The organism is Pseudoalteromonas rubra, assembly GCF_000238295.3.
GTDB lineage: Bacteria > Pseudomonadota > Gammaproteobacteria > Enterobacterales > Alteromonadaceae > Pseudoalteromonas > Pseudoalteromonas rubra.
In genome coordinates this window covers 285,971-343,641 of the sequence record NZ_AHCD03000043.1, presented here as the reverse complement: position 1 = coordinate 343,641, position 57,671 = coordinate 285,971, and the positions used below count along the sequence as shown (strand labels likewise).

General features: G+C 48.2%; 38 protein-coding genes (1 of these 38 cut by a window edge). 25 read left to right on the top strand and 13 right to left on the bottom strand.

What is annotated here, in order from left to right:
- Nucleotides 1-81 carry the end of a hypothetical protein gene (locus PRUB_RS21125; protein ID WP_010385067.1) on the top strand. It extends 459 nt beyond the left edge of the window, so the window shows 81 of its 540 coding nt (coding positions 460-540); its start codon lies beyond the left edge, outside the window; it ends in the stop codon at nucleotides 79-81.
- Between the two features lie 19 nt (nucleotides 82-100).
- Here PRUB_RS21125 and dapE read toward each other — a convergent pair whose 3' ends face one another.
- Nucleotides 101-1,273, bottom strand: coding sequence for a succinyl-diaminopimelate desuccinylase (gene dapE, locus PRUB_RS21120; RefSeq protein WP_010385068.1), 1,173 nt, complete (start codon nucleotides 1,271-1,273; stop codon nucleotides 101-103).
- Between the two features lie 338 nt (nucleotides 1,274-1,611).
- Here dapE and PRUB_RS21115 point away from each other — a divergent pair, with 338 nt between their 5' ends.
- The 3 genes from PRUB_RS21115 (at nucleotide 1,612) to PRUB_RS21105 (ending at nucleotide 3,873) form a co-directional block, all read left to right on the top strand.
- On the top strand, nucleotides 1,612-2,376 hold the full coding sequence (locus tag PRUB_RS21115; protein WP_010385069.1) for a response regulator: 765 nt from the start codon (nucleotides 1,612-1,614) through the stop codon (nucleotides 2,374-2,376).
- Nucleotides 2,377-2,467: 91 nt separating this feature from the next.
- Complete coding sequence (locus PRUB_RS21110; protein WP_010385071.1) at nucleotides 2,468-2,776, top strand: hypothetical protein; 309 nt, start codon at nucleotides 2,468-2,470, stop codon at nucleotides 2,774-2,776.
- Between the two features lie 422 nt (nucleotides 2,777-3,198).
- Nucleotides 3,199-3,873, top strand: a complete 675-nt coding sequence (locus tag PRUB_RS21105; RefSeq protein WP_010385072.1) for an OmpW/AlkL family protein — start codon at nucleotides 3,199-3,201, stop codon at nucleotides 3,871-3,873.
- Between the two features lie 75 nt (nucleotides 3,874-3,948).
- Here the strand turns inward: PRUB_RS21105 and PRUB_RS21100 are convergent, their stop codons facing one another.
- On the bottom strand, nucleotides 3,949-4,488 hold the full coding sequence (locus PRUB_RS21100; RefSeq protein WP_010385074.1) for a thioesterase family protein: 540 nt from the start codon (nucleotides 4,486-4,488) through the stop codon (nucleotides 3,949-3,951).
- Between the two features lie 150 nt (nucleotides 4,489-4,638).
- Here PRUB_RS21100 and PRUB_RS21095 point away from each other — a divergent pair, with 150 nt between their 5' ends.
- The gene (locus PRUB_RS21095; protein WP_155946373.1) at nucleotides 4,639-5,130 is read left to right on the top strand and encodes a hypothetical protein; all 492 of its coding nucleotides are present in this window, start codon (nucleotides 4,639-4,641) and stop codon (nucleotides 5,128-5,130) included.
- 58 nt (nucleotides 5,131-5,188) lie between these two features.
- On the opposite strand, the gene tyrR is transcribed toward PRUB_RS21095, so the two are convergent.
- Nucleotides 5,189-6,745, bottom strand: a complete 1,557-nt coding sequence (tyrR, locus tag PRUB_RS21090; protein ID WP_010385077.1) for a transcriptional regulator TyrR — start codon at nucleotides 6,743-6,745, stop codon at nucleotides 5,189-5,191.
- Between the two features lie 262 nt (nucleotides 6,746-7,007).
- Between tyrR and PRUB_RS21085 the strand changes: the two genes are divergently transcribed.
- From PRUB_RS21085 to PRUB_RS21020, 14 genes are all read left to right on the top strand, one after another.
- Nucleotides 7,008-9,221: a CapA family protein gene (locus PRUB_RS21085; RefSeq protein WP_010385078.1), complete on the top strand. Its 2,214-nt coding sequence runs from the start codon at nucleotides 7,008-7,010 to the stop codon at nucleotides 9,219-9,221.
- Nucleotides 9,222-9,270: 49 nt separating this feature from the next.
- Complete coding sequence (locus tag PRUB_RS21080; RefSeq protein WP_010385080.1) at nucleotides 9,271-11,217, top strand: CHASE2 domain-containing protein; 1,947 nt, start codon at nucleotides 9,271-9,273, stop codon at nucleotides 11,215-11,217.
- A complete protein-coding gene (locus PRUB_RS21075; protein WP_021032897.1) occupies nucleotides 11,217-14,330 on the top strand; it encodes a poly-gamma-glutamate biosynthesis protein PgsC/CapC in 3,114 nt (1,037 codons plus the stop codon). The genes PRUB_RS21080 and PRUB_RS21075 overlap by 1 nt, the downstream gene beginning before the upstream one ends.
- A complete protein-coding gene (locus PRUB_RS21070; protein ID WP_010385082.1) occupies nucleotides 14,317-16,614 on the top strand; it encodes a hypothetical protein in 2,298 nt (765 codons plus the stop codon). The genes PRUB_RS21075 and PRUB_RS21070 overlap by 14 nt, the downstream gene beginning before the upstream one ends.
- Entirely contained in the window at nucleotides 16,604-17,362 is a 759-nt protein-coding gene (locus tag PRUB_RS21065; RefSeq protein ID WP_010385084.1) for a hypothetical protein, read from the top strand. Before PRUB_RS21070 ends, PRUB_RS21065 begins: the two co-directional genes overlap by 11 nt.
- Nucleotides 17,350-21,678 (top strand): hypothetical protein, encoded by a 4,329-nt coding sequence (locus tag PRUB_RS21060; protein ID WP_010385085.1) that lies wholly within the window; start codon nucleotides 17,350-17,352, stop codon nucleotides 21,676-21,678. Before PRUB_RS21065 ends, PRUB_RS21060 begins: the two co-directional genes overlap by 13 nt.
- A complete protein-coding gene (locus PRUB_RS21055) occupies nucleotides 21,668-25,777 on the top strand; it encodes a capsular polysaccharide biosynthesis protein CapB (RefSeq protein ID WP_010385086.1) in 4,110 nt (1,369 codons plus the stop codon). Before PRUB_RS21060 ends, PRUB_RS21055 begins: the two co-directional genes overlap by 11 nt.
- Before the next feature lie 389 nt (nucleotides 25,778-26,166).
- Nucleotides 26,167-27,375 (top strand): DUF642 domain-containing protein, encoded by a 1,209-nt coding sequence (locus tag PRUB_RS21050; protein WP_010385088.1) that lies wholly within the window; start codon nucleotides 26,167-26,169, stop codon nucleotides 27,373-27,375.
- A 279-nt stretch (nucleotides 27,376-27,654) separates the two neighbouring features.
- A complete protein-coding gene (locus PRUB_RS21045) occupies nucleotides 27,655-29,091 on the top strand; it encodes a peptide MFS transporter (protein ID WP_010385089.1) in 1,437 nt (478 codons plus the stop codon).
- A 429-nt stretch (nucleotides 29,092-29,520) separates the two neighbouring features.
- Nucleotides 29,521-30,567 carry a 4-hydroxyphenylpyruvate dioxygenase gene (gene hppD, locus PRUB_RS21040; protein WP_010385091.1) on the top strand — a complete coding sequence of 349 codons (1,047 nt, stop codon included), beginning with the start codon at nucleotides 29,521-29,523 and terminating at the stop codon, nucleotides 30,565-30,567.
- A 156-nt stretch (nucleotides 30,568-30,723) separates the two neighbouring features.
- Nucleotides 30,724-32,037 carry a fumarylacetoacetase gene (gene fahA, locus PRUB_RS21035; RefSeq protein WP_010385093.1) on the top strand — a complete coding sequence of 438 codons (1,314 nt, stop codon included), beginning with the start codon at nucleotides 30,724-30,726 and terminating at the stop codon, nucleotides 32,035-32,037.
- A 128-nt stretch (nucleotides 32,038-32,165) separates the two neighbouring features.
- Nucleotides 32,166-33,263: a M23 family metallopeptidase gene (locus tag PRUB_RS21030; RefSeq protein WP_010385097.1), complete on the top strand. Its 1,098-nt coding sequence runs from the start codon at nucleotides 32,166-32,168 to the stop codon at nucleotides 33,261-33,263.
- Nucleotides 33,253-33,627, top strand: coding sequence for a bactofilin family protein (locus PRUB_RS21025; RefSeq protein WP_010385099.1), 375 nt, complete (start codon nucleotides 33,253-33,255; stop codon nucleotides 33,625-33,627). Before PRUB_RS21030 ends, PRUB_RS21025 begins: the two co-directional genes overlap by 11 nt.
- A gap of 167 nt (nucleotides 33,628-33,794) precedes the next feature.
- Nucleotides 33,795-34,397 carry an outer membrane beta-barrel protein gene (locus tag PRUB_RS21020; RefSeq protein ID WP_010385100.1) on the top strand — a complete coding sequence of 201 codons (603 nt, stop codon included), beginning with the start codon at nucleotides 33,795-33,797 and terminating at the stop codon, nucleotides 34,395-34,397.
- 32 nt (nucleotides 34,398-34,429) lie between these two features.
- Here PRUB_RS21020 and PRUB_RS21015 read toward each other — a convergent pair whose 3' ends face one another.
- Nucleotides 34,430-34,897: a hotdog fold domain-containing protein gene (locus PRUB_RS21015; RefSeq protein WP_010385101.1), complete on the bottom strand. Its 468-nt coding sequence runs from the start codon at nucleotides 34,895-34,897 to the stop codon at nucleotides 34,430-34,432.
- A 493-nt stretch (nucleotides 34,898-35,390) separates the two neighbouring features.
- Between PRUB_RS21015 and PRUB_RS21010 the strand changes: the two genes are divergently transcribed.
- From PRUB_RS21010 to PRUB_RS20990, 5 genes are all read left to right on the top strand, one after another.
- The gene (locus PRUB_RS21010; RefSeq protein ID WP_242065284.1) at nucleotides 35,391-36,278 is read left to right on the top strand and encodes a HAMP domain-containing protein; all 888 of its coding nucleotides are present in this window, start codon (nucleotides 35,391-35,393) and stop codon (nucleotides 36,276-36,278) included.
- Between the two features lie 553 nt (nucleotides 36,279-36,831).
- The gene (locus tag PRUB_RS21005) at nucleotides 36,832-38,493 is read left to right on the top strand and encodes a methyl-accepting chemotaxis protein (protein ID WP_010385102.1); all 1,662 of its coding nucleotides are present in this window, start codon (nucleotides 36,832-36,834) and stop codon (nucleotides 38,491-38,493) included.
- A gap of 260 nt (nucleotides 38,494-38,753) precedes the next feature.
- Nucleotides 38,754-40,766 (top strand): methyl-accepting chemotaxis protein, encoded by a 2,013-nt coding sequence (locus PRUB_RS21000; protein WP_198452403.1) that lies wholly within the window; start codon nucleotides 38,754-38,756, stop codon nucleotides 40,764-40,766.
- Between the two features lie 260 nt (nucleotides 40,767-41,026).
- Nucleotides 41,027-43,039, top strand: coding sequence for a methyl-accepting chemotaxis protein (locus tag PRUB_RS20995; RefSeq protein WP_010385104.1), 2,013 nt, complete (start codon nucleotides 41,027-41,029; stop codon nucleotides 43,037-43,039).
- Between the two features lie 202 nt (nucleotides 43,040-43,241).
- Nucleotides 43,242-44,579 carry a glycosyl hydrolase family 28-related protein gene (locus PRUB_RS20990; protein WP_010385105.1) on the top strand — a complete coding sequence of 446 codons (1,338 nt, stop codon included), beginning with the start codon at nucleotides 43,242-43,244 and terminating at the stop codon, nucleotides 44,577-44,579.
- A gap of 103 nt (nucleotides 44,580-44,682) precedes the next feature.
- On the opposite strand, the gene PRUB_RS20985 is transcribed toward PRUB_RS20990, so the two are convergent.
- The 3 genes from PRUB_RS20985 to imuA are packed head-to-tail and all read right to left on the bottom strand — an operon-like array spanning nucleotide 44,683 to nucleotide 50,032.
- Complete coding sequence (locus tag PRUB_RS20985) at nucleotides 44,683-47,913, bottom strand: error-prone DNA polymerase (RefSeq protein WP_242065282.1); 3,231 nt, start codon at nucleotides 47,911-47,913, stop codon at nucleotides 44,683-44,685.
- Nucleotides 47,859-49,331, bottom strand: coding sequence for a Y-family DNA polymerase (locus PRUB_RS20980; RefSeq protein ID WP_010385107.1), 1,473 nt, complete (start codon nucleotides 49,329-49,331; stop codon nucleotides 47,859-47,861). The genes PRUB_RS20985 and PRUB_RS20980 overlap by 55 nt, the downstream gene beginning before the upstream one ends.
- A 5-nt stretch (nucleotides 49,332-49,336) precedes the next feature.
- The gene (imuA, locus tag PRUB_RS20975; protein WP_010385108.1) at nucleotides 49,337-50,032 is read right to left on the bottom strand and encodes a translesion DNA synthesis-associated protein ImuA; all 696 of its coding nucleotides are present in this window, start codon (nucleotides 50,030-50,032) and stop codon (nucleotides 49,337-49,339) included.
- Between the two features lie 179 nt (nucleotides 50,033-50,211).
- On the opposite strand from imuA, the gene PRUB_RS20970 reads away from it, so the two are divergent.
- Nucleotides 50,212-50,925, top strand: coding sequence for an SOS response-associated peptidase family protein (locus PRUB_RS20970; protein ID WP_010385109.1), 714 nt, complete (start codon nucleotides 50,212-50,214; stop codon nucleotides 50,923-50,925).
- Between the two features lie 52 nt (nucleotides 50,926-50,977).
- Here the strand turns inward: PRUB_RS20970 and PRUB_RS20965 are convergent, their stop codons facing one another.
- From PRUB_RS20965 to PRUB_RS20940, 6 genes are all read right to left on the bottom strand, one after another.
- A complete protein-coding gene (locus PRUB_RS20965; RefSeq protein ID WP_198452402.1) occupies nucleotides 50,978-53,149 on the bottom strand; it encodes a methyl-accepting chemotaxis protein in 2,172 nt (723 codons plus the stop codon).
- Nucleotides 53,112-54,635 (bottom strand): HAMP domain-containing protein, encoded by a 1,524-nt coding sequence (locus PRUB_RS20960; RefSeq protein WP_198452401.1) that lies wholly within the window; start codon nucleotides 54,633-54,635, stop codon nucleotides 53,112-53,114. Before PRUB_RS20960 ends, PRUB_RS20965 begins: the two co-directional genes overlap by 38 nt.
- 524 nt (nucleotides 54,636-55,159) lie before the next feature.
- Entirely contained in the window at nucleotides 55,160-55,300 is a 141-nt protein-coding gene (locus PRUB_RS20955) for a hypothetical protein (RefSeq protein WP_155946375.1), read from the bottom strand.
- Nucleotides 55,301-55,555: 255 nt separating this feature from the next.
- Entirely contained in the window at nucleotides 55,556-55,954 is a 399-nt protein-coding gene (locus PRUB_RS20950; protein WP_198452400.1) for a hypothetical protein, read from the bottom strand.
- A gap of 524 nt (nucleotides 55,955-56,478) precedes the next feature.
- Nucleotides 56,479-56,619, bottom strand: a complete 141-nt coding sequence (locus PRUB_RS20945) for a hypothetical protein (RefSeq protein ID WP_155946375.1) — start codon at nucleotides 56,617-56,619, stop codon at nucleotides 56,479-56,481.
- A gap of 255 nt (nucleotides 56,620-56,874) precedes the next feature.
- On the bottom strand, nucleotides 56,875-57,162 hold the full coding sequence (locus PRUB_RS20940; RefSeq protein WP_010385112.1) for a hypothetical protein: 288 nt from the start codon (nucleotides 57,160-57,162) through the stop codon (nucleotides 56,875-56,877).
- Between the last annotated feature and the right edge of the window lie 509 nt (nucleotides 57,163-57,671).

The following is a 57,671-nucleotide window of genomic DNA, read 5'->3' as shown; positions in this document are numbered from 1 at the left end:
GAGCAGTTGCAAGAAGCGCGTGATAAAATACAAGGGTTAAGGGAGATGCAAGCACAATTGCGCCGCGAACTGGCGCAATAGCCTGCAACTAGTTGACGCGTCAAGCGACAAAATAGTCGTGCAAAATGGCCGTGTAGATCTCTTCGATGGCGTGGAGATCTGCTACCGACACATGTTCATTGACCTGATGAATCGAATCATTCTTTACACCACACTCAATGACCTGCGTCTCAGCCGACGCAAAAAAGCGTCCATCAGAGGTGCCACCTGCGGTACTCAGTGCCGGAAACTGACCGCTTACATGCAGAATAGCCTGCTCAACCAGATTGAGAAAACAAGCTGACTCACGGCTACCTGTGTAGTAGGACTCGCAAGGGCGCTCCCACTGTACACTGACATTATCATGCCAGGGAGCCAGCGCCTGCGCCACAACCTGATAAATTTCCTGGCTCTTATAGGCATGACTATAACGCACATTAAATGTGATCTCACAACTAGCCGGCACCAGATTATCAACGATGTCAGGCACCGTCAGGCCGGTCACTTGCAAGCTCGTTTGCGAGCCTCGTACATCTTTCCACCAGCTAATATTTGCCAGTTCATTGACCAACTCGCCGGCGATATGTGCCGCATTGATGGTCTGTTCAGGATAGGCAACATGTCCGGCCTTGCCGCGGATCTGCACCCGCCCAGAGATGGCACCACGACGCCCATTCTTGATGGTATCGCCCACTTGCTGATGTGAGGTTGGCTCTCCAACCAGACAAGCGTCTAGTACTATGCCTTTGTGTGCCAGATATTCAGCCATAACTTTTGAGCCATACTCTGCTTCTCCCTCTTCATCTGAGGTGATCAACCAAAATAGTGTGCCCCGACACTGTTGAGCCTGCTGGCACAAGTGTTCGGTTGCACTCAACATGGCTGCAACTCCCCCTTTCATGTCAGCTGCCCCGCGTCCGTATATCACATCCTCTATCACAGCGGCAGCAAATGGGTGCGCCACCCAGCCCTGAGGGTTTGCCGGGACTACATCAACATGCCCCGCAAAGGCCATCACAGGACCTGGACCAAATTCACGCCTCGCAATCAAATTGCGCACCCCATTACAATCAAGGTGCTCACATTCAAAGCCCAGCCCATTCAAACGTTCAGCGAGGTAATCAATTGTGCCCGCATCATCTGGTGTGACTGATGGCGCATTGATCAGGCGTCGCAAGGTTTGGACTGTCTTGGGGTTGTGTTTCGCTGAAGGTTTTATTGCATGGGAAGGCATAACATACATTTCCTGTATTCTGATCTTGAGTACCCTGAACACATGTTCAGTTATTCACTAACAGGTAGTTTCGTACCCTATGGTGACTCATCTAACATCGATTACATCGCCTGAGCGTGACCAGTTCATGTCGTCTGCAAGGCAATTTTGTGACAAAACGCATTGCTAAGCCCCAATAAAGCACAATGACTTCGTCATAAATTGGTCAATTTTGATAACGAGTTGTCAATTGCCCTGTGTGTGCTAGAACTAACTATGTGAAGGTTAGTATTGATAATCTAACCCTAGTTAAGTGAACGTCCCTTTCACTCTAATTGCTGCAAGATAAGGAACTAGTAATGCAGGATGTCAGTTTTTTGGTCGTCGACGACTGCCAGCTGGTTAGGAATTTAGTGCGCTCCACCTTAGTCAACCGGCTCGGTGCCGAAAATGTTTATACCGCAGAAGATGGCAAAGAAGCACTTGAACTACTCGATGCCCGGCATATCGATATCATCATTGCAGACTGGCAAATGCCCAATCTGGATGGTGAAGAGCTGCTTAAGCGAGTCAGAAAATCTAAAAAGCACAGTAAAACCCCCTTCATTATGATGAGTTCACTGAGTGACAGAGAGCATGTTGTCTGTGCTATCCAAAACGGGGTGTCACAATATATGATGAAGCCCTTCACTGCTGATAAGCTTGAAGAAACCGTTCATAAATCCTGGAACACCATCAGCCGACGCGGCGCCATCCGATTATCCGGATTGCCAGAACACAGCGTGCGGATCCGAACAGGAAGCCGAACCTTATCTGGCCATGTGAAAAACATCAGTCAATCAGGCATGTTGTTACAATCGCCTTATAGTCGTGAAATGCACTTGTTTAGTACCTACGAATTGGAACTGGATGTCTTCGACCTCGATGGTGGTAACTTGCTGATCGCGCCATTATACGCCATGCCAGTACGTATTGTTGCAGTAGAGGGGTTTGCCGACACAAAAATATGTCAGCTGGCCTTACGTTTTAATCGTGACATGCTCAATGACGCCACCAAAGGCCACCTGGATGAATTGTTAAAACACCTGGGAGGGTGCGACACGGAACTGATCCAAGATAATTGAATAACAATTTAACATTTAATTCATTTACCTTATAGAAACACTCGGTTAAAATACAGGGACAGTATTTACCAATATTAAGGAAGATATCGTTATGAAAAAATTTCTTATTGCCTTTACCACATTCTTGTCGTTTAGCACATTAGCTGCCACAACGGCACCCACAGTACCAAAAAACCTGCATGTTTATAGTATTACCTCAGGTGCGACCTATGTAGATTTGGCATCTTCTGGCTGTTCTGGGTCGCGTTATCTGCTTGAAGGTAACCACCCAAAGTATGATGCGATTTTCTCGCTACTTTTGGCAGCTCAATTGGCAGAGAAGAAGGTACAGGTCATCTTTGATAAGTGTGTTAACAGTCCAAACAATCAGGGACGCATTACTGGCGTATACCTGAAGTAATACTCTATCTTACCAGAGGGGCAAACAGCTGACCCCTCGTCAACGCACCAGTTTTTAAATTTTTACCTTACAATCGCAAAGGCGTCTGCCGCCCACCGATTCTTTCACTCCCCCTCCTGTGTAAACCATCTAAAAACACAACACGCAAATCCAGCAGGGTCCTGAGCTGAAAATGCAGTTGTCACCCCTCTCATTAAAACTAAGTGCTCAGAGCAAACCCTGCATGCTAGTTCAGATTTAATGGCTGATATTTTGTGCGCTGCCTCCCGTTTTAGCTGGCAAAACTTAATCTAAATCAAATTTTCAATTTTTTCTGAAAATTCGCAATTTGAATATTGATCTAGAACAGCTTTTGAAAAACCGCATCGCCCTATGATAGCTGCAACAAAAAGATTTACCTTGCACAGGTTCAGGAGATGAAAATGAAAAAACTTACTGCAGCTATCCTATCTACACTTATGTTAACTGCGCCACTGGCTCAGGCTCAGTTCAGTGTGAATGTAGGTGCAATCAACGTTAACCCAAGTGACACAGGCTCGGCGCTCAACGAAATCAAAACAGCTGGCTTGGTTGCGGATTCAGATACCCAGCTGGGTATCACATTTGACTATCAGTACAATGACAATATTGTGTTCGAACTGATTGCAGCAACGCCTTTTTCTCATACCGTTGAAGGTGAAGGTTACATTCCAGGCAACCCAAGCACACAATTAGGCGGCGTAGAAATTGCTTCTGTGAAGCACTTACCACCGACATTATTGGCGCAGTACCACTTCTTTGGTGCCAATGACAAGTTCCGTCCATTTATCGGTGCGGGTCTGAACTATACCGTATTCTTCGACGAGGAAGCCAGTGCTGCACTTAAAGGTGTATTGGGCACAGACGATGTGAAAGTGGACCTGGACAGCTCATTTGGCGTAGCCCTGCAAGTTGGTTTCAACTACGACCTGAATGAAAAGTGGGGCCTGCACGGCATGGTTTCTAAGATGGACATCAATACCGATGCAACCGTTTACGCAGATGGTAAGCAAGCACTCACTTCAGACGTGGAGCTTGACCCGATTGTTGCGATGTTTGGTGTGAAATACAAGTTCTAACAGTTTAAGGTGCCCACAGTGTGGGCACGCTACCGAGTTACTTTCTCAATCCCCAGGGGCCACCACACTGGCCCTTTATGCCACCTTAGTATTGCGCGCTTTCTTTTGCTCCAGCATGGCTTTCCAGTGCACTATTTCTTCTGGCAAAACAGGTGTTTCACCCTCAAATCCAGCAACTTCCAGCATTTCTTCCACACTGATCACACCCTGACGACTTTTAAACACCCCCCTGACATAGGCTATAGCGTGCAATCCCCGCTCAGAGTGAAACCTTTGTTCTATATAAAAGTACTTATGATCCCAACCGACTAATTTAGTGGATACCGTAAACTCTTGTAATGGCTTGATATCACGAATATAAGTAATGGCTGTTGCATTAACAATTGGGAACCAGCGGCGTTTCATAATGGCTGCAAACAATCCCACACGTTCAGTCATCCAGGTACGAGCCAGATCCATCATGGCCAGATAACGAGAGTTCGTCAGATGCAGGTTAATATCACAGTCACTTGGCAAAGCTCTGAAATTAATATCAATCACATCGAGCAAGGGTTGTGTCGCTTTATTCTGACGGATCCGCCAGAACAACCATAATAGGCGAAAATACAAATTCATGTTGTTGGTCCAACCAGTTGACATAAAACCCGAGTCTAGCATAGCAGGGCATCAGAACAAGCAAGAATTAGCCCACCACACAAACCTGTAACTTGCGAAAAAGGTAATTGTGCATTAACTTTTATGCAAGACTTAAAAGAGTGTAACTTAATGAAATATATAACCAAGCTTGCGTATTTATTGACCTTTCTTAGCGCCAACCATGCCTGGGCCGACTTTGATTTTCCCGGTACAGGGCAACTCACTTACCCAACAGGTATAGAGAAAGAGTTCAGCTTTGGCTTCGGCTGGCAAAGTGGTGCGCAGAAATTTCGCATTGGTGATCGCAGCTATGATATGGCCCAGCTGCCTGATTCATATTCTATTGCCATCACGCTGAGTAAAGACGATTCCAAGGTCTGGATCCAGGAATTCAACCCGGGTTTTATTGAAGGGTTTAGTTGGCAGCTTGGTGACCATAAACTTGAGCTGGTCAAAAAGCATTTTAAGAGTCCTGTAAAAGGCGACTATGTACTGCGCCTGAATGATATAGATTACTTTCTGGTTCGCAATAACCTCAGCGTCACCATCAAATTTACCGAGCAAGGTATTGATAATATTAAATTGGATGGCGTAACCAAAAACATGGGAACTAAGCAATAAACGGCGCTAATCTCACGCTAGACTCAATAAAAAATGGGGATGTTGGCATCCCCAGACGTTATACCTTGACGGTTTTACGGTTAATACCGTACTCCCTCAGCTTGTTTGCTACCGCGGTGTGGCTCAAACCAAGGCGCTTAGCAAGCTGACGCGAGCTGGGATAAGCCGGATAGAGCTTTCTCAATAAAGTCGCTTCAAAACGTTTAACCGCCTGCTCCAGCGTCCCTTCAAAATCAGACTCCAGATAACCCAGATCATGGGTAAAGGTGGGAAGCTGTAAGTGCTCAATGCGCAATTCGTTGTCGTCCAGCATAGATACAGCCCGGTAAATGGCATTTTCGAGCTGTCTGACATTGCCAGGCCAGGGATATTGCTCCAGGAATTGCAAACATTCCTCATCCAGAGCCGGTGTCGCATGGCCACTTTGCTGCGCATACTTCTGAATAAAGTGCTCTGCAAGCGACTTAATATCCGCTTTGCGGTCACGCAGCGGTGCAATCTCAAGTGTCAACACATTGATGCGATAATAGAGGTCTTCACGGAAACTGCCTTCCTGAACCATAGCAGGCAAGTCTTTTTGTGTCGCGGCAATGATACGCACGTTGACCTTGACTTCATTTTCATCGCCAACTTTGCGGAATGTACCATCTTGCAAGAAACGTAGTAATTTGGTTTGCAACTGAGTTGACATTTCCCCGACTTCGTCGAGGAACACAGTTCCCCCGTCTGCCTGCTCCAAAACGCCACGTTTAGGCGCACTGTTTTCTTCATAACCGGCATACCCAAACAGTTCAGACTCTGCAACGTCGTCAGGCAGTGAAGCACACGACAGCGCGATGAAAGGTTTTAATGAACGATTAGAAGCATAATGGCAGGCCCGGGCCAACAACTCTTTACCTGTACCGGTTTCGCCGGTAATTAATATCGGCGCTTCGAGTTGAGCCATTTTACGGGCTTCACGCACGACACGACGCATAGCGGTACTTTGGCTATGAATAGCCGCAAAGCTCTCCTGACCATAACGACGAAATGCACTGACCTGCTGGCCAAGCCGGCTTTGTGATTTAATATTAATAACTGCGCCGGCGAGTACATCGCCCTCAGGGCCCTGCGGTACAGAAATAGGCAAGATATCGGCAATAAAATCTTCCCCTCCGACTTCTACACGCGTAGTCTGACCAAGCACGTCTTTGCCTTCCAGCCAACGGGTGAAGTTAAACCCTTTCAGCAGGTTATTAATATTGGCGCCGATAATATCGGGTTCAGGCTGATTTAAATCACGGCAAGCGGCATCGTTGCAATGGCGTACCCACCCCTTTGCGTCAATGGAAATCACCCCATCGGGAAGTGCACTCAATAAGGTATTGAGTTCATTATGTTCACGCTCAGAAGGCAGAAAAGCGGTTGTTCTGACATCCTCTACCCCATCTATCAGTCGAATCTCAGGCATGATTTTCTGAAACTGTTCAAACTCTATGGGGGGGAAACTCACATACATTCTGCAATTAACGGAATCAACTTCTATTCCCTTTAAGTCAACCCGGTACTTGACCAGGATATTCAAAATTTCCTGCGCAATACCGATCCGATCGGCACAGTGAATTTCTAAACGCATTTGTTCCTCAAAACGGTTTTCTACCTTTTGCCGGGATCATACTCTAAGAATAGACCCCAGACTAGCAAAACGTAAACATTTTTGGACAGAGATTTTGACCAGAACAACTATAATAAAAATAATCTCTTACTCCTATAAAGTAAGCATTAAAATGCTGGCTTTAAAGGCCGTAATATTAACAGTTAACGATTGCAGTAAGGTTAACAATCAATTTATAATACTAAAGACCTAGTTATTAAGCCGTACAGGTTAAGGGGCCACCTTGAATATTTACAAATTACTTCCATTTGTTCCAGTCATGTACCTGCTGAGTGCTTGTTCGGTGGAAGACCCGTACGAGACAGGCCCGACACAAGCGCAACAACAAGAACAACAAAAGCAACAGGAACAACAAACGCAGCCGCGCGGTTTAAGCCTGGCATTGCAGGGGACGAACAACGCGGTGCTGGCGGACGTCACCGTACAGCTCTCAGGCAATCAATATCGCACTGACGAACAAGGTCAGCTGACTTTGACTGAGCTTGATGCTGGCATGGTGACGTTGACTCTGACCAAACCTGGGTATGAGCGGGCCGTCATTACTGTCGACAGCCGTAACTACCAGGAAAACCCGTTAGCCGTGCAATTAAAGCAGGTCAGTGCCACCAGCAGTGAGTTGATGTTTGGCGGGGACACCATGTTTGGCCGCCGTTATATGGATCCCTCTTTAACGACCATGGGCAATCTGGTACCCGACGTAGAAGACGCCATCATCAGGCCGTCCAATGCCGCAAGCAGCGCCATTGCCTTGACACAATTCGTGAAGCCCATCATGGACAGTGCCGACTTTGCGTCGGTGAACCTGGAATCTCCGGTGCTGGCGACGCCAACGACGGTGCACCCCAGCAAAGAATTTGCCTTTTTCTCTTTGCCCGAAACGCTGCAGGGCCTGACGGAAATCGGCGTCGACTATGTTGCGCTGGGTAACAATCACGTATTTGATTATCAGCAGCAAGGGCTGGAAGACACCATACAATTCGTCGAAGAGGCCGGGTTTAGCCACAGTGGTGCCGGTAATAATGCCACTGAAGCCTACGCCCCCCGTCTGGTGGACGTAGGTAACACCACATTGGGCCTGGTTTCAGCCACCTCAATCACAGGAGATGACCACCTCATCACTTACATCGCCACTGCCGATAAAGGCGGCGCTGCTGACCTGACTGACAGTACCACGCTCAGAACCGCCGTAGAACAGGCGAGAGACAGCAGCGATTATGCCATCGTCCAGTTACACGGGGGAGATGAATATTCTTATGCCCCAACCCGCTACATTGATAACCGCTTTGAATTTGTCAGCCGTCGCGCTCCAGATCTCATGATCGCGCACCACCCGCACGTCGCGCAGGGCTTTGCTTTGTATAATGGTGTGCCCACATTACTTGGGTTAGGGAATTTTGTCTTTGAACAAAACCGCCACGAAACCCTGCTGGGCGTCGCCGTTTCAGTTCGTATCGACCCAACCTTGACGCCAAAAACACAATCAGCCAGAGCCTATCCCGTCTACCTTGAAGATTATCAACCTAAACTGGTCGGTGGATTTTTAAGTGATTACCTGATCCGCCGGCTGGCTGAGTTCTCAGGCTCAGAAATAGCGATTGTCCCGGGCCCAGGTTTTGGGGAAGTCTATTTTCAGAACGCCCCCAGCCCACAAGAGCTTGACACCGTCACTGTGACGCTGCCTGCTGGCGACCACATTATCGACTTGAGAGAGTATGCGCCAAGTCATGCCTTTATCAGTAAAATCAGTAGCACAGGAGCGCCTCAGGTGACATTGGGCCGGGATTTAATGTGGTTTGGAGACTTTGAAGACTGGGACAATGACAACGACACCAATGAAGTGACGCGCTGGGAACACGAGAGCGATGATATTACTCCTTGCCTGACAGGCGCGATGCGCGGTTTACAGGGCATGTGTCTGTCACGTACCCAATTTAATAATCGTCCGCTGCGCATGCCTTTTAAACAAACGCTACGAACGATGCCCATCACACCTGCTGAATCAACGCTCGAAGCCTACCATGACATGAGCTTGTTTGGGTATGCAAAAGGCGATAATGCAGGCGCAGTCAGTGCTGAGCTGACCATAGTCACCGCTGAAGACAACCTGGAATTTTCCAGCGAAGAAGTCAGCCTGATTGGATCTGGGAGTTATGATTGGCAGACTTTTCGGCATGATATTACCCTGCCAGATGACAGCCAAACTTTGGGGCCAGAGCTGTTACCTGCTCGCGCAGTCAAACTGGCATTCAAACACGCACCGCCGGAAGCTGGCGAAGCAACCCTGATGCTGGATCAACTTGCATTGATCTCCTGGCAAAAACCTCTTAGTCTCAACAATGGGTTATGGCAAGCAGAAGGTATGCATGGGATGGATTTTCTCACGCTACAAACGAGCAGTGCCGTCACAGTGACACTGCATTTTTCTGCTTACAACTAATTAGCCATACTGATTCGGGGGGCGTGTGTCGCTCAAACAACAAGTTTTTATGATCAAACGGCAAAAGCCATTTTGGTCGATTTTACTCCTATTTTTGGTGGTTTTGGTGATTGCCGTACATGGCTCTTTCGCACGCCTGAACGCCTATGTATATAGTCAGTTTAATCAACTGTTTGAGCAGCAAAGCAGTGAGGTTGTGGTGATCGAATCAGCGCACTTACAACAGCAACAATCCGATCTGATCAGTCAATTGCTCAAACAGGACGTGGCTGCCATAGTTGTGCTGTCTGATGTTGCCTCTAAACAAAGCATGTCGTTTGCCAACGTATACTTCCCTTTTGCGGATCCGCGTTACTGTCTGCCAGCCGTACAACCCTGGCTTGGCTATAACATGGTACTCAGTGCACCGTCCGGGCAGTGTCAAAATGTCTGGGAAAGCCTCTATGGACCACAGCACCTTAACACCGGTAAATTGATCAACTTTGCCCTTTCCCTCAGTGCACTACCCAAATTTTCGAGTACCCGATTGCTCGAAGGAGATGTGCTGCCCAGTCAGCTGGAAGGCAAAGTCGTGTTAATCGCTCAGCAACAGTTAGGCTTCAGTGTACCGCTACGCGCACCTAAATTGCGTGGTGTCAGTAATCCGGTTTATCTGCACGCCTATGTTGCAGATAGCCTGGCAAAGGCACAATTAGTGACCCGTCTTGCGCAATGGCAATCTATAGCGCTGCAACTGAGCTTGTTAGCCCTATTACTCATTATTTATCAAAAGAATACGCTTACCCTGAGCATCATTATCGCAATCAGTTTGTCCGTCGTCGGCCTGCTGAGCAGCTATGTGGTGATGTATTCACTCCATTATTTGCTACCTATTGGTCAACTGTTGGTGATCAATGTGATGACTATGTTGTGGGTGTTTTTCTCGCGCAAATGGCTCGAAGAGAATGAACTTATGGAGCTTATTGCCAATGTCCATCAGCGTATGATGGGTCGCTACCTGCCCCGTTCGTTCAGCACGGAGAGTACCCCCTGGGATGCTATTATTACGTTAGTTAATCAACAGCTTGCTCTGAATCGCTCGATTTTTCTGGCGCGTCTTGAGGGCGACCACAGACTTGAAGAGATCCGTGCCATCAACTGTCATATTGAAGACATTGTTGAGCAACGTCGGGACTATCAACGTCCTCCCTACTCTGATGCCATCAAAGCGTTTGGTGCGGTACAAACGGGTCGACCCTTTTTCAGTGGTCTTCAGGAGCTGGAGCGTCAGTTTGTTGTGCCTTTAATGTATGCAGGTGATGTCCGCGGCTTTTGGGCTATGACTGTGATACCCAACGAGCAGTTTGATGAAAAAGCCTTTGTTAAAAATGTCAATCGGTTTGCCAGCCAGATTGGCGAGCTCTTGTTCCATTACAGAATGCTGCAAAACCAGCAGCGGGCTTCGCTCAGCCCACTAACCCGGGCACTGACGCTGACACTGGAGAAGCCACTCAGCCAGAAAGTGAAATCAGCCATTGGAGAAATGGAGCAAAAATTATCTACGCTCGAACAAGTGTTCAACCAAATACGGACCGCCGCAGTATTATTTAATCTATTTGGTCAGGTGGTTCAAACTAACCAGCCGCTGGAGCAATTGGCTAAAAGGCATCATCTGGCTCTGTTTGAGATGACGGCGTTAGATTTGCTGGATAAAATCACCCCCATGTCAAAAGAAAAACTGAAAGGCAAGCTGCGCTATTTAACCCTGCAACAAGGCGAACTATTTCTGCCCGCCACACTTGGTAACGATACCTATATATTAAATATTCGCTCACTGTCAGCCAACCAGGTGAGCAGTACCATAGGTGAACCCTTCTCAGTAGCAGGGATCTTGTTTGAATTCATCGATATTACCACTTTATTGCAGCAGCTTGAGGACCCTCATGCGCTTTTAAACCAGCTTACGTCCGCCACACCAGACAGCGGTGAAGACACCAACGAGGAGCACATGCTGTAATGGACTGGGTGTTGCCTCTTTTTCCGGATGGAAGCGGACTCGGCCAGTCAGTCATAACGACTGTTTGGGTGGGGATTGCCGTTGTATGTATGCTCAACCTGCGCTTTGGTTTTCCACTCACCGGCCTGGTCGTGCCCGGCTATCTGGTACCTCTGCTGATTGTCAGCCCCGTTTCAGCCATCGTTATCATCATTGAAGCCATTGTAGTGTACGTACTCATGCGCTTCAGTGCCAAAGTGGTGATGGAACGACTGGGCTACGCTGAAATGTTTGGTCGGGATCGTTTCTTTGCCATTATTTTGATCAGTATTCTCGTTCGCGTGTTTATGGACACTTTGTTCTGGCCTCAGATAGGTCAGATACTGGCGCTATGGGACGTGACATTTGATTACGCAGGGCAGCTGTACAGCCTGGGCCTGGTGATCATCGCCCTCACCGCTAACGTAATGTGGAATGGCGGCTTTCGTTATGGCATGCGCGTCACGCTGATCCAGCTGGCCATTACCTTTGTGTTAGTGCGTTTTGTTTTGATGCCGTTTACCAATTTCAGTATCGCTAACCTCGCCATCATGTATGAAGCAGTTGCCGCTTCCATTCTGGCCGCGCCCAAAGCCTATATCATTTTGGTGATCACCGCATTTCTGGCTTCCCGGGCCAATATTCGTTATGGCTGGGAGTTCAATGGCATTATGCTTCCGGCACTGCTGGCACTGCAACTGATGCAACCCAGTAAGCTACTGACAACGCTCATTGAAACCACAGTGATTTTGTCACTCGGCGCGATATTGCTCAATTTTACCCGGCTTAAGCATGCAAACTTTGAAGGGGCACGGCTGTTATTGTTGTTTTTTAACATCGGCTTCGCCTACAAGCTGGTCTTAAACTATTTTGTGGTGGATTATTTTCCCACCCTTAAAGCCACCGATACATTCGCCTTTGGCTATATGCTATCAACCTTGCTGGCACTCAAAATTTTCCAGAAGAACGCCCTCGGTCTGGTGCTGCGTGCGACCTTCCAGACCTCGATGGTCGGTGGCCTGCTGGCCTTCGGCATTGGCTTCGCTATCATGTTTGTACCTTCTTTAGTCCAGAGCCCTGCACAACCCGTCTCAGTCGATGAGGCCCACAGTGCACCACTGAGTCACCATGTCAGTGAATACAAAAGTTATCTGTACACAGCACGGTATGATTTACTGAATCTCAGCCATTATCAGCAAGCGCAGCAATTACAGCGATTTCGAGGAGCCATTCGATTACTGAATGAAAATCGCCGGGATCCGGATACCCAGCGCCGTGCTGCACAAGTACTCGCCGAATTAGGCTTTGTGCTCATTGATAACCCTGCCACGTTAGTTATCAAAGACGCCCAGACAACGCATCCCAGGGGGTTATTTGCCCTCGCCAAATCTCCGGTACGCGAACACATAGTAACTGTGCCCTACCCCACCAGCGAGCGTTTGGCGGGCGATGCCGCAGGGCAGCTCTTTGCCATTTTAGGCAGCAGCGCCCTAGCACTCGGTACCCGAGTAACACCGTCGGCTGCCAGCCAGCAAACACGACCTCAAAGTGCCTATTACCAGGCCTTTATCGCTGCACTGAACACAGATCAGGTGTTGCAATTGCGTGCCGTCAACCAGTACACACGACCCCAACTTCGACTAACCAGGTTTACCGAACAAAGTCAGTTCTGGATCTACAATCAGCTGCCCGATTCACTGTCACAACGTCAACTCACCCGGTTATTAGGCTTTGAACGCAGCCAGTTTGGGCTGCTCAGTGAGGAAAACCTGCCTTATCCTGGTTATCAGGGTGCCATGCTGGAAACCTTTTTCGATAACCTGAGCTACTCCACGCTGCTCTCGCACACCGCCAGAAGCAACGCAAATGCACCACAATATCCGGTAGAGCGGCTCAACCTGCCACTCGAAAACCTGGTCACCGAATTCTCACAGCACATCAGTGCCAAGGGCAGCGGCCATTTTCGTATGCTCGAAGAAAATGAAGCCGCGTTATGGGAGTATGAAGTACTAGAACCTCTATTCAGGCTGTCCCATCAGCTACGCTCAAGAACATTAGAAGATGATGACCTGAATCAACTGGAACAGCTAAACCGACTCGCCAACATGGTGGGCTATCGCCTGCAACTTATCATCAATAGTGTTCAACGCCTGGTGGTCATCAGCCCGCTGCCTGAAATAGGCTACTATCAGCAGGGTCAGGGGTTTTATGCCATCAACCTCAATACCACACAACCGTTGACCATTCAGGTGCCAAGGCCACTGTTCGAAAGTAACACCCTGCAATTTGCCACGGATCTATTTCAGGTTAGTGGTGCACGGGCGCTGCTCATTGCCGGCGCTCACCCCTATGCCAGTGAAGAAGCAAACGTGATGTCTCCCACTAACACGCGCACATTATATAATGTGGTGCATCAAAGCGCGGTACGCCATAACCCCAGTATGTCCGTGTTAAGTTTACAGGTACGAAGTCACAGCGCACCATCACAGATCCGCCCCAGTGCCATTGCCTATCAGTTTACTCAGCCGGATTTTCGTCATACTTCTACCATCAATGCCCTGCATAAAGCCATGGCACGGCTTGGGATCAGTGTTGAAAAAGTGGCGGGTCAGATTGCCACCCGAGGACTGGAGATTGGCTCATCACCGCAGTCAGGTTATCGCCTGTTCAGCCCGGGCAGTGAGCTGGCAACCCTGTGGCTGGCCTCCGACTTTAAGCAACACTACGCCGTCTCAGAGCAGGCGCTGCAGGAGCGATTACTCGCAGTCTCCGCGCAACCTAAGTTTTTACAGGTGCGCCTCGCTGCGACCGGACCGGGTGACTGGATCCGCTTATCTGACGAGCAAAAGCAGAGGCTGGATATGATCCTGGATCGCTATGCAAAAACGCAGCATTTGCCCTGGTTAAATGCACTCTGCCAGAGCCTGTCTCAATGCCATTTACAAGCTATCCGGCTTACTGACAATGGCCTGCTCGGGCTGCAAGTGCAGCAGGCTGGTAAAACAGCGGCGGTTTACCTTGCTCAGCGTAACCGCCTAATTACCCTGGAAGCGCTTGAAAAGATGATGCAAGGAGGACCGAATGTACTGGATTAAACGCATCCTCCAGGTTCTGCTCATCGCCCTTTTACTGGCCGCAGGATACCGGGTCGCACTACATCTATACGTATGGCTGGATTCAGCAGAGCGAATAGCTGCACGCAGCGAAGAGGAAACCCGCTCTGTGGTACACTGGCTGAGCCCGGATAAGCCGCTTATTTATACATTTCCGACGTCACGAACAGTGGCTATTCGGGTACTGTCGAATGCCATTTTTGCCAGTCAAACCGTGCTTGATAAGCCTATCAATTATGCAATTGAATACCGCCTGCTGGACAGTCAGGACAACGAGCTGGAAAAGCACACCTATCATCATGCATCTAAACTTGCTCTTGAAGAAGGTGAGCAACAGGTTAAGCAATTGATTGAAGACAGGCAGGCACTGGCCGTCACCTCTGGCCAATCATTTTACGTCGACTGGCAACAACTGACTCAGGCCAGTAAGATTTCACTGCGACTCATTCCGGAAGAGCCCAGCCTACGCGGCGTGGTGGTACGTATCCATGGTAAAACGCCCACCAATGCGGATGATGTTACTCGCACTTGGCTTAAGCTGCCCCAGCAATGGCGGGAACGTATGACCAGTTATCATACCCTGGGTGACAGCGGCTTGCAGCCGCAGCAAATAGCTAATGCGGTATCCTACGACTGGCGTAAACTCGCGCCGCAAGGGATCCCGGGGATCGACTTTGACGCAGACATTCTCTATGAATCGCTGCCGTACAACGTAATCACCTATGACTTTTCTGCAGAACAGTTTGATTTAGATGGATACTATACGCGGCCCGGACTGGCTGCCTCAATCCGTTTATCTGAAGCCGGTGATCTGAATTTACAAACCCAGGGAGATATTAAAAATCTGCAACTATCATGGCATGACCTGACCCAGCAACAGGCGCCGCAGACACTGCAGCCAGTTACCACGGATGACCCCACACGCTTTTTGTTACCAGATATGCAACCTGGGTTATTGGTGATCCGCTCCCATGCTGAGATGACCACCACCTGGCGCAATGAGCAGGATCAGGTGATAGCGCCCTTACACAGCTATTATTACCATCTCAACGAAGCGAATCAGGCAGAATATACTGTGCAAGGTGGCAGCGATCTGCAGCTCGATATGCGAGGTGCACCAGGCAGCTCGGTACAACTCAGCGTGTATGATGCCGAACAACAGCTACTGCGCTCGGAGACGTTAACCCTGGCAGGACTGAACAGTGGTTTTGACCGTTTAATCACCCCGGAAACCCGCCGCGAGGCTATTACGGACAGCGAAAAACGCTATCTGCGCCTGAGCCGTCAGGCACACCGGGTGACAGTAAGTAGCACAGAGCCGGTGGCGGCGAAACTTCAAAGCAGACATGGGGCAATGCATCATCAAAATTATGTGTGTGCCACCTTATGTGACGCACCTGAAAATGGATTCACTGAAGTTGGCGCCTGGTTCAGCCAAAGTGCCGACAATGAGTTCCATTTTATTGAGCAGCAGCTGATCCTCAAGGTGCGCTTATTCAGTGCGCCACCACCACCAGAGGAAAAGCAAAGCGGCTATTTATCACAAGCCCTGTTCGTCAGTTTACCGGTCTCCAATACTGCACTAGTGTACAGCCCGCCAAAGTACTTTGCGCTACCCCAGCCGGCTGAGCCATTTCAGTATACGCCACTGGTTGATCTGGCACAGCTGTATGACGCCCAGCTCAGTATCCAGCAAACAGCTCCAGTGTCGGCACCTGTGCCCAAAGTCATTACATTGAGTGATACCGGGATCCGCTATACAGAACAGGAAATCGACCAGCTGGACAAAGTGCCCGACTTATCAGACCCATCTTTGCAGCACTTTATCAATCATGGAACGCCGCGTGATTACTGGAAAGTACGGCTGTTTCAGCTACAACCAGGACAGACTTTGAGCCAAAATTATCGAGACCGTGACAAGCCAATGGCGATTGTAATCAAGCCATTTGTCAGAGGCGCGCACCCTGCCGAGCCACTCATTCTCACTACCCAGCTGGATGGGCAATTTAGCCAAGTTGTCACAGATGAGTACAGCATTGCTCGCAAACGCTATGCGCTGGCGCCTGATCTTGCGCAATCAGCATTCTTATTGCACCCAAAAGATCCCACTCTGACCGCCTATCCGTCAATCACGCTCACAATCGGCACGGATATACAACGGCTCAACCAGCTAATCGTGTCAGCGGAGCAACCCCTGTGGTTTGCCTTATTGGAAGAATATGCAACTCCACCTCCTCAACCGCAATGGTGGCAACATGAATTTTAGACCGTATCTGCTTTTATTATTGATGCTCCTCACTGGGAAAGGGTTTGCCAGTGACGCCGCTGAGCTGCATAGCCCCAGCTGGCAACAAGTATACAACTGGTTTGCAAAACCCATGGCACTACCTCCCTGGCAATTGCGCAGCCAGCCGGGCCTGATTATGCTGCAAGCCAGCTCTGCACAGTTTGGCGGCGGCGATTTATATTACCGACCTAAAGGCTCTGCCTGCATGCTGTCTGTGCCACATCAGTTTCATGACCAACTGACTGATAAAATAGGCAAAGCTGTGTTCGCTAAACGATGTCAGGTGCTGGTGATCAACACCGAGCACCGCAAAGCGCCCAGCCCGGACTTATACAGCATGGACTATTCGCATCGTCCAAGTGGCTTGCACGCCGCAGCGGCACAGGCGTTTGCACGACGTTACCCAACCAGTCACCTGTACCAGCTACATGGTTTCAGCCAAAGCAAACGTCGCACGCCTCAGGCACGCCAGGCGGATTTCATTATCAGCCAGGGCAGACAAAGTACCGACGCTTTGTCACAATTGCAGATGTGTTTATCAAAACTGAGCCAGCATACCTACCAGTATCCGCAGCAAGTGTCTGAATTGGGGGGTACACGCAATGTAATGCACCGCCTGGGATTACCGGCAGGCTACTTTATTCATATTGAGATCAGTCGCCCAATGCGCGAGCGACTGGTCGCACAGCCCGACATTATGGAACAGTTTGCGTTATGCCTTATTTGATTGTGTTGCTTCTGATAAGTTGTCTGCTGCCCGCACTGGCCAAGCCTGCGGCGCTGCAAAGTGCACCCAGCTGGTACCAGCCGGACACACTGCAATTGCAGCGCAGCGCAGCGACTGTCAACCTGGATGCCAGACAATCACGATTGATGTTACTGCCGGCGGGACACTGGCTGAGCCTGGAAAACCAGCCACATCCTATCCAAGTGTGGCAGGGACAATCCCCCTTTGCCATGCAACGCGTTACCCAAGCCGAACTGCGCTGCGAACAGCATCAGTGTCAGCTGCCAGCCACTGCAACGACCCGCCTGTTGCGCTTTTATAACCCAACCGATGAGATACAAAGCGTTTCTGCCTGGCAGGGTCTGTTTCACAGACACCGGGATCCATTTCGTATTCCCGTTAAACTGGCGCTCCCGGCAATGCAGCTGTATGAAGCGCAAACACATACCACGCACTATCGCTTAAACGATGGACAGAGTATCCAGTTATTTTTTACTGAGGCCACCAAACTCAGGCTCAACGCGCGGCGCATCCTGCCAGACCCAGCCCAGCCCGGCGTGGTTACGGCCAGGCTGGATGGAGATCTTATCAGTCAGCTCTCTCTGAGTGACACTCCCGCCGATGAGTTTACGCCTCAGCTGCGCAAATACCGTCTGACTCACGACGTGAAGCTACGCAACGATCAGGTCATTGGCCTGAGTAGCAGTGATTTTATAGCCGTTGAGGCTGGTGACTACCTGCGTATTGAGGCTCAGGGCGATACCTTGCTGAATTTGGTCCGCATGGAACGAGGGCTGTACGATACCGACGCGGCACAAACCTGGCCGGAACCTTTGTTTAACCCCTACTGGACGGATAATTTGCAGTGGCACCTCGAACAGGTTTACCAGCACCACGACATTTCATCGCTGCACTCGGCCGATGTCGCACTGGCCAGCGCGCTTGAACGACAACGTCTGTCCGAGCTCCAGGATACGCTGGGCACAGTGCGTTTTTTATTACCCAAAAAATCAGACAACGCGTTCACCAGCCATTTCAGTGAGCAAAGCGTTGTGCATGCTTATCGCCCGGCTATAGATCGCTTGTTTGCCACCGAGCAGCGCCAAACGTTACACTATCATGCGGTGTCAGGCGCCGTGCAGTTTGAATTGCCTGAACAACCACGCTTGTCTGATACCCTCAGACTGTATACCCGCAGCACCAATGCCGCAGAGCTGACACTGGTTATTGACAGTTATCGGCACACAATAAACCTGCTGCCGTCTAACCGCTTTACCATGATTTCATTGCCTCTGCCTTTGGATGCCAGTCAGGTCAGTGTGACGATTAGTGACGATGCCCAGGTAGACCTGGCAATACGAGTCAGAGAGCTGCAAGCTTTGCCGAACAACGCCGTTTTATATCAGCGCCCAGGCATGCTTGAAGACAAAAGTCCCGCGATTGCTTACCGTCTGGAGCAACAGCTACAACGCCTGGGTCACAGCTATCAGCAAGCCCAATCCCGGTTTGTGCTCGCTCGCCCACAGCAGGCAGACGCCACAACCAGCCTCAGTGCCAGCCACTGGCACTTTCGCCTCGGTGAGGCCGAAATGCTGGTCAATCAGGACCCGCAACAGGCGCTACCTTTGCTGAAAACACTGATCACCAGTCCCCATGAAGAGGTTGTGATCCGAGCCTGGCAGTTGCGTTTGAGCGCATTTGGAGCACTGGGAGAACATAATACCGCTCAGCGTTATCTGGGTGCCCTGCTCAGTCATCCATACCCAGAGCTGCAACGTTATGCAGCCCAGCAACTGTTGGTGCATTATCAAAAAACACAGGCCATTCAAAGTATTCTCGGATTATGCAGCCTGTGGCGCAACGCCTTACCTGAGTGTCGGGCTGCCCTTATCAGCAGTTTTGCCGAGCTCAAGCAAGACCTTTATGCACTGTGGCTGGGCCACGACATTCGCAACGACAATGACACACTGCAACCGCTTGGTGCGCAACTCGGTTATACACATCCAGCCAGCAACCCGCCCGTGCTTGATTATTCTCTGCGCCATCACGGCGTCAGCACCCTGCTCAGCGAAACCAGTAACACTACCGCCTACCCGCTGGCGGATGAACCTCTTACAATCACAGCCCACCAGCCCATGGTGATCAGAGTCAGCGCCCGATCAAAAGCCATTGAAACAGAGCAAAGCCAGTTATCCTGGTTACGTGCCCATCAGGCTGAGCTGCGTAAAATCATGCCGATATTTGATGACGTGCCTGCGACAACCCTGTTGCGCATTGATGAGGACGATCAGCCTCGCCTGTCTATTGCCAGTACCGGTTACTTTGCGCTTGATGCCGGCGAAAAACTGACTCTAAGTAGTGAAAAATTGCTATTGCTTCAGGTCAGTGCTTTGCCTCCCTCACACAATATTACCAACGCTCTGGATCTGGCAGGAACACTGTGGCAGGAAGACTTTATGTCCCTGCTTTATCAAACACCACTGGGCAGCACAAGCTCTGTCACCGCACAACGCGACCTGCTGCTCAATGCCCTGTTACGACTTGAAACTCAGTCACTCAGTGAACATGAGTTCACGGCTTTATCAGCCAGATTAATGCAGCACCCTCCAGCTGAGTCACTAGCCACACTGTATGGCCGTATTCAGAGCTTTGGCCACTGGGAGGCATTTAATCACTATCAAAATTATGCCGGTACCCAGCTTATCGACTTATCGGCACTGTTAAAGCGCAGTGCCGCTGAGCAATTTAGCCGCCATACCAGCCGCAACGATGCGCTGCCTGGACTGATCTTGCGCCCTAATCATAGTCTGGCGCTGAACCTGAGCGAACTGCAGTCAATGCAGGTCAGACTGGTCTTCCATTTTGCCAATGCCGAATTACTGCAACAACATCAGCGCCCACAGATCAGTATTGACCGTAATGAAGGCAATCTACTGTGGCGACTCGATGATAATCGCAGTGAACTGGGGCTAACCCGCGCAGATCTGAGTGCACCAGGCCTGACATTGCGCTGGCTTAACCCCTTTGCCGCACAATTACTCAGCGTTGAGGTCGAAGCCTATCAACAGGGCCGCTGGCAAGCCATTGAGCTGACTGCCGAGCAACTCTTTTATTATGGTGATGAGGCCAACCCTATCACGGCCAAGCTCAGTAAAGATGCGGTACTCAAACTGGAATATGTTGAACAGGGCACACGACGCGAACAATCCGGATTTTACCCCGCCGGCTTACTCACCCTGGCACCACAAACCGCGAGCCTGGCCAGGTTCTATCGCTGGCAGCTGGACCCCAATCGCCATAAGCTGGCCGTGGCTCCTCCCGTTCAGCCCTACAGGGTGGCCCAGCCAGAACTCGTATATACCAGGAACGAGAACACCTATCATCAAGCCATTATGCAGGCCGATGGGAACCTCACACACGTTGAGGGGGTGATGCAGTATAACCGTGATGGTATCTATCAAAGCAGTGAACCACTTGGTTCAGAGCACACGCTGGATCTGGGTATTCGGCTGCGCAACCGCTATAAACAGCATTGGTATCGACTGGAGAGCTTTTTTCGCCTGAACAACACCAGCGAACCGTCGTTCAGTATCAATGGTTTGTATGATTGGCTGGACGATGAAGACGACTGGTTTGCCAAAGCACAGTGGTACAATCGCTGGCAGGAGTCACCACTGAGCCGGGAAACCCACCTGACCAGTCAATGGACTGTCGCGATCGGCGAAATTTGGCGAGAGGATCAACACTGGCGTCATCAGTGGTGGTGGCAGCCTTTTTATTACTACACCAGCATTGATAAAGAAGAATATCTGGCGGACGAAACCATTAGCAATGCCATGTTCAACTTTTATCGCTACAACCACAGCGACGGCTGGCGTGGGGGTTATCGCATCCGCCATCAGAGTAAAGTAGACAGTCAGCTCAGCGCCCAGCTGACGACCACCTCCAATTCGGACTGGACATCACTGGATGTCGCTTCCTTAAGTGGGGTCTGGCAGCAGTATTATCAGGGCCATATTTTCTCTGCCGGACTAAGCAGCAGCTACGTGTTTGCCGATGACCACAGGCCAAATGCGACCTGGCAGTATCTGACGACATTAGGCTGGCAAACCTTGTTTGACTTCAGTGAACACACCGCTGGCTGGATCAGCCTGAACTGGACACAAGACTGGTTCAGAAATAACCACAGCATTCGTTTTGAAGTAACTTTGGGCAATTTACAACGCAGTGGCTTCGACCCGTTTGCACACGACGAAATCATTTTTGAATCACTGCAACTGACGCATTTCTTAGAGCAGGACCTGTATGGCCGATAATCGACTAAAAACTCAGCTTCAGGCTATCTTATTTGCCGATACAGAACAGTTCTGGCTCAACCTGCACCGCCATAAATACCATCAGTTGCTCGAGGAGTTAGCAGGCTGGGAGCTATTACAAAACCAGCCAAAAGACGAGCAACAGAGCTACTGGCAGCTGCTGCAAACCATTGCTTTTTTACGCCACAAAATTGAGCGTCTGCATGAACAACTCCAGGGTCATGACGCCGACTACCAGTCGTTTGTGGAGCGCCTTGGCAAGGCAGAGCTGGCCACAGAAAAACAACTGCATATTCTCAAATATGCTGAAACACTGGGTGCTTCAGGCACACAACTGCAAAAAGATAAACAAGCATTCTCACGCTGGTTTGATGAAGGTGCCGTCATCGGTCGCTATCAGACCTTAGTTGCTGATTTAGAGCAGGATCTACGGTTTCTTATCGCCAAGCTGGGCGCACTCACCATTCGTTACCTGAGGTTGTCGCAAGATAACCTGGATGAGGCCTGGAAAAAACTGGACCTGCAACCTTTCTTCCTGAGACTGATGGCCACCAGCAACAATGCACATGTGCGCCATGGGATGATCCGTGCGCTGGTTAATCAGGTTTCTGTGATCAATGAATGTAAAGCCGATCCGGATCTGGACAGCGAATTGGTTGCTGAGCTTATCGAGTTGCTTGATGCCGAGAATACGCCCTATCAGGCCGTTGTGGATATCCTGGAAATTCTGATCCACCAGCGTCCGACCTTTGTGCGCAGTTACATGTGGGCCTATGTGGAAGCCAGTCTCAGTGGCACTACACCAGCACAGAAGCACAGCGATCAGCTGTTTATTGTCGCTGCGATGCCCCGTATCCTCGCCAATAAATACCCCCTGGAAGAGCGTGATATTCCATTGCTCCAGGAGTTGGCCCAGCATCCGTTTGCCCGGGTACGACAAGTATGTATTGAGCAACTGCGCAATCTGCCCGATGCGCTGGCCAGGGAGCTACTTGAAAAACGTTTTAAGGATGAAACTGTCGATGCAGTGCGTTTCACTCTGGTTAAACAGCTTACCGCTGCCCGTTTTTCTGCCAACAGGTATGCATTTGGGTTATGGTGTGCCCACCTCCTGGGAGAAGAGTGCCTGGAAGTTAAGCGGATACTGTTAGAACAAAGTCCCAGACTCATGCTCAATGAGGCCGTTGAAGCGGCACTAGACGATACTTCAAACAATCAGGATGCGTTGTTGATGCAACGCTATATAGGTGTGCTGAATCAGGCACTGGAACATGAGCCCGACCTGGCCGTGCGACGCTACATTACGCGAACGCGCGAGCAATTATTCAGCTTCACCCAGCAAAGTCTGCATGCGCAACTCGCCCAGCGCCTGGCTGAGCACGAAACCGTTTATCTGCCTGGTGATATAGATCAGGACACTCTAGGTCGTGCACTCAGCATGCTGGCGCAGCATGAGCAAAGCTTTAACGTATATCAGGACAAACAAGGCTGGCGAGTGGTTATTGGCTACAAACGTCGTCGCCGTTTTTGGCGTGTGTGGCATGAGTTTTTTACACCAAGCACCGATAAACGTCAGAGCTTTAGTCATACCAATGCCAAAATCCCGTCGGCACAACTACATGTGCCCAGTTGCACCACCGCGGAGATCAGTGCAACCAATGTGCCTGGCGAAGCGCTTTATCATCTCAAGGAGGCCAGTGCACGTCCTCATTTGCCGTTGCCCGACTATCTGCTGTCTGTGCTGAGTCAGGATAACATCAAAGCCAGTAAAAAGAGTTATACGCCCGACGGTATTTTAATCGTGACACCACCCAAACATCTGTGGCAACGTGTTCGTGCCTACTGGCAATTATCGGTTCAGTACGCCGACATAGATGGCTTACGAAAAGGGAACACACTTGAGCAGCAAAATTACCTGGCCCGAATTCGCAATCTCGGCTTCGGCCTTGAGTTTAAACCCTATGGCAGTGAACTGGATTGTTCCTTTGAGGTTGAGTCCGGTATTGCCAACTTGTTCGCCCGTGCTGGCGTACCAGGTGTGTTGGTCAATTTGGGCTACAGCTTTAAAGAATATCTGTATTCCATTTACCAAAATAGCATCGGTCAGCTGGTGTTTTTTGTATCAACCTTTATCCTCTATTTCTGGATGAGACACGTTCGTCTGAATCGAAAAATTCGCACTAATCGCGCGAAGATCCCTGTTACCATAGGCGGCTGGGGTACACGAGGAAAATCCGGCACAGAACGAATAAAAGCGGCACTGTTCAGTAGCCTGGCGCTGCGCGTTGTTACCAAAACCACTGGCTGTGAAGCCATGATGATTTTCGCACGCAGCTCCGGTGAGCAATATGAGCTCCCGCTGTTCCGACCCTTTGACAAAGCCAGTATCTGGGAACAAAGTGATGTTCTTGCCTTTGCCCGCTCGGTACGCGCTGATGTCTTTTTATGGGAGTGTATGGGCCTGACACCCAGGTATGTCCGGATCCTGCGTCGCTGGATGCGGGATAACTTCACCACCATAACTAATACCTACCCTGATCACGAAGATATCCTGGGTCCGAGCGGTGTTGATGTGGCACAAGAAATGGCTGCTTTTATTGGTAGCCACACTCAGATTTTCACCGCTGAGCAAACCATGGCCCCCATTCTCAACCGGGCAGCCGAACACAAGCAATCGACCCTGATCCAGCTGCATTGGGGAGAAGGGTTTCAGATCACCCCGGATATCCGTGCTTTATATCCCTATGAAGAGCACCCTGATAACATCGCTCTGGTATGTAAAATGGCCCAGTACATTGGCATAGACAAAGACTATGTCTACAAAGAAACCGCCGAGCGTATTGTGCCAGATGTCGGGGTACTACAGCACTTTACTCAGGCCCCGGTGGATCACCTGACCCAGTCGTTCGTCAACAGTATGTCAGCCAATGAGCGCCTTGCCACGCTGGAAAACTGGCGTCGCCTTGGTTTATTTGAGCTCAACGACAAACCCGAGACACAAACCATCGCCCTGCTCAATAACCGCAATGACCGGGTTGCACGATCTAAAGTCTTTGCGCAACTGTTGATTGAAGATCTGAGTTTCGATCATATAGTGGTGATTGGTAGTAATGTCGATGGCTTTGAGGCCTATCTGGATCAGGCACTGAATACCCGTTTAAGCCGACTAATTGGCAATAACGACAAACAAGATTTGATGCGCCTGCTGACTCAGTGGAAGTATGATGCAAGCCCGGAGCATTATATCGACCAGCTAAACGCCCTGTTTCACACCCCTTGGCTCGAAACCGCACACCTGTACGATGAGGATCTGCTGGGCCTTGCGCTGACCGAACATATTGAAAATAAAGTACAGCAACGCATTATTCAGCTCAGAATACAAAACTGGCAACTGGCCCAGTCACTGTTGAGCCTAGAGGATTTAGCAAGCCACCAGAAACAGCTGGAACGTGTGCTGAGCAGCATCCTGCATAGCAAGTTATTACTGCTGGATAACCCCCATATCACTGCAGACGACCTAACCAACCGTATCGCTCGCCTGGGGCTGGCCGGACAACATCAATTAATTGTAGGCATGCAAAATATAAAAGGCCCCGGACTCAACTACGTCTATGCCTGGCAACACTGGCACACGCTGCACGCCAGCTGTGAACGACTGCTCGAACCTCAGATAAGCCATGCTCAGTTTCGGCGCGACCTGAACAAGCTTACGCAACTCGATAAGGTCAATCGTATCGAGCGAGACTATTTCTCTAAGATGCTGCAAACCCTCAGTAAGCTACCACAGGCGCAAAGCGAATTTGCCCAGGCCGAACTCAGTCATCTGGCCGAACGCCTCACGCAACAAAGTGCCAGTGATGATCAGGCTGCGGGCCCTGAAAATTTATCTGGCTTTACGCGTTTTATACTGCAAGTCGTGGAGTCTTTTCTGGATGCTGGCGCGGCCGTTAAGCGCAAGAAAACCGCACAGCAGGTGTATGAGGACATCGCATCGCAACGGATCACCCCGGAACGCGCCATTACGGTGTTGGCTGCACTGAACCGAGGCCAAAAACCTGGCTGGCTAACCGATCGCTGGCTCAACCGCGGCCAGGATTAACATGTCTCCCTCCTTCGCCCACATCAGTATGATGTGGGCACACTCCTTGCGTGATTGGATATTGAGCGTCTCACTTGATGGTTTGTTTTCGCATTTTGCAATTTTGCTAAGCCAAATGAGCAAAATGGGCATGCAAAACGCAAAAATGTGCAAAATGCGAAACGACAGTAGATCAGATGACATGTAAAAGTATTAGGAACACAGCGTGCAAAAACCAATCCTTTGGTACTGCTTTTATATTCTAAAATTGAGGCATAAATAGGAACTAACAGTCATTTTTTGATTTGTAATTGACCAGACCGTGTAAAAGTAAGAAAATGGGACTAGTTAAAATTGATTAGGGATAACATTTTATTTACACGAATAGAGTGAAGCCCTGGAGTATATCTATGAAATTATCAGTTATCGCGCTTGGCCTGAGTGCCGCCCTAATCAGCAGCTTTGCTGCAAATGCCAGTGATAATCTAATCACGAACGGTTCTTTTGAGCAGTCAGAAACCATCAACGGCTCCTGGAGCCTGATGAAAACGCTGCCTGGCTGGAATCGCAGCTCTGCAAAATTTGAAATTCAAACCAATCGCCTTGGTCTTATTCAGGCTCAGGATGGTGAACAATACCTGGAGCTGGACTCAACCCGTAACTACAGCGCATACCAAAGTGTTGCGACTGAAGCAGGCAAGCAGTATGTCGTGAGTTTCTACTACTCACCGCGTGTTACCAATAATGCAGACACCAACAAAGCAACCGTGTACTGGGATGATCAGGTAATCGCAGAGCTAAACGGTACACAACGCGGCTGGCAGCATTACACCATCACAGTGACGGCTGAAAGCGATGAAAGTACGCTGAAGTTCGTGGGTGCAGGTAACTCAGATTCCTATGGCGCATTACTGGACAATGTGTCTGTTACCGCAGATTGTGTAACAGGCCTGTTTGGCATCAATAACTACGGCTCTGCGCAAAACGGTTTCGTCTACCACTTTGACCTGAATGCGGGTCAGTACAGCACAGTATCGGGTGTCACACACACGGCCTCAAATATCGCCAGTAAAGATGGCGTACTGTACTTCATGGAACAAACCAACAACAGCACTAAAGCGTCGACTCTGTGGGCACTGGACCTGAACGGCAATCAGCAGTACAGCGTGGCAGAGACTAAATCATGGCCTTTGTATCGCTCTGCAGTCACGCCTGACGGTATCTCTTTACGTAGCACCAGTAAGACGTATATGTACGACTTTGACATGACCAGCGGTGAAAAAACCGTGTTGGGTAAATTGTCTTACTCGGGTGACGACTTCAGCCATGGTGACATTGCTTACTCAGCAGACGGAAACGTACTTTACGTCTTGACTGGTAAAGCGCTGTATACCCTAGACGAAGGCAACATGGAGTTGACTAAGATTGGTGAACACGGCGTGAACTGGGCATCAGGCCTGGCAATCACAGACAATGGCGAACTGTATGTATCAGGTCGTGAAGACGGCAGCAACGCACAGATCTGGCAGCTCAATCCAAACACTGCCGTTGCGACATTAGTGATGGAAGGTCCTGAGCACATCAATGACCTGACGTTTGTCGACAATTTTTGCCGATAACCGGCACATTTGCTCTATATGCGCAAAAACCAGCCAGATCGGCTGGTTTTTTTGTATACAAAAAGCGTCTAACCCAGCTGGTAAGGCTTCCCCATCGCCACCCCACTAGGTATACTGACGCGCTTTTAATGCATAGTTAGTCAGCATTACACTAACTTGTAAATCATTTGGGGACTGGCCACCCGTTCAAAGTATGCGGAGTAATACTGTCATCAACAGTACCTCCAGCATCGATAATATTAAGGCCAACACAACACATTTGATTGAAATGGGAATAATATGAATTCATTACCTAATCGCGGTGAGTTTCTGGGCCATCCAAAAGGCCTGTTCTTACTCTTCGGCACGGAAATGTGGGAGCGTTTTGGCTACTACGGTATGCGTGCAATACTCGTTTTATATTTGGTTGCTCAGGTACAAAATGGCGGCTTCGGCTGGACCAACGCCGATGCAATCAGTCTCTATGGTACCTTTACCATGGCGGTATATCTGACACCACTGATTGGTGGCTGGCTGGCTGATAATGTCATGGGTCAACGTAAAGCCATTATCCTTGGTGGTATCTTGATGGCCGCAGGTCACTTTACTATGGGTATACCACACAGCCTGGTTGCCGGTATGGAAGAGCAGGTTTTCTATATTGGCCTGGCATTACTATGTGCCGGTAACGGTCTGTTTAAGCCAAACATCTCTACTATGGTTGGCGACTTGTATCAGGAAGGTGATAAGCGCCGTGACGGTGCCTTCACTATCTTCTACATGGGTATCAACCTAGGTGGCGCACTGGGCCCACTTATCGCAGGTTATGTTGCAGCGCAAATTAACTGGCAAGCTGGTTTCATCGCTGCAGGTATCGGCATGGTGATCTCCGTTGTGATGCAGCTACTATTAAGCCAGAAATATCTTGGCGACATCGGTGTGGTACCTGCTGCTAAGCTGTCTCAGCAGCAATCGGCCAGTAACACCAAAGAGCCTCTTACAAGCCAGGAAAAAGACCGTATCCGCGTTATCTTCACGATGAGTGTATTCAGTATTATCTTCTGGATGGGCTTCGAACAAGCAGGCGGCCTGATGAATCTGTTCGCCGCTGACTACACAGACCGTATGCTGATGGGCTTTGAAATTCCGGCTGCCTGGTTCCAGTCTCTGAACTCTATCTTCATTATTATCTTCGCACCCCTGGTGGCCATGATTTGGCTTAAGCTGGACAAACGTGAGCCTAACTCTCCTGTTAAGTTTGCTATCGCGTTAGTATTCCTGGCGCTGGGCTTTTTGACCATGATGATGGCGCTGATCACCGAAGGCAGCGATCCAAGCAACTTACAGATCAGCATGATGTGGTTGGTGCTTTTCTATCTGTTCCATACTCTGGGTGAGCTGTGTCTGTCGCCAATTGGCCTGTCTATGGTGAGCAAGCTGGCTCCACTGCGCTTGGCGTCTCTGCTAATGGGCCTTTGGTTCCTGTGTACAGCGGTTGCGAACAAAATCGCGGGCCTTGTTGGTTCCTTCATCGGCGAGGGCCACGAAGCAATGAATAACGCCATGAGTATCTTCATTGGCCTGGGTGCAACAGCACTACTGTCTGCACTGGCAATGTACCTGCTCAGCAACAAGCTGGTTGACTGGATGCATGGTGCAGAGGGAAGCACTGACGAGCCACACACTCAGGAGCATTATCTTGAGAAAGAATTAGAGATCTCGGGCGAAAGACAGTAATTTTCGCTCTGTGATTCATGTAAAAGCCGCACTAAATTTGTGCGGCTTTTCTATTTCTGACTCACTTTTGTAAACTTATTAATACACCCAAGCAAAATTCACCTCACATTGCGACTGTCCCATTAAAAGTTCCAGCATGATATCGCTGTCAACAATGAACTTAAAATATCTTTTTTTTCATATGGATAAGTCCATTTTTTAAAAAAATTTTGTAATCAGCCAATCCAATTTACAGAATAAACTGAGGCTTGTAATCGAAAAAATTATCCTGTTCACTCAATCCGTATAACTGTGACAATTTGTACGACAGAATTTACATTTCCCCCTCTTGCTAATTCACCCCCATAGCTTCCCCTTTTGGTCATTTTGATTAATCATCCACAGCACAAAACAAATAGCGATCCAGTGCTTTAAAGCGGGAGTATGACAATGAGTGAAGTAACAAATCCTCTAGGCCTAGTAGGCATTGAGTTTACCGAGTACGCAACACCAGATGCGGACTACATGGAAAAGATTTTTGCCGATTTTGGTTTTTCTAAACTGAAAAAGTTCAAAGACAAAGACATCCTATACTACAACCAGCATGACATTCACTTCCTGCTCAACAAAGAGCGTGGCGGTTTCTCTGCTGAGTTCGCTAAGAGCCACGGCCCGGCAATCTGTTCAATGGGCTGGCGTGTAGAAGACGCGCAAAAAGCGTTTGAAATCGCGGTAGAGCGTGGTGCAAAACCAGCGACTGATTCAACACACAAAGATCTGCCTTACCCTGCTATCTACGGCATCGGTGACAGCCTGATCTACTTCATCGACGTATTCGGTGACAAAGGCTCTATCTTTGAGCAGGACTTCGTGGAGCTGGAAGAGCAAGTCATCGTTGAAGACAAAGGCTTCCTGCGCATCGACCACCTGACTAACAACGTATACAAAGGCACCATGGAAACATGGGCAAACTTCTACAAAGACGTATTCGGCTTTACTGAAGTTCGTTACTTCGACATCAAAGGTCAGAAGACTGCTCTGTTGTCATACGCTCTGAAGTCTCCATGTGGCACCTTCTCTATTCCAATTAACGAAGGTAAAGACGACAACAACAACCAGATCGACGAGTACCTGGACGAGTACAATGGCCCGGGCGTACAGCACTTGGCATTCCTGACCAACGACCTGGTTGCGTCACTGGACAAACTTGACCAGACTAACATTGCAACATTAGACATTGTTGATCACTACTACGACACTATCTTTGACCGTGTACCTTGGGTTAAAGAAGACCGTGACAAGATCAAAGAGCACCAGATCCTGGTAGACAGCCAGAGCGAAGATTGCTACCTGCTACAGATCTTCACTAAGAACCTGTTCGGCCCTATCTTTATCGAAATGATCCAGCGTGTAGACGACGGTGGTTTCGGTGAAGGTAACTTCCAGGCACTGTTCGAGTCTATCGAGCGTGACCAGGAACGCCGCGGCGTGATCTAATTCTCCTTTGAGAGTGGATAATTAAAAGCAGCTTGGGGCCATGCCTTCTGGCTGCTTTTGCCGTTTAATTTGTCTGAGACTCAGATGTTGCATTGAAAAACCAAAACGCTATCACCACATCTGAGAGCAGCCTCAAACTTGCAAAAAGGAAAGACCATGTCTTTTATCAACGAAACGCACGACATTAATCTTAAAAGCTGGGTTACCAGCGCAAACCAGGCCGGTACCGACTTCCCAATTCAAAACCTGCCATTTGCCTCATTCCGCCGCAAAGACAGCGCCGAAGAGTTCCGTGGCGGTGTCGCCATTGGTGATCAGGTACTGGACCTGGCTGTGGTTGCTGCTGCAGGTATTTTCAGTGGCGAAGCACAGGATGCCGTTGAAGCAGCCAATGCACCTAAACTGAATGAGTTTATGGGTATGGGCCAGAACTACTGGTCTGCACTGCGTCTGGCACTGTCTCGTGCTCTTCGTGAAGGCTCAGAGCATCAGGGCGCACTAGAAGCGGCGTTGGTTGCACAATCTGACGTTGAATATGCGCTGCCTTGTCACATTGGCGATTACACAGATTTCTATACCTCAATCTATCACGCTACTGCGGTAGGTAGTTTGTTCCGCCCGGATAACCCTTTGCTGCCTAACTACAAGTGGGTACCAATCGGTTACCATGGCCGTGCTTCTTCAATTGATGTGTCTGGTCAAAACTTCCCGCGCCCTAAAGGTCAGACGAAAGCACCTGATGCAGATACACCGTCTTTCGGTCCTTGTAAGCGCCTGGACTACGAACTGGAACTGGGTATCTACCTGGGTAAAGGCAATGAACTGGGTGACTCAATTTCGATTGAAGATGCTGAAAGCCATGTATTTGGTTTCTGCCTGTTCAATGACTGGTCAGCCCGTGATCTGCAGGCTTGGGAATATCAACCATTAGGTCCATTCCTGGCGAAAAACTTTGCCTCAACGGTATCACCGTGGATTGTCACCACAGAAGCCCTGGCGCCGTATCGCACCAACTGGCATCGTGATGAGCAAGATCCTCAGCCTCTGGACTATCTGGAGTCTGCACACAACCGTGAAGCTGGCGCGTTTGATATCCAGATGGACGTGCTACTTGAAACAGCGAAAATGCGCGAAGCCAATGCTGCGCCTAGCAAGCTGTCAGAATCCAGCTTTAAACACAGCTACTGGACAGTGGCACAAATGGTCACTCACCACACGGTAAACGGCTGTAACTTCCTGCCAGGCGACATGCTAGGTTCAGGTACACAGTCTGGTCCGGAGCACGAAGAAGCGGGCTCACTGCTAGAACTATCACGTGGCGGTAAAGAGACCATCACCCTGGACAATGGCGAAGAGCGTAAGTTCCTGGAAGATGGTGACAAGGTCATTATGCGCGGCTGGTGTGAAGCCAATGGCTTTGCACGTATCGGTTTCGGTTCAGTCGAAGGCACTATCCTGCCAGCGAAGTAATCGCAAGCGAAAAACTATTCCTATACAAAACAAAGGTGTGCTTAAGTACACCTTTTTTTTGTAAGTAAATACTGGCTTTTTGCATAAAAATTGTTAGAGTGAGTCGTTATTTTTAATTTTTACGTGTTATGTTTCGCTATATCAAACGCCTGATCACATCACTATTTCAACCTAAACAACTAATGCTGCGCCAGAACGGCCAGGTTAGTCTGATGGTTGTGCCCGGCTGGTTGCAATTTATCACACTAATGCTGGTTTGTTGTGCTCTTAGCTGGTTAGTTATCAGTACATCAGCGTTTTTTAAGCAGCAAGACACAGTCAATGCCTTACAGTCTGAACTTCGGGCCAAAGCGCAAAGCTGGGAGCAGGAAAAACAGCAGCTAACTGCAAAACTCACGCAGCAGCACACTCAACTGGCGACTTTAAACGAGCAACACACAGTACTCAGTGAAATTGTCAGTGCACTACCCACTTCTATCACTGAACAAACTGAGTCTCCCGCTGCTTTACCGGACAATGCACCTCAGACGGATGCACAACCCGCGGGCAGTGACAGTCATGAATTTGAAACCCAAAGCGCGGATTTGAATGATGCACAGGCTGCATTACTCACAACCTTACAGGCCGTTATTTCGGCGCGTCACAACCAGTTGATGGCCGGATTTAATGAAGCAGGTCTGACACTGTCAACCGAAAGCAACTCCGCCCAGGGTGGTCCATATCATCAGGTCGATGCAACACTGCTAAACAACAGGTATACCCAGCTTATCGATGACTCAGTGCAACTCAATCAGCTGGAAAACTTATTACATTCCACCCCTAAAATGATGCCCGTGGCGCACGACAAGTATTATATTTCCAGCGCCTTTGGTTTTCGTAAAGACCCCATCACAGGCCGCCGTGCCTATCACAAAGGGGTGGATATGGCAGGCTGGCATAAAACCCAGATCATTGCCCCGGCTGATGGTGTGGTCAGTAAAGCTGGTAAAAATGGTGGTTATGGCAAGTTTATTGAGATTCAACATGCCAATGGCATAGTGACGCGTTATGGCCATTTACACACCATCAAAGTGAAAAAAGGCCAGGCAGTTAAACAGTCAGATGTCATTGCCCTGATGGGTAGCACAGGTCGTAGTACCAGTACACACTTGCATTATGAGGTGTTACAGGATAAAAAGCATATAAACCCTGTAAAACTGGCAAGAGTGCTCAAACGTGTTCAATAAAAAGAAAACTTCACTTCCTTTCTCGCTTATTTCTCCCGACACCGAAATCACAGGTAACATCCAATGCGATGGTGAAATCCAGATAGATGGTAAAGTCGTTGGCGATCTTAACGTTACCCAGCTCATTATTGGCGACTCTGGTATCGTCGAGGGCAATATTACAGCCACGCAGGTTCAGGTGCGTGGCCAGGTACAAGGCGGCATACGTGCAGATAGTGTGACGCTGGAGCCCAGTGCCAGAGTCACGGGTGATATCGAACATGACACGCTGACAATTCAGGCCGGTGCGCATATTCAGGGTCAGCTGAATCATCGCGTTGAATCTTCTAACGTCACCCCCCTGGATAAAGCCAGCGAAGTGTAAATACTCAATAGACATGTTTACCGGGTAACATTTAATAACATAAAAACATAAACTTAGCCCTCCTCTTTAGTATCCGATAGTGATACATTTCACGCATATGATAAAAGCGGAACGAGCTTACCCGGCTCGTTTTTTCGTACCTCACTAAACGATTAAAAGGATATATAGTGAACAAGCATATTTTAGGTCTACTACTGGCAACGGCATCTTTGGGCGCTCAGGCAGCCGAGCTAAGCAAAAGCTATCTGGAAGTAGGTTATGGTGAGACGAGCCTGGATGGCGCACCGAGTTCAGTTGATCCTCAGGGATTTATCATTGCTGGTAGTTATGAATTTGCCAATGGCATCTTTATGGGACTCAAAATCGATCAGCACTCAGACAGCCTGACATTCTTCGACAAGCTTTTAGATGATGACTACGACGTTGACGAAACGACGTTTAATCTGGGCTACATTCTGCGTTCAACGGACAATGGACGCCTGGCAGTTGGCGTTCAGCTTGGTGAGTTCGAAGTGTCAACTAATCGCTCTAACTCAACAATGGACACACGCCGTCTTTATGGTGAGTACGAGCACTCATTCAGCAAGCGCATCAGCGCCTATGGCCAGGCCGGCTATGAGTTACTGGACAACTCCGCAGATGATGAAGATGGTGTTTATGTAAATCTGGGCCTTCGTTTCGACTTTACATCACACTCCGCTGTTATCCTGGAGTACACCAATGGTGTGGATTACACCCAATCAGAAGTGAAGTACCGCTACACTTTCTAATTAAATAGGCCCATTTATCGCGGGCCTATTTTTTACTTTTTCGCCGAAATATACATAGTGACATCGGCATGAAAAACCTTAACCCCTTCACTATTAAATACCTCAACCGGGACAATTAACTCCTCTTTGTCCTGCCATTGACGTGGCAGCGAAATCGTCGCTTCTGCACGCAGGTCTGATTCGGCTTTTTTCAGGTATTGCACCGTCATCCCTTTGGGGATCCAGCGATGTGTTTTGTACGGAATGCTGGCGTCAGTCACCACGCCAGCGCATAACTCTGCGAGATTGCACTGCGCAATCGCATGGACTGTCCCAATGTGATTATGGACCGCCTTGCGGTTGGGCATCTGCGCCGTGATGCGCCCTTCACTAAGGTGGGTGATCTTAGGTTTGATGGTGCCAAAATAAGGCGCTCGTTTACAAACTGCCTTGCTGAATAGCCAGTTGCCAAAGGGCAACCATTTAAACTTCTTGTAGGTTTTTAATAAGGGTGTTGCCATAACGCTTAACCTGTTGAATAAAATAACACCCAACCCTAACACATCTGACCAGTTAGTCCAATCATGTGTACTGTGTTTTCTTATCTATTACACAACTGAACTGGCACTTCTCGAGTCGACCTCCCACCCATTGCAATTACAAGTTATCTGCGCCCTAAAAAACATGTCTTAAAAGACGTTAGGAAGCCACTCAATATAAATATGACTTTATTAATATTAAATATATCATAAACCCTGTAGAGATAGTTATTTATATACGAGATAGCTTTAAATGCTTCACTATCAAAATAAAAAACATTAAGATAAACTATAAGGTTGAATAAGCCACTCTTTAAAGTAAAAAGAAAACCTAATTACCAGTCTTCCACAACAAATTTAATGTTTCTCTCTAGAGTTTTTCAGTATAAATTTGGAACGATTCAATTTTACTTTTTTTTATTACTTAAAAATAAAAGCAATAACTTAAACACTCACGCTCTACTCAGGAGTTCCTATGAAACTCAGCAATAAACTGTATGCCGCATTTGGTGTGTTAATCATACTCATGATCATGTCCAGTACATTAGTGTGGTTTAAAATATCCACAGAAACTGCCCGTGCGGAAGAAGTAACAGGTGACGATCTGCCTGGAATGATCCTCTACAGCCGCTTACTCGATACCCAGCATCAACTCAAAAGCTCGGCACTCGAATATATGAATGGTGATACAAGTAAAAAAGCGACATTTAACAGTACATTTAAAAAATTTAAAGCCGTGCACAATGAGCTTTATGGTTATGAGTCAGCCAAACAATCCGATCGGGATAAAATGGCGCATATCCTGCGTAGTATTTCCACCTATCACCAACGGGTTAATCAGGATGTGTTTGCACGCTACCACCCAACCTCGAAACAAGCGGTTCAAGATAGGGCTTCAGAGACTTTTGGCAACTCAGATGCATTTATACAAGCCAGTGAAACACTCCAAGCACTAGATAGAAAGTACATACAGGATATTGCTAAAATTCTGGAAGTTTCAGCGCAAGAAGAAATTGATGATGCTACCAGCGCAGTAGCACAACTGGTAAACGGGCTGAACGCTATCTCAATTGCAATTATTGTTATCACGTTAGTTGCTGCGTTACTGAGCCTCGTCATAGCCTATTTGATCAGCCGCTCGATTGTGTCTCGGCTCAACCAAGTCCTCATTGTTGCTGAAAGGATCGGTGCTGGTGATATCTCCGACAAAGACATTGATCACAAAGGGCAAGACGAAATTGACGGGCTCGCTGAGGCCACCAACAGAATGGCCCGCTCTTTGAATGAGCTGCTGCATTCTATTGCACAAGTGGTGGACGATGTCCGCACCTCCAGCCAAGATATAGCTGAAGCCAATGAATAGCCAGTTGCCAAAGGGCAACCATTTAAACTTCTTGTAGGTTTTTAATAAGGGTGTTGCCATAACGCTTAACCTGTTGAATAAAATAACACCCAACCCTAACACATCTGACCAGTTAGTCCAATCATGTGTACTGTGTTTTCTTATCTATTACACAACTGAACTGGCACTTCTCGAGTCGACCTCCCACCCATTGCAATTACAAGTTATCTGCGCCCTAAAAAACATGTCTTAAAAGACGTTAGGAAGCCACTCAATATAAATATGACTTTATTAATATTAAATATATCATAAACCCTGTAGAGATAGTTATTTATATACGAGATAGCTTTAAATGCTTCACTATCAAAATAAAAAACATTAAGATAAACTATAAGGTTGAATAAGCCACTCTTTAAAGTAAAAAGAAAACCTAATTACCAGTCTTCCACAACAAATTTAATGTTTCTCTCTAGAGTTTTTCAGTATAAATTTGGAACGATTCAATTTTACTTTTTTTTATTACTTAAAAATAAAAGCAATAACTTAAACACTCACGCTCTACTCAGGAGTTCCTATGAAACTCAGCAATAAACTGTATGCCGCATTTGGTGTGTTAATCATACTCATGATCATGTCCAGTACATTAGTGTGGTTTAAAATATCCACAGAAACTGCCCGTGCGGAAGAAGTAACAGGTGACGATCTGCCTGGAATGATCCTCTACAGCCGCTTACTCGATACCCAGCATCAACTCAAAAGCTCGGCACTCGAATATATGAATGGTGATACAAGTAAAAAAGCGACATTTAACAGTACATTTAAAAAATTTAAAGCCGTGCACAATGAGCTTTATGGTTATGAGTCAGCCAAACAATCCGATCGGGATAAAATGGCGCATATCCTGCGTAGTATTTCCACCTATCACCAACGGGTTAATCAGGATGTGTTTGCACGCTACCACCCAACCTCGAAACAAGCGGTTCAAGATAGGGCTTCAGAGACTTTTGGCAACTCAGATGCATTTATACAAGCCAGTGAAACACTCCAAGCACTAGATAGAAAGTACATACAGGATATTGCTAAAATTCTGGAAGTTTCAGCGCAAGAAGAAATTGATGATGCTACCAGCGCAGTAGCACAACTGGTAAACGGGCTGAACGCTATCTCAATTGCAATTATTGTTATCACGTTAGTTGCTGCGTTACTGAGCCTCGTCATAGCCTATTTGATCAGCCGCTCGATTGTGTCTCGGCTCAACCAAGTCCTCATTGTTGCTGAAAGGATCGGTGCTGGTGATATCTCCGACAAAGACATTGATCACAAAGGGCAAGACGAAATTGACGGGCTCGCTGAGGCCACCAACAGAATGGCCCGCTCTTTGAATGAGCTGCTGCATTCTATTGCACAAGTGGTGGACGATGTCCGCACCTCCAGCCAAGATATAGCTGAAGCCAATGACCAAATCGCGTCTCGCAGCCGCTCTTCGGCAGATCAGTCAACTCAGGTTGCAACCGCCATTGAAGAGATGAGTGCCACCGTCTCTGAAGTAGCATCGCAAAGTCAGGTTGCTGCCAGCCATGCCGATCAGGCTCGTACTTTGGCATCTGGTGGAGGAGATACCGTCGGGGAAACCGTTAGTAAGATAAAAACCGCCTCACATAACGTACAGAAAACCGCTGAAAACGTGACTCACCTAGGTGAACTGAGCAGCCAGATTGGTAACGTGATTGGTGTCATTGGCAGCATCGCTGAGCAAACTAACCTGCTGGCATTAAACGCCGCTATTGAGGCAGCCCGTGCCGGTGAGCAGGGTCGAGGCTTTGCGGTGGTCGCCGACGAAGTCAGAACACTGGCCGAGCGCACCTCACAGGCAACTGAAGAAGTGGTATCAACCGTACAGTCTATTCAGTCTCAGACAGAACATGCGGTCAGCTCAATGCAAAACAGCGTGTCTCAGGTTGATCAAAGTGTCTCTATGGCTGAGACTGCGGGCAAACAGCTGGATGATATTGTACTGGGGGCATCAGAAATTGCAGCGATGATCCAGGCAATCGCTACGGCCACTGAGGAACAATCTGTGGTTGCCGGAGAAATGGCTCAAGACATATCTAGGATTGAACAGTCCAGCCAGCATTCTTTGCAGGATACACAAGTTGCTGCACTATCAGCTCAGGAGCTTAATCAACAAGCTGAAGAGCTTGCCCGGCTGGTTAGTAAGTTCAAATTAAGACCATAAACGAACAAGCGATCCAGAAGCAACCAACCTTATCGGGGCTAAAATAGGTCAGATGACTGTATTAGCCCCATGCTTATATATGCAGAACTCGTTTGAGTTTATGTAATTCGCGACCAAAGCCTGGCAAACCCCCTTAGCCCAAACTTATCCATAGTTCCAAGATAAAACTTGCCTATTTTTATAATTAACGGCTTTAATTATGAATGATATCGCAATGAAAAGTATGCCACGGATGACGCCTATTCTATTTTGGTGATCCTATGAAACTCAGCAACAAGCTCTACTCTGCCTTTGGTATTCTTATTGTACTCATGGTGCTATCGAGCACTCTGGTCTGGTTTAAAGTTGCAACAGAAACCGCCCGTGCAACTGAAGTCATTGGGGACGACCTCCCCGGTATGATCTTGTACAGTCGACTACTTGACAAAGAACACTTGCTGAAAAGTGCCGCACTCGAATATATGAACGGTGACACCAGTAAAAAAGCATCTTTTAATGAGCTGTTTGATAAGTTCAAGGAAATACATTCCGAGCTGTATCGATACGAATCTGCCAAGCAGTCAGATCGCGAGAAAATGGCTTATATCTTAAAAAGTGTCTCAACCTACCATCAACGCGTCAATCAGGAAATCTTTGCCCGTTTTGACCCCATGGACTACCAAAGGATCCGGGAGCGGGTAAACCGGCTTAATGACACCACTGGAGGCCAGTTGGAAGATTTATTGGATAAGCTAAAGGAGCAAGAGTTTAATGATGCAATGCAATCCAGCGACCTGCAAGAGTCTCTGAACGATGACTTACCTGGCGTTCGCTACTATCTCGAGCTGGTCGATGAAGCGGGTGACATGATCGCAGCTATCATTTCTCACACTAACGGTGATGCCGGCGCCAAGGCCGAGTTTGACGAAGATGCAGCCAGCTTTGAAGAGTACTTAAATCTCCTGATCCCGTTGGAGCAAAAACCCAATGAAAAACGAGATATCGCGACAATTAAGCGTTTGTATCAAAACATTCGCGATGAAGCAGCCGCAGTGTTTCAAAGTTACGATCCGAACGCGTTTAAACAAACCACCGAGCTGCTTAAGAAAATGAATAAGCAGTATCTGGAGGAAGTTGCCAAAGTGCTCGACACATCAGCCCAGGAAGAAATTGACGATGCCACTAGCGCGTTAGAATTACTGGTTGAAGGATTAAGCACCATCTCAATTGTCATCATTGTGATCACGCTTATTGCGGCAATGTTAGGCATGATGATTGCCTATCTGATCAGCAATTCCATCGTCTCCAGGCTAAATCAGGTGCTGGGGGTTGCCGAACGGATCAGTGCCGGTGATATCTCTGACAGAGACATTGATCACAAAGGACAAGACGAAATTGATGGGCTCGCTGAGGCCACCAATAAAATGGCCCACTCTTTGAACGAGCTGCTGCATTCTATCGCACAGGTGGTAGATGATGTGCGCACCTCCAGCCAGGATATTGCTGAGGCCAACGACCAAATCGCGTCTCGCAGCCGCTCTTCGGCAGATCAGTCAACTCAGGTTGCAACCGCCATTGAAGAGATGAGTGCCACCGTCTCTGAAGTTGCATCACAGAGTCAGGTGGCTGCCAGCCACGCCGATCAGGCTCGTACTTTAGCATCTGGTGGAGGAGAAACCGTCGGACAAACCGTCAGTAAGATAAAAACTGCCTCACAAAACGTACAGAAAACCGCTGAAAATGTCACTCACCTGGGTGAGCTGAGCAGTCAGATTGGTAATGTGATTGGAGTCATTGGCAGCATCGCTGAGCAAACTAACCTGCTGGCATTAAACGCCGCTATTGAGGCAGCCCGTGCCGGTGAGCAGGGTCGCGGCTTTGCGGTGGTCGCCGACGAAGTAAGAACCCTGGCAGAGCGGACCTCCAAGGCAACCGAAGAAGTGGTATCAACCGTACAGTCTATTCAGTCTCAGACAGAACATGCGGTCAGCTCAATGCAAAACAGCGTGTCTCAGGTTGATCAAAGTGTCTCTATGGCTGAGACTGCGGGCAAACAGCTGGATGATATTGTACTGGGGGCATCAGAAATTGCAGCGATGATCCAGGCAATCGCTACGGCCACTGAGGAACAATCTGTGGTTGCCGGAGAAATGGCTCAAGACATATCTAGGATTGAACAGTCCAGCCAGCATTCTTTGCAGGATACACAAGTTGCTGCACTATCAGCTCAGGAGCTTAATCAACAAGCTGAAGAGCTTGCCCGGCTGGTTAGTAAGTTCAAATTAAGACCATAAACGAACAAGCGATCCAGAAGCAACCAACCTTATCGGGGCTAAAATAGGTCAGATGACTGTATTAGCCCCATGCTTATATATGCAGAACTCGTTTGAGTTTATGTAATTCGCGACCAAAGCCTGGCAAACCCCCTTAGCCCAAACTTATCCATAGTTCCAAGATAAAACTTGCCTATTTTTATAATTAACGGCTTTAATTATGAATGATATCGCAATGAAAAGTATGCCACGGATGACGCCTATTCTATTTTGGTGATCCTATGAAACTCAGCAACAAGCTCTACTCTGCCTTTGGTATTCTTATTGTACTCATGGTGCTATCGAGCACTCTGGTCTGGTTTAAAGTTGCAACAGAAACCGCCCGTGCAACTGAAGTCATTGGGGACGACCTCCCCGGTATGATCTTGTACAGTCGACTACTTGACAAAGAACACTTGCTGAAAAGTGCCGCACTCGAATATATGAACGGTGACACCAGTAAAAAAGCATCTTTTAATGAGCTGTTTGATAAGTTCAAGGAAATACATTCCGAGCTGTATCGATACGAATCTGCCAAGCAGTCAGATCGCGAGAAAATGGCTTATATCTTAAAAAGTGTCTCAACCTACCATCAACGCGTCAATCAGGAAATCTTTGCCCGTTTTGACCCCATGGACTACCAAAGGATCCGGGAGCGGGTAAACCGGCTTAATGACACCACTGGAGGCCAGTTGGAAGATTTATTGGATAAGCTAAAGGAGCAAGAGTTTAATGATGCAATGCAATCCAGCGACCTGCAAGAGTCTCTGAACGATGACTTACCTGGCGTTCGCTACTATCTCGAGCTGGTCGATGAAGCGGGTGACATGATCGCAGCTATCATTTCTCACACTAACGGTGATGCCGGCGCCAAGGCCGAGTTTGACGAAGATGCAGCCAGCTTTGAAGAGTACTTAAATCTCCTGATCCCGTTGGAGCAAAAACCCAATGAAAAACGAGATATCGCGACAATTAAGCGTTTGTATCAAAACATTCGCGATGAAGCAGCCGCAGTGTTTCAAAGTTACGATCCGAACGCGTTTAAACAAACCACCGAGCTGCTTAAGAAAATGAATAAGCAGTATCTGGAGGAAGTTGCCAAAGTGCTCGACACATCAGCCCAGGAAGAAATTGACGATGCCACTAGCGCGTTAGAATTACTGGTTGAAGGATTAAGCACCATCTCAATTGTCATCATTGTGATCACGCTTATTGCGGCAATGTTAGGCATGATGATTGCCTATCTGATCAGCAATTCCATCGTCTCCAGGCTAAATCAGGTGCTGGGGGTTGCCGAACGGATCAGTGCCGGTGATATCTCTGACAGAGACATTGATCACAAAGGACAAGACGAAATTGATGGGCTCGCTGAGGCCACCAATAAAATGGCCCACTCTTTGAACGAGCTGCTGCATTCTATCGCACAGGTGGTAGATGATGTGCGCACCTCCAGCCAGGATATTGCTGAGGCCAACGACCAAATCGCGTCTCGCAGCCGCTCTTCGGCAGATCAGTCAACTCAGGTTGCAACCGCCATTGAAGAGATGAGTGCCACCGTCTCTGAAGTTGCATCACAGAGTCAGGTGGCTGCCAGCCACGCCGATCAGGCTCGTACTTTAGCATCTGGTGGAGGAGAAACCGTCGGACAAACCGTCAGTAAGATAAAAACTGCCTCACAAAACGTACAGAAAACCGCTGAAAATGTCACTCACCTGGGTGAGCTGAGCAGTCAGATTGGTAATGTGATTGGAGTCATTGGCAGCATCGCTGAGCAAACTAACCTGCTGGCATTAAACGCCGCTATTGAGGCAGCCCGTGCCGGTGAGCAGGGTCGCGGCTTTGCGGTGGTCGCCGACGAAGTAAGAACCCTGGCAGAGCGGACCTCCAAGGCAACCGAAGAAGTGGTATCAACCGTACAGTCTATTCAGTCTCAGACAGAACATGCGGTCAGCTCTATGCAAAACAGCGTATCTCAGGTTGATCAGAGCGTGTCTATGGCCGAGGCCGCAGGAACCCAGCTGGATGATATTGTGCAGGGCGCTTCAGAAATTGCCGCGATGATCCAGGCTATTGCCACAGCCACCGAGGAGCAATCTGTGGTTGCCAGCGAAATGGCCCAGGACATTTCAAATATCGAGCAATCCAGCCAGAGTTCTTTGCAAGATACCCAGGTTGCCGCCCTGTCTGCGCAAGAACTCAATAAACAAGCAGAACAACTGGCTCAGTTGGTACGTAAATTCAGGCTGAGAAATTAGTGCTGTTAATGCAATATGACGCTTAAAATGACAGGTGCACGCCTGTCATTTTTATATGTGCTGATTGCATTCGATTCAGGCTTAATAAACGCACCTTAATTAAAATAAAGTCGTGCACTTTGTCCTTATGCTGATTAGTATCTTGAATGGGTAATAGCCCAGCTTTTATCTGGATATTTTCATCTAACTTATAAGGATAATTATGAACTACAAGGTTTCTTTGATCGGTCTTGTGCTGATCTCCTCCTCCGCGGCCGCACTGGACGCAGACACCATTTCAATCACTGACTCACGTTTTGGTGCCATTGCCAACGATAACCGTGATGACTCAGCGCAAATTCAGGCTGCCATAGATTACGCGGTACAGAATGATAAAAGTGTCTACATCCCAGCAGGTACTTTTAATGTTTCTAGCACGCTGGATGTAACACGTGTAAAGGGCTCCCACAACTCAAGGGTTAAGTTATATGGTGAGAAGCGTAATCTGTCGCGACTGACGACCAATGCCAATATCAGCCTGCTGAAAGTAGCGCATAATGTAGAAGTCCATGATCTGGCTCTGGTCCAAACGGCAAGCTTTAAGCAAGGCACTGCAATTGATATCCCATTTGCATCTTATCGCTCAAATTTCTCTAAACTGGATATTTCCGGGTTTGATAATGGTATTTACGGTAAATGGGTGATCTGGAGCCGCTTTGAGGATCTGTTTATTGCCAACGTCAATTATGGCATTCATTTACATGGTAATGGGAGTGATCCGGCGTACTGGAATATTGAACCAAACGGCTGGTTTAACAATGTCAACGTATTCGACAACGTGTATGTTGAAGGCTCACACACGGGTATCAAACTTGCAGCTATGGGCAGCAATATCACAAACTCAACCGTTCAGAATTCTCAAGTGGGTGTTGAGATCTACGGGCCCGCGGAACACAAAACCTGGAATAATCAAATCAGCAACTTCTATGCTGAAGGCGTGAAAACCGTATTTAAGGTTAAAAATTCCAGAACACTTGATATTAACGGTGTTTTTGCGCAAGGTGGTGCCGGTAATAATCGTTACCGCACAGTGATTGAAGCCGATAACGGCGGTGTGATCACAGTAAATGGCATGACCGGTCAGGACTGGTGGCAACACAATGTGATTCTGAAAAACACCAAAGTGAAAGGCCATGTCCCGGCCATTGGTGGAACAACAAGCGCAGACTCTGATTCAACCTATTTACCAGGCAAACTTACAGCCAGCATCAGTTTACCTGCAAACAGTAGCTGGATTGCATTACCCGCACATATGGCGATTGCAGGTAACAGTGCCTATAAAGTGATGATCTCAGGTATTCGAGATGGCTATGAGCCTGTGCTGGAAGAATACGCTATTTTCAACTGGAATGGCGCAAGTCAATACGCCAAAGTACATCACACATCAGGTGTTGGCCGTATCAAATTCAAGGTCGATGGTGGCAAAATTTACGCTAAACTGGATTACAATGGCGGCGGTGGCCTGTCTGGCGGTAAGGTAACATTAGAGCGTATTCATTAATTGAAGTATACGCTGCTAGCTGGCAGATAATGGTAAATCATTAAAGGTAGCCTGTTGGTTACCTTTAATTTATAACGCCAGCTCTATACAGCATATGATGCACTCAATGAAAATCGCGTGATTTACTATGTAACGTGCCCAGTATCTCGCTGCGGTCGATCAATCTGCCAGCAATGACATGAATAACCTCACCTTCTTTTTCAACAATGCCTTTTACTTCGAGTAATTTAGCACTGAGATACGCCTGCTTCTGAGCGCGTGCAGTACCAGCCCAGACCACCACATTGATATTCCCAGTATCATCTTCCAGCGTAAAAAAAGTCACGCCACCAGCAGTGCCGGGCGCCTGTTTGCCAGTGACCACACCTATTACGGTTACCAGGGATTTATGACGGCAGGCACTGAGCGCTGTCATGCGGGTAAAGCGGCCAAGTTTACCGGCATTATCAAGCAAGGTCACCGGGTGTTTTCCCAGGGTAAGTCCCAATGCAGCATAGTCTTCCACCAGATCATCCATGTCACCCGGCTGAAAAGCACACGATGACACCTCAGCCACTGAGGACTCGGCAAACAAGGGGAGCGTTTGCTCCTGGTCCATCAACGCCCAACGCGCAGCATAGCGGTCGCCCTGTAACACTTTAAGTGCATTGGCGGACGCCAGGCTCTCCAATGCATGACCCGGCAACCCAAGGCGCTGTAATGCTTGCATATCAGCAAAGCCACTTTCAGGACGATCTGCCAGCAGCTGCTCTGCGCTGTTGCGCTGTAACCCTTTAACCAGGCGCAGGCCAAGCCGGATCGCAAACTTGTCGTGCTGTTGGAAAATATGATGATCATACTCGGAGGCATTCACGCACACAGGCAGCACCTCAACCTGATGGCGTCTGGCATCCTGAATGAGCTGAGAGGCACTGTAAAACCCCATTGGCAGACTGTTTAGCAAAGCGGTATAAAACATGGCTGGATAGTAGTACTTCAGCCAGGCAGATGCATAAGCCAGCACAGCAAATGAGGCTGAATGGCTTTCCGGAAATCCGTACTCGCCAAAGCCACAGATCTGCTCAAAAATACGTTCTGCAAAGCTGACCTCATAACCCCGCTGCTGCATACCGCTGATCAGCTTCTCTTTAAACTGCATCAGTTCGCCGCTTTTTTTCCATGAAGCCATGGCCCGGCGTAGTTGATCTGCCTCCCCACCTGAAAACCCGGCTGCAGCCATCGCCAGCTTAATCACCTGCTCCTGAAAGATAGGCACCCCCATGGTACGTGACAGCACGGCTTTCACAGGCTCCGAAGGGTAAGTGATAGCTTCTTCACCATTACGGCGCTTCAGAAAAGGGTGCACCATGTCGCCCTGAATTGGCCCCGGCCTGACAATCGCTATCTGGATCACCAAATCGTAATAACACTTAGGCTTCAACCGAGGCAACATGCTCATTTGCGCCCGGGATTCTATCTGAAATACGCCGACGGTATCTGCACGCTGGAGCATCTTGTATACCTGAGGGTCGTCGCCCATACGGGTTAACTCAGCCAGATCCAGCTCTCTTGATGTATGCTGTGCGATGAGCGAAAACGTTTTACGAATGGCACTCAACATTCCCAGCGCCAGCACATCGACCTTAAGCAGTTTGAGGCTTTCCAGGTCGTCCTTATCCCACTGAATAACCGTGCGCTCCGCCATAGCCGCATTTTCAATGGGGACCAGATCATGCAAGGGGCCAGCTGAGATCACAAAGCCCCCCACATGCTGTGAAAGATGGCGGGGAAAACCCATGATTTCTTCGACCAGTGAAATAAATTGCTGTCCTTTGAGCGACTCTGGCTGCAAGCCCAGCTCGGCTAACTGGGTCTGCCAGTTTTGCCCCCGATCACGGCGATTGACATTGCGAATAAAGTAATCAAGCTGGGTTGCTTCAATCCCCAGGGCTTTACCTACATCTCTGACTGCACTTTTAAAGCGATAACTGATCACCGTTGCAGCCAGCGCAGCACGTTTACGGCCATATTTGTGATAAATGTACTGGATCACCTCTTCGCGGCGCTCATGTTCAAAGTCAACGTCTATGTCTGGCGGTTCATTGCGCTCTTTACTGATAAAGCGCTCAAACAACACTGACACCTGACGGGGATCAACCGCAGTGATCTCCAGGCAATAGCACACCACGGAGTTGGCCGCTGAGCCCCGCCCCTGATACAAAATCCCTTTGCTACGCGCAAAACACACCAGATCATGAATAGTAAGAAAAAAATAGGGGTAGTCTAGCTCCTCAATTAGTGCCAGCTCTTTGTTTATGGTCTCAGCAATTTCATCAGGGACACCTTGCGCAAAGCGCCGCTGCTGCCCGACCTCTACCAGCTCACGTAAATGCTGCATAGCCGTTTTGCCTTCAGGAACCAGCTCCGCAGGATACTGATAACGCAGCGATCCCAAATCAAAGGTACACCGCTTTGCAATGCGTAACGACTCAGCCAGCCAGGGGGCCTTAAACAACTTGCTCAGCTTTTCCCGGCTACGCAGCGCCCGCTCAGCATTCGCAAGTAATGAACCTTTAACCTGCTCAATCGGCTGATTCAGGCGGATCGCCGTCAGTGTATGTTGCAATCTGAGCCGCTCACTGTGGTGCATTAATACCCCACCACACGCCGTGACAGGCAATTGATAACGTGCTGCCAGCGTTTCACAGTGATGAATAAAACGCTGTTCCTGATTGACCAAATGTCGCTGTATGCCTAACCAGCTGCGACCTTCATGATGACGTGCCAGCCAGGCCCCCCACTGCTCATCCTGCTCATTGCCTGCTGGTAACCAGATAAGCAGACAATGACGCAACGACAATAAGTCCCACTCCGCTAACCGATAATGACCTTTCTCAGCGCGTCGCCGGGCATTGGTGATCACCCTACACAGCTCACTGTATGCCGCTTTATCCGGGCATAACAACACCACCTCCAGCGTTTCAAAACGCATCAGGCTGCCTACTATCAGTTGTAAATCCAATTGCTGGTTTTTAATCAGTGTATAGGCTCTCACCACCCCAGCCAGTGAACATTCGTCAGTGATGGCCAGCGCAGTATAGGCAAGGAAACCGGCCTGTCTCACCAACTCTTCCGGACGGGATGCCCCTTGTAAAAAAGAGAAGTTAGTTTGACAAAACAGCTCTGCATAGCCAGGCTGCTTAATCCCTCCTGGTGGCTCCCCTGCATGCTGAAGAGCTTGCTGTTCATGCTCTACTCGCGTAGCAGGCAGTGTGAACATGGTCGATTTATGCGCGGCCATCAGCTGAAAACTCCGTGGCAAAACCACCGTTGCTGGCGATCTCTGAATACCCATAACCAACGCCCTTGCTCATCCTGAGCAACAAAATAATCACGCTCGACCCCATGTGCATCCCACCAGCCAGTACAGATCCGCTCAGGCCCGAGATGGACCGTCACCTTATGCTGCAAAGGCTGCGTGCTCGGTAATAAAAAAGCGGGCCGAAGATAATCTGTGGCAATAAGCCTGCCAGGCTTCTCCAACAAAGACGCCCCCGGCGCACTCAATGGCGTACAATAGCCGCTTGCCAGTTCAGGGCGCAGATCATCGCACACAGTCAGCCCCTGTACTGCCTGCTCTCCTAACTTAGCCTGTAATAACGCAACCAGCCCGGCTGGTGTCATGGTGCCGCGCCGTTCGGTAAATAAGTCAGGCATCAATTCATCAGGCTGACTCATCTCGGTCACTTTTAACCCTATCGCCTGTACTGGGCCATGGAGTGTCACATTGCTCAACTTGAGATCACACAAGGTCAGCCAGAGATCAGCACGATCTGTGCCTTCTGCGCGACCAATATCCAGTACCTGCGGTTCAGCATCCCGTTGATACAGAGTCAGTGTTAATTGTCTGGCATGACGGTTGCGTAAGCGTAAAAACTGCTCCTGTTGCACCAAAAGTTTAAGTAACGGCTTGTTTAACCAATCGAGATTTTCTATGTCATATAACAGGGGTAAATAACGCTCAAATTCCGGCTCCGGCTGATAAAAAGTCACCGGGTGAGGCACTTTACCCCGTAATCTGGACACATACTGCACCAACTCGCAATCAAAGCGTTTACCCAGCTCGACTAAAGGCAAAGCAAACACATCGGCCACGGTTTTAAACCCTACCCGCCGTAACCGTTCAAGCTGCTTTGAGGGAAGCGATAAAGCCGTTAAAGGCAGGCCATGCAAAGCGCTTTCAAGCACAGCTGAGTCCTGACTCACTAATGCACCATGATGCTGTGCCAACAGCCTGGCAGCTTCCGGAGAGTAACCGCACGCATACCGGTAACTAAATGACTGAGTGTCCAGGTGTGCACGCAGCGTAGCCAGGTAGTGAGATAAATCGCGATACATAGCCAGCATGCCACTGACTTTTAACAACAGTCCCTGGGGGGCAAATAAGGCAATATCGGCAGTGATCAGATACAACCACTGGGCAATTTCACGCATAGTCCGGCTTTCATCCGCTTCATCATACGGATGCACTAGCAGATCGCGACTGCGGGCTGCCGCGCCGGCCAGTCCCATACCTTCTGAAATCCCCAGCTGCATAGCAGCCTGATCTAGCTGCATCACTGTGTTATCTCGCCCTCCCACAACAATACAAGGCCGGGATGATGCTGCGAGCGCCTCAGCGGACTGTGAAGCATCCGGTTGTTGCGCCTGCGCTGCGATTTTCAGCTTATCGAGCTGGATAGCAGGAAAATGTAAATATAACCACAAAGTCATGGTGACTATCCGCCAGTACGATACTGCCGCACTGTATCCGGAATTTCTTTGCGCTGAGTATGGAAGTGCTCGGTCAGTTCAGGCCAGTGTGGTGACATATCTAATGCAAACCGGGACTGAGCCCAGCCACCTCGGCGCTTTTTAATGGTGATATTCAGGCCACTCGCATGCGGACTAAGACCCAGGCTTAAAGACACCGGCAACGTCCCCTGGCAATGGTGTTCATGACGCAGTAAATACAGGCACGCTTCACCCGTGCTAGCCGCCAGTTGTAAACGCTTTACCTGATGTACCTGTAACTCGCCATGCCATAGCAACACACTGTTACAGGCTCCGCTTTTTAAGCATTGTTCAGCGGCCCACAATGCCTCCTGCGGAGATCCGGGAGTGATCTCCAGGAGTTTACTGGTGTCCATGCCGGTACGTTGTAATGCATCGGCATTCAGCCGCGCAGGGGGTGTAATGACCGCAGTCAGGCCGTCTTGCTGTATCAAACTGGGTAATAACAACCTGAGTTCACCAATCCCCAACTCTGTATGTAAATCAACCACACCCACTTTGGGAAAACCGCCCTGCAGATGTTTGTCTAATTCAGCAAACCCCGTCGCAGTAACTGCCCCATTTTGCTGTTGGCGCTTTGCAAGCCCTGCCCCCTGCCATACCAGATCCTGACGCTCTAATAGTTCAATTAAATTACTCATAGCACCCCCAAACTGTATATTTATACAGTATAATTACTGTTGAGCAAAGTGCAAGCATGCAGTAAGTAACGCGTACTAAGCAGGCGTGTTCCGGCATCCGAAAAGCATAAAACACTTAATCCAGATCAAGCAGTTACATTCAAAATCAGCTAAAGTAATTAAGACAACAGGAGCATAGTATGTGTGGACGATTAAATATCACCGATGATCCTTTTGTGATCGAGGTATTAGCAGGGTTAGGTATTGCAAACCCCAAAGAGACAATGCACTTTGGCCGTTTTAAAAAAGCAACTGACAGCATCAGTATTGTGCATGAAGAGAATGGCCAGCGACAACTCAGCAACGCAACCTGGTGGTTGTTACTGGACCCACAACCCGGGCAAGGCTTCAAGCCATCTAAATATACCTCATTCAATAGCCGCTATGACAAACTGCATGTCAAAGGCAGTGCTGCCTATCAGCCGTTTCACTACAGCCGCTGTATTATCGTGGTAAAAGGCTTTGGAGAAACCCAGTTTGCACAGGGTAAACCACAACATTATTACGATTTTATCGCCACAGACGGGGCATTATGTTTAGGCGGATTATATAAAGTATGGTACCACCCGGACAGCGGGCAAAAGCACTACTCCTGCTCAGTCATCACTTTACCAGCACATCCTAAATTGCGCCGCTATCATGACAAAGCGAGCCCTCTGATCCTGCCACCCGACCCTGCTGAACTCAATGCCTGGCTGGACAGTACAATACATGATGGTGGTCGCTTTACGCATTTGCTGATCCCTCATTTATATCAACGTCTGGCTGCCATCCAGATAGATAAGCCCAGTCTGTACCGTCCCCTGGGTGAGACCACTTATATCACCAAAGATCCCCCCCGTAACAAGGGGTGAGCCGATACAGTATTTTGCACCCGCCCACTACACTCTGGCTCATGTGAAAAAATCACACCTGATAACGCGCCAGAATGTCGTCCAATTGTACGGCCAACCTCGCCAGATGTTGTGATCGGTCGTCAATATCCTGGCTAAGTTCCAAATTACCATTGGCTTCTTCGCTGATGGCACTAATGGCTTGACTGATCTGTGCAACCACCGCCGACTGCTCCTCCGCTGCTGTCGCCACCTGTGTATTCATAGCCACAATCTGTTCAATCGCATCAGACACATCGATCAAAGACCCCTTTGCCCGCTCAGATGTCTGGGCGTTATCGACAGAACGCTCACGACTTTGTTGCACTGACTGCTGCGCTTCACCAACCCCACTTTGTAGCGCTTTGATCATCTGTTCAATTTCTTCTGTCGCTTGCTGAGTACGCTGAGCCAGGCCACGAACTTCATCTGCAACTACCGCAAACCCGCGCCCTGATTCACCAGCTCGCGCCGCCTCAATAGCCGCATTCAATGCCAGTAAGTTGGTCTGTTCAGCAATGGCCTGGATCACGTCCAGCACACTGCCTATCTGTTCACTCTGAGACGATAACCCATTCATAACTTCCCCGACTTTATCCATCTCCTCGGCCAGCTGTTCCGAAACATCGGCACAGTGCTCCACCAGCTGATTAGTCTGAGAAGTCAGTGTACTCACCTGGTGAGTCTGCTCCGAAGTGTTCAGCGCACTACTTGCCACCTCCTGAACCGTATGCTGCATTTGCTGCCCGGCTGTCGCCGATTGCTCACAATCCTGAGACTGTTTATTCACCCCGTCAATCAGTCCCGCGACCCGCTCTGACAGCGCCGTCGACATTTCTTTAAGCGTATGCGCACTGTGTAGTAAGTCAGCAAAGTTTTGCTGTAGCCGCTCAACCAGACTATTTACCGAGCGGCTTAAGTCACGGATCTCATCATCACCCTCATCGGGTGCACGCAATCTGAAATCGTTATTATCTGCGATGCCACGGATCGCTTTACTGGCAGCGATAACAGGCCGTGTAACCCGGTTAGCAACAAAGAAGCCCACCACACTGGCCAGGATTGCCGCCACAGACACAAATAATACTGAGGATCTAAGCACAGAGTATTTCAATTCGGTGATCATGGCGAACGCTTCGCTTTCATCTATTTCGCTCACAATCGCCCAGTGTAGCCCATCGATTTCCAGCGGCGCGTAGGCCGATGCCACAGAGACAGCCCGGTAGTCAGAGAAAATAGCAAAGCCACTTTGGCCTGACAGCGCAGCCCGGGTGCCTGGGGAGTCAATTCGCAATGTGCCTATGGTGGTATGTTGCTGTTCAATGTTATCGACCATGTCTTTATCGACATCAAATGACCTGAGCTGCGCAATAAAACCACCGGGATCTTCCACAAAAAACCGACTGTTGTTTAGCAACACTTTGTTTTGATTCACCAGATAAAGTTCACCACTGTCACCCAGACCTTGTTCATGCCATTGTCCATTCAACGTCAGCATGCGATTAATCTCATCCACAGGCAGCTGGAATATTAAAGTACCAAGCAAAGTGCCGTCATCAGCCAAAATCGCAGAACTGACAAACCCGGCCGCAGCATTGTAAGACGGCATATAAGGGCTGAAGTCGACAAAGTGTCCTTCACGCACATGCTGGGCACGAGCAGCCTCATAGGCACGTGCCAAACCAGACTCCCGAAATGGGCCATTGGTCAGTGACGTTGCAAAGTCCAACTCCTTAAATACGGAGTACACCACATCCCCCTGAGGGTTGGTAATAAATATATCGTAGAAGCCAAAACGTGCCTGAAACTCGCGCAGTGCTTTGTGATAACGGCGGTGCACGGCGCTGTAGGTACTGTTGTCCCCCGCATCCAGCAGTTGATCTTTACTCCCTAGCGGATTGGGGTTTGCTGCAATATAGTGACTTTGAAGCCCACGCGCCGTCGGGCTCAGTCGCGAAAACAGACTGCTCGCACTGAGACTGTCGCCCGGGTTCTTTTGTCTGTATTGGTTAAGAAACTGAGTTTCGTAAAAGCGGCTCAGAGATAGTTCAGCTTCCCGGGCGTGCGGATAACTCGCAAACGCTGCTGAAAAAGCCCGACTGGCGTCAACCACCATAGTGGAGCCCGCCAGTGTTACCACCTGATCCGAGATAGTTTTAAAATAACGTTCAACCTGAGCTTGCATCGCGTTTAAGCGTATGCGCACTGTGTAGTAAGTCAGCAAAGTTTTGCTGTAGCCGCTCAACCAGACTATTTACCGAGCGGCTTAAGTCACGGATCTCATCATCACCCTCATCGGGTGCACGCAATCTGAAATCGTTATTATCTGCGATGCCACGGATCGCTTTACTGGCAGCGATAACAGGCCGTGTAACCCGGTTAGCAACAAAGAAGCCCACCACACTGGCCAGGATTGCCGCCACAGACACAAATAATACTGAGGATCTAAGCACAGAGTATTTCAATTCGGTGATCATGGCGAACGCTTCGCTTTCATCTATTTCGCTCACAATCGCCCAGTGTAGCCCATCGATTTCCAGCGGCGCGTAGGCCGATGCCACAGAGACAGCCCGGTAGTCAGAGAAAATAGCAAAGCCACTTTGGCCTGACAGCGCAGCCCGGGTGCCTGGGGAGTCAATTCGCAATGTGCCTATGGTGGTATGTTGCTGTTCAATGTTATCGACCATGTCTTTATCGACATCAAATGACCTGAGCTGCGCAATAAAACCACCGGGATCTTCCACAAAAAACCGACTGTTGTTTAGCAACACTTTGTTTTGATTCACCAGATAAAGTTCACCACTGTCACCCAGACCTTGTTCATGCCATTGTCCATTCAACGTCAGCATGCGATTAATCTCATCCACAGGCAGCTGGAATATTAAAGTACCAAGCAAAGTGCCGTCATCAGCCAAAATCGCAGAACTGACAAACCCGGCCGCAGCATTGTAAGACGGCATATAAGGGCTGAAGTCGACAAAGTGTCCTTCACGCACATGCTGGGCACGAGCAGCCTCATAGGCACGTGCCAAACCAGACTCCCGAAATGGGCCATTGGTCAGTGACGTTGCAAAGTCCAACTCCTTAAATACGGAGTACACCACATCCCCCTGAGGGTTGGTAATAAATATATCGTAGAAGCCAAAACGTGCCTGAAACTCGCGCAGTGCTTTGTGATAACGGCGGTGCACGGCGCTGTAGGTACTGTTGTCCCCCGCATCCAGCAGTTGATCTTTACTCCCTAGCGGATTGGGGTTTGCTGCAATATAGTGACTTTGAAGCCCACGCGCCGTCGGGCTCAGTCGCGAAAACAGACTGCTCGCACTGAGACTGTCGCCCGGGTTCTTTTGTCTGTATTGGTTAAGAAACTGAGTTTCGTAAAAGCGGCTCAGAGATAGTTCAGCTTCCCGGGCGTGCGGATAACTCGCAAACGCTGCTGAAAAAGCCCGACTGGCGTCAACCACCATAGTGGAGCCCGCCAGTGTTACCACCTGATCCGAGATAGTTTTAAAATAACGTTCAACCTGAGCTTGCATCGCGTTACGACGTGAAACCAGGTTATTTTCAATTTCCTTCGTCACGGCGGCTTTTCCTTCCTGGTAGGCCAAAACACCGATAACAAAGCAGCTAATAAGTAAAGGGATAACAGCAAGCAGAACAGCAACGATACTCAGACGGTTTTTTAATTGCACGTGAACTCCTACAGTACAAAACAAACCTATTCCGGGCAGGGAGAATAGGTCAATGCAAACCACAGCCACTGAGACTGAAACCCGTTGATAATCAGAAGTCAGGTACGTCAACAGCAGCTAATACACCATGTCAAAGTACAGTAATGCGACACTATCAAGATGTGACTTCCACTACCACGGCACTTTAGACATGAATTTAGTTATTAAAATTAATTAGATGCAAGATCAACCTACACCCTTTAATACTTTGATACTAGTAATTAATAATTAGTTTTTGATGTCAATCAGGTATGACCAATGAAAAATAAGTAAAGAGGTTGCAATATTTGGCTGGCTACAGGGCATATATCTGACTCCTCTTGTGTCCCGTCAGCAGTATAACTCTGGCTATGCTTTATTATTTCAATTCAAGAAAAAGACTAGATAAGAATATTCTTATAAAGGTAGATTTAGGATCATCAGGTAGACGACAAGAGCCACTATCGTGGCTCTAAACATTTAGAATTCAGTGTAATGTATGGTTCTTATTTGAGCTGACAACCGTCCTCATAGCAGCCTGTCTGCGTAAACCAGGCACCACCTGCGATACGGCGTGTCTCTTTAAGCTGCAATTGCTCTTGTTTGTTCAGATTTTTTAGGTTTTGTTTTTTTAGTGATAATTTCATTTTAATTTTCCTTTTAATTATTTAGTAAAACCGAGCTCAATAAAACACAAAAGATAAAAACCTGTCAAATAAAATTAAAACAAAAAAAACAATTTTAAAAAAATGCACAATCAAAAAAAATGAATACCCTGCTTTATTTAACAGTAAAATAACCCCATGAAAGTACATTACCGAGCCATTTTATATGTAACCACTCACATACTCAAAAAACCTTGAACTATCATGAAATCATGATCTTTCAAACCTTATTACCAATCATTTTAAGTCGCGTAAACAGGCTACTCGTGCTGAGACTGTCACCCGGTTTTTTTGTCTGTACTGGTCAAGAAACTGAGTTTCGTAAAAGCGGCTCAGAGATAATTCAGCCTCCCGGACGTGCGGATAACTCGCAAACGCACCTGAAAAAGCCCGACTGGCGTCAACTACCATTGTGGATCCCGCCAGTGTTACCAACTGATCTGAGATAGTTTGAACATAATGTTCAACCTGAGCTTGCATAGCATTACGACGTGAAACCAGGTTATTTTCAATTTCCTTCGTCACGGCGGCTTTTCCTTCCTGGTAGGCCAAAACACCGATAACAAAGCAGCTAATAAGTAAAGGGATAACAGCAAGCAGAACAGCAACGATACTCAGACGGTTTTTTAATTGCACGTGAACTCCTACAGTACAAAACAAACCTATTCCGGGCAGGGAGAATAGGTCAATGCAAACCACAGCCACTGAGACTGAAACCCGTTGATAATCAGAAGTCAGGTACGTCAACAGCAGCTAATACACCATGTCAAAGTACAGTAATGCGACACTATCAAGATGTGACTTCCACTACCACGGCACTTTAGACATGAATTTAGTTATTAAAATTAATTAGATGCAAGATCAACCTACACCCTTTAATACTTTGATACTAGTAATTAATAATTAGTTTTTGATGTCAATCAGGTATGACCAATGAAAAATAAGTAAAGAGGTTGCAATATTTGGCTGGCTACAGGGCATATATCTGACTCCTCTTGTGTCCCGTCAGCAGTATAACTCTGGCTATGCTTTATTATTTCAATTCAAGAAAAAGACTAGATAAGAATATTCTTATAAAGGTAGATTTAGGATCATCAGGTAGACGACAAGAGCCACTATCGTGGCTCTAAACATTTAGAATTCAGTGTAATGTATGGTTCTTATTTGAGCTGACAACCGTCCTCATAGCAGCCTGTCTGCGTAAACCAGGCACCACCTGCGATACGGCGTGTCTCTTTAAGCTGCAATTGCTCTTGTTTGTTCAGATTTTTTAGGTTTTGTTTTTTTAGTGATAATTTCATTTTAATTTTCCTTTTAATTATTTAGTAAAACCGAGCTCAATAAAACACAAAAGATAAAAACCTGTCAAATAAAATTAAAACAAAAAAAACAATTTTAAAAAAATGCACAATCAAAAAAAATGAATACCCTGCTTTATTTAACAGTAAAATAACCCCATGAAAGTACATTACCGAGCCATTTTATATGTAACCACTCACATACTCAAAAAACCTTGAACTATCATGAAATCATGATCTTTCAAACCTTATTACCAATCATTTTAAGTCGCGTAAACAGGCTACTCGTGCTGAGACTGTCACCCGGTTTTTTTGTCTGTACTGGTCAAGAAACTGAGTTTCGTAAAAGCGGCTCAGAGATAATTCAGCCTCCCGGACGTGCGGATAACTCGCAAACGCACCTGAAAAAGCCCGACTGGCGTCAACTACCATTGTGGATCCCGCCAGTGTTACCAACTGATCTGAGATAGTTTGAACATAATGTTCAACCTGAGCTTGCATAGCATTACGACGTGAAACCAGGTTATTTTCAATTTCCTTCGTCACGGCGGCTTTTCCTTCCTGGTAGGCCAAAACACCGATAACAAAGCAGGTAATAAGTAAAGGGATAACAGCAACGATACTCAGACGGTTTTTTATTGCACGTGAACTCCTACAGTACAAAACAAACCTACTCCGGGCAGGGAGAATAGGCCAATGCAAACCACAGCCACTGAGACTGAAACCCTTTTATAATAATAAGTTAGGTACGTCAACAGCAGCTGAAACACCATATCAAAGTACAGTAATGCGACACTAAGGAGATGTGACTTCCACTACCACGGCACCTTAGACATGAATTAAGTTATTAAAATTAATTAGATGCAAGATCAACCTATACCCTTTGATACTTTGATACTTTGATACTTTGATACTTTGATACTAGTAATTAATAATTGGTTTTTGATGTCAATCAGATATGAGCAATAGAGCAGTGTAAGTTTGGGGTTCTATTCTTTCAGAGGGTCAACGCGAAAGAACGCAAGTGTAATAAGCTCTCCCACAAAATAACAAGC

What these genes read in the sequence shown, in the direction of transcription:
- dapE (WP_010385068.1), bottom strand. Translation starts at nt 1,273, where the DNA reads ATGCCTTCCCATGCAATAAAACCTTCAGCGAAACACAACCCCAAGACA.
- PRUB_RS21115 (WP_010385069.1), top strand. Translation starts at nt 1,612, where the DNA reads ATGCAGGATGTCAGTTTTTTGGTCGTCGACGACTGCCAGCTGGTTAGG.
- PRUB_RS21110 (WP_010385071.1), top strand. Translation starts at nt 2,468, where the DNA reads ATGAAAAAATTTCTTATTGCCTTTACCACATTCTTGTCGTTTAGCACA.
- PRUB_RS21105 (WP_010385072.1), top strand. Translation starts at nt 3,199, where the DNA reads ATGAAAAAACTTACTGCAGCTATCCTATCTACACTTATGTTAACTGCG.
- PRUB_RS21100 (WP_010385074.1), bottom strand. Translation starts at nt 4,488, where the DNA reads ATGAATTTGTATTTTCGCCTATTATGGTTGTTCTGGCGGATCCGTCAG.
- PRUB_RS21095 (WP_155946373.1), top strand. Translation starts at nt 4,639, where the DNA reads ATGAAATATATAACCAAGCTTGCGTATTTATTGACCTTTCTTAGCGCC.
- tyrR (WP_010385077.1), bottom strand. Translation starts at nt 6,745, where the DNA reads ATGCGTTTAGAAATTCACTGTGCCGATCGGATCGGTATTGCGCAGGAA.
- PRUB_RS21080 (WP_010385080.1), top strand. Translation starts at nt 9,271, where the DNA reads ATGATCAAACGGCAAAAGCCATTTTGGTCGATTTTACTCCTATTTTTG.
- PRUB_RS21075 (WP_021032897.1), top strand. Translation starts at nt 11,217, where the DNA reads ATGGACTGGGTGTTGCCTCTTTTTCCGGATGGAAGCGGACTCGGCCAG.
- PRUB_RS21070 (WP_010385082.1), top strand. Translation starts at nt 14,317, where the DNA reads ATGTACTGGATTAAACGCATCCTCCAGGTTCTGCTCATCGCCCTTTTA.
- PRUB_RS21065 (WP_010385084.1), top strand. Translation starts at nt 16,604, where the DNA reads ATGAATTTTAGACCGTATCTGCTTTTATTATTGATGCTCCTCACTGGG.
- PRUB_RS21060 (WP_010385085.1), top strand. Translation starts at nt 17,350, where the DNA reads ATGCCTTATTTGATTGTGTTGCTTCTGATAAGTTGTCTGCTGCCCGCA.
- PRUB_RS21055 (WP_010385086.1), top strand. Translation starts at nt 21,668, where the DNA reads ATGGCCGATAATCGACTAAAAACTCAGCTTCAGGCTATCTTATTTGCC.
- PRUB_RS21050 (WP_010385088.1), top strand. Translation starts at nt 26,167, where the DNA reads ATGAAATTATCAGTTATCGCGCTTGGCCTGAGTGCCGCCCTAATCAGC.
- PRUB_RS21045 (WP_010385089.1), top strand. Translation starts at nt 27,655, where the DNA reads ATGAATTCATTACCTAATCGCGGTGAGTTTCTGGGCCATCCAAAAGGC.
- hppD (WP_010385091.1), top strand. Translation starts at nt 29,521, where the DNA reads ATGAGTGAAGTAACAAATCCTCTAGGCCTAGTAGGCATTGAGTTTACC.
- fahA (WP_010385093.1), top strand. Translation starts at nt 30,724, where the DNA reads ATGTCTTTTATCAACGAAACGCACGACATTAATCTTAAAAGCTGGGTT.
- PRUB_RS21030 (WP_010385097.1), top strand. Translation starts at nt 32,166, where the DNA reads ATGTTTCGCTATATCAAACGCCTGATCACATCACTATTTCAACCTAAA.
- PRUB_RS21015 (WP_010385101.1), bottom strand. Translation starts at nt 34,897, where the DNA reads ATGGCAACACCCTTATTAAAAACCTACAAGAAGTTTAAATGGTTGCCC.
- PRUB_RS21010 (WP_242065284.1), top strand. Translation starts at nt 35,391, where the DNA reads ATGAAACTCAGCAATAAACTGTATGCCGCATTTGGTGTGTTAATCATA.
- PRUB_RS21005 (WP_010385102.1), top strand. Translation starts at nt 36,832, where the DNA reads ATGAAACTCAGCAATAAACTGTATGCCGCATTTGGTGTGTTAATCATA.
- PRUB_RS21000 (WP_198452403.1), top strand. Translation starts at nt 38,754, where the DNA reads ATGAAACTCAGCAACAAGCTCTACTCTGCCTTTGGTATTCTTATTGTA.
- PRUB_RS20995 (WP_010385104.1), top strand. Translation starts at nt 41,027, where the DNA reads ATGAAACTCAGCAACAAGCTCTACTCTGCCTTTGGTATTCTTATTGTA.
- PRUB_RS20990 (WP_010385105.1), top strand. Translation starts at nt 43,242, where the DNA reads ATGAACTACAAGGTTTCTTTGATCGGTCTTGTGCTGATCTCCTCCTCC.
- PRUB_RS20985 (WP_242065282.1), bottom strand. Translation starts at nt 47,913, where the DNA reads ATGGGTATTCAGAGATCGCCAGCAACGGTGGTTTTGCCACGGAGTTTT.
- PRUB_RS20980 (WP_010385107.1), bottom strand. Translation starts at nt 49,331, where the DNA reads ATGACTTTGTGGTTATATTTACATTTTCCTGCTATCCAGCTCGATAAG.
- imuA (WP_010385108.1), bottom strand. Translation starts at nt 50,032, where the DNA reads ATGAGTAATTTAATTGAACTATTAGAGCGTCAGGATCTGGTATGGCAG.
- PRUB_RS20970 (WP_010385109.1), top strand. Translation starts at nt 50,212, where the DNA reads ATGTGTGGACGATTAAATATCACCGATGATCCTTTTGTGATCGAGGTA.
- PRUB_RS20955 (WP_155946375.1), bottom strand. Translation starts at nt 55,300, where the DNA reads ATGAAATTATCACTAAAAAAACAAAACCTAAAAAATCTGAACAAACAA.
- PRUB_RS20945 (WP_155946375.1), bottom strand. Translation starts at nt 56,619, where the DNA reads ATGAAATTATCACTAAAAAAACAAAACCTAAAAAATCTGAACAAACAA.